This is a genomic window from Pseudomonas rosaeacicularis, assembly GCF_057128745.1.
This window is the reverse complement of the sequence record NZ_JBSKHT010000004.1, coordinates 174,255-223,157: the sequence shown is the minus strand read 5'-3', so window position 1 is coordinate 223,157 and position 48,903 is coordinate 174,255. Positions and strand designations below refer to the sequence as shown.

Genomic DNA, 48,903 nt, shown 5'->3' with positions numbered 1-48,903 from the left:
GGCTCCGATAAAGTTGGCGCTAACCGCGTTGCTTCCGACGGCTCCGATAAGGTTGGCGCTAACCGCGTTGCTTCGGACGGTTCGGATAAGGTCGGCGCTAACCGCGTTGCTTCAGAGGGCTCCGATAAAGTTGGCGCTAACCGCGTTGCTTCCGACGGCTCCGATAAGGTTGGCGCTAACCGCGTTGCTTCGGACGGTTCGGATAAAGTCGGCGCTAACCGTGTTGCTTCTGACGGCTCCGATAAAGTTGGTGCCAATCGCGTTGCTTCGGACGGCTCGGATAAAGTCGGCGCTAACCGCGTTGCTTCGGATGGTTCGGATAAAGTTGGCGCTAACCGTGTTGCTTCCGATGGCTCCGATAAAGTTGGTGCAAACCGCGTTGCTTCGGATGGTTCGGATAAAGTCGGCGCTAACCGTGTTGCTTCCGATGGCTCCGATAAAGTTGGTGCAAACCGCGTTGCTTCAGATGGGTCCGATAAAGTCGGCGCTAACCGTGTTGCTTCTGACGGCTCCGATAAAGTTGGTGCCAATCGCGTTGCTTCCGATGGCTCGGATAAAGTCGGGGCGAATCGTGTTGCTTCCGATGGCTCCGATAAAGTTGGTGCCAATCGCGTTGCTTCCGATGGCTCCGATAAAGTCGGCGCCAATCGCGTGGCTTCAGATGGCTCCGATAAAGTCGGCGCTAACCGCGTTGCTTCGGACGGCTCGGATAAAGTCGGCGCTAACCGTGTTGCTTCTGACGGCTCAGATAAAGTTGGCGCTAACCGCGTTGCTTCAGATGGCTCCGATAAAGTGGGTGCAAACCGCGTAGCGGCTGATGGTGCCGACCATGTGGGCGCTAATGCCGTCGCTGCCAACGGCGTTGAGCGCGGGTTGGCGTCCGATGGCGCCGACAAGGCGAGCGTCTCTCGTGTGGCCGCCAATAAGTGGGACAGCCTGAACGCCCGCGAGATCGCTGGCGAACTGTGCTACGAATGCCTGACTAAATAACCGCGTGTCCCCGGGTCATGCTGACGACGTTCAGCATGACCCACTTCTTTCCTCCCGCTCGAACCAGACACCCCTCACGCCCGACGCCGATTTTGTAGGAGCTGCCGAGCCGCCGAAGGCTGCGAAGCGGTAGGTCTGACACGCCTCAATCTGATGCCCACCCCGACTGAACTATCAGCCCAAAGCCCGGGTCGGTTTTACATTCCGATCGATCAAACTGCCTGGAGCTAGCGATGAAGCCTTACGTGATCTGCCACATGATGTCGTCCCTGGACGGACACGCGCTGACTGATGGATGGGATCGCCCTTTTAAAAAAGCCGCCGGCGAGCTTTATGAAAAGCTAGCCGAAACATTCGCCTTCGACGCTTGGGTTTGCGGCCGTGTGACGATGCAGGAGGTGGCCCACGACGAGGGATATCCGTCGGGGCTGGCGACCGCACCGATCCCGCGCACGCACCACTTCGTCGACCGCGATGCTGACAAATACGCCGTGTCTATTGACCCTCACGGCAAGGTCGGCTGGAAGAAAAACGAGGCCCTTGGCTCGCACGTGGTGGAAGTGGTTACTGAAGCCGTGGCAGATGACTACCTGGCGTACTTGCAATCGATTGGCGTGTCATACGTTTTTGGCGGCAAGACCGAGCTGGACCTGCCCGCCGTCGTCGACATTCTGGTCGAAGAGTTGGGCATCAAACGCTTGATCGTCGAGGGCGGCCCGCACGTCAGCGGCTCCTTCGTGGCGGCAGGTCTGGTAGACGAAGTCAGCGTGCTGCTATTGCCGCTGATCGATGGTCGCGGCGAGCATCCGGCGTCGTTTGAAGTAGCGCCGAGCGCGTGGAAGCAACCCGAGTACCTGACGCTGCAATCGGCAGAAGTGCAAGACGGTGGTGGGGTATGGCTGCGCTACCTGACCGCAAAGTGATCGCCTGCTGCAAAACCTGAGTCAGGCGCCGATCAGGCCTGCGCCTGGGCCTGTATCGGCTGCAGCAAATCAATCAGCGCATTCAGTGCTGGCGAGCGCTGGCCACGACGCCAAGTCAGCCAGATGTTCAGATAACGGAACGCCTCGCCGAGCGGATAGACGTTGACGTTGCGACTGCCCGGCATGCTTTCGAGCATGCTGCGCGGCACCATCGCGACACCGGCCCCTGCGGTCACGCAGGCGAGCATGCCGTGGTAGGACTCCATTTCGAAAATCTTGCCCGGGGTCGCCATGTCCGCCTTGAACCAGGCCTCGAAATGCCTGCGGTACGAGCAGTTCTGCCGGAACGCGTACACCGTCTTGCCGCTGACATCCTGCGCTCGGCTGACCGATGCATGGCTGGTGGGCGTGATCAAGACCATTTCCTCTTCGAACAGCTCAATGCCCTCAAGGTCCGGATGCCGCAACGGACCATCAACGAATGCTGCACTCAATCGCCCCGCAACCACGCCGTCGATCATGTCGCCGGACGGCCCGGTGGACAGCGCCAGCTCAACTTTCGGATAGCGTAAATGGAAGTCGCCCAGCAGCCCCGGAATACGCACGGCGGCGGTGCTTTCCAGCGAACCCAGGGTGAAAATGCCCTGGGGTTCGCTGCCGGAAGTCGCCTGACGCGCTTCCTCCACCAACTCAAGAATGCGCTTGGTGTAATCCAGAAATGTCCAGCCAGCAGCCGAGAGCCGCAGTCGCAGCTTTTCGCGGATGAACAGGTCAACGCCCAGTTCCTGCTCCAGCTGTTTGACCCGTGTGGTGAGGTTGGACGGCACGCGATGCAGGCGTTGCGCAGCAGCGGTGATGCTGCCTTCTTCGGCCACGGCTTTGAAGAGTTCCAGCTGGGTCAGGTCCATACCTTCTCCGATAGAGAATGAATCGTTGATTATTATTCATTATCAAAATAATTCGGCGCAGCCTATCGTGGTGGACACTTTCAAGCAATAGACGGTCGTCCCCGACGACGTGCCCACGAATGGAGAACATCGGTTATGTCGAAGCACGCATCCCCCTCACATGCAATTTCCTTGAACCCTGCCACTGGCCAGGTATTCGCTGAGTACCCGTTTGAAAGCGCTGATCAGCTTGAGCAATCGCTGACCCGCGCTGAAGCAGGTTTCAAGGCTTGGCGCAAACAATCAGTCAGCGCTCGCGGCGAAGTGTTGCTGAACATGGCGCGGGTGCTGCGCGATAAGGCAGAAGTCATGGCCCAGATGATCACCGCTGAAATGGGCAAGCCGATTGCTCAGGCCCGCACCGAGATCGAAAAGTGCGCCGTCACGTGCGAGTGGTACGCCCAGCACGGCCCGGCGATGTTGATCCCGGAAAAGACCCCGGTTGAAAACGATAAGGCCTACATCGCTTACTTGCCATTGGGGCCGGTACTGGCCGTGATGCCGTGGAACTTCCCGATCTGGCAGGTGCTGCGCGGCGCCATTCCGATGATCCTGGCGGGCAATGCCTATGTACTCAAGCACGCACCTAATGTCATGGGTTGTGCATTTTTGCTGCGCGACGCCTGGCTTGAAGCCGGTCTTGTTGAGGGCGTGTTCGAGGTGATCAACGTCACCAATGAAGGCGTCTCCAAGGCCATCGCCGATCCGCGCATCGCCGCTGTGGCGGTCACCGGCAGTGTGCGTGCTGGCGCAGCCATCGCCAGTCAGGCAGGCGCTGCGTTGAAAAAGTGCGTGCTGGAACTGGGCGGTTCCGATCCATTCATCGTGCTGGCCGATGCCGATCTGGATGAAGCGGTAAAGGCTGCGATGGTCGGACGTTTCCAGAACAGCGGGCAGATTTGCGTGGCCGCCAAACGCATCATCGTGGAAGAGGGCGTGCTGCCTGAGTTCACTGAAAAATTTCTCGCGGCGGTCAAGGCGTTGAAGGTCGGTGATCCGTTGGCCAATGACACCTATGTTGGGCCGATGGCGCGCTACGACCTGCGTGACGAGTTGCACGGTCAGGTCAAGGCGACGCTGGCCGAAGGCGCATCGTTGCTGCTGGGCGGTGATGTGATCGAGGGCGAAGGTAACTATTACGCGCCGACCGTTCTGGGCGATGTGCGTCCGGGCATGACCTCGTTCAAAGAGGAGTTGTTCGGCCCTGTCGCTTCGCTGATCGCTGCACGTGATGCCGAGCATGCGGTTGACCTGGCCAATGACAGTGAGTTCGGGCTGGCAGGCAGTGTCTGGACGGCCGACGAAGCGCTGGCTCGCAACATCGCGTCACGGCTGGAAACCGGCGGCGTGTTCATCAACGGCTACACCGCGTCCGATGCTCGGGTGCCGATTGGTGGCGTGAAAAAAAGCGGCTTCGGTCGTGAGTTGTCGCACTTCGGTATTCGCGAGTTCTGCAATGCGCAAACCGTGTGGATTGATCGCCGTTAACCCTCAGTAGCTCAGTCTCAGACCCGCCCGGTTCGCCGCGCGGGTCTTTTTGTCTGCACGCGGATCTCATTTTTACGGGTAATGAAAAAGAAGCTGCCTGCGTGGATGACTTGAATGTGCCCGACACATTAGGGTTATAACTGTTTGTTGCGGCACCGCTCCGATGCCCCACGCAACGCTGATTATACGACCCCTGGAGGGGGCATATGTCCGAAGAAATCAACCAGCACCGTCGACGCTTTCTGGCTACCGCAACGATTGCTGTCGCCGCCGTGGAACTGGGGATGACCGGTCTGGCACAGGCGAAAAGCGCCAGTAGTTCCTCGCCCGAATTCCCTGCGGTAAAGGCGGGCACTCACACCACATTCGGCCCGCTCAAGCAAATCGACGCAGGGTTGCTCAATGTAGGTTATGCCGAACTGGGCCCGGCAGATGGGCCTGCGGTGTTGCTGCTGCATGGCTGGCCGTACGACATTCACAGTTACGTCGATGTTGCGCCGATGCTCGCCGCCAAGGGTTATCGGGTGATCGTGCCGCACCTGCGCGGTCATGGGTCGACGCGCTTTTTGTCCGACAGCACGGTGCGCAATGGTCAGCAGGCTGCCGTGGCGCAGGACGTCATCGCGTTGATGGATGCGCTGACAATCAATAAAGCGATCCTCGCCGGATTCGACTGGGGTGCCCGAACGGCCAACATCATCGCCGCGCTGTGGCCGGACCGATGCCGGGCGCTGGTGTCGGTCAACGGCTACCTGATCGACAACCTGGACCGCAACAAAATGCCTCGGTCGCCCATGGCAGAGCAGGCTGGGTGGTATCAGTTTTACTTTGCCACTGAGCGTGGACAGGCAGGCCTTGAGGCCAATCGGCGGGAGCTGGCGAATCTGGTGTGGAAGACCCACTCGCCCAAGTGGGGGTTTGGCAAAGCCACCTTTGACCGCACCGCAGATTCGTTCGACAACCCGGACTATGTCGCCGTTGTCATTCACAACTGCCGCTGGCGTCTGAGCCTGGCGTCGGGTGAAGCGCAATATGACGACATCGAGCGGCAACTGGCCTCAACACCGGTGATCAGCGTGCCAACCATCACGCTGGACGGCGATTCCGACGGGGTAACGCCAGCCTCAGATGGCCGCGTCCACGCTGCGATGTTCAGCGGCAAACGCGTGCACCGCATCATCGCCGGCGTGGGTCATAATCTGCCGCAAGAAGCACCGCAGGATTTCGTCGATGCCGTGGTGGATGTGGATGGCTATGCGGGTGGCAGCGCCTGAAGCATCGCCTTCGCGGACAGGTCCGCTCCCACAATGGATCTGCGGCGCTGTGGCTTGGGAAACAGGGTGCTCGACTGCCGCCGTAAACCTGTAGGAGCTGCCGAGCAGCGCGAGGCTGCGAATTCGATGTGTCAGACAGACCGCAATCGCAGCCTCGCGCTGCTCGGCAGCTCCTACAGCTGACCTCGTTCGCCAACCAGACACAAAACCTGTGGGAGCGGACCTGTCCGCGAAGGGGCCTTGCATCCGGCACACTTCTGGTCATTGCTTCGCGAGAACGTTGGCTCCTGCAGTATGATGTTGGCGCCTTAACCCCGGAGCCAGACACTCGATGTGCAGCATCACCCATTTCGAAACCCCGCCCCCTGAGTCAGTCAACGGCCAGATCATGCAGATGGTCGTGGATTACTTGACTGACATCAGCATGGTCGCCATTGCGCCGAGTAATCAGCTTTATCAGCTGTACCAGTACGGCGTTGGCTACGAGATTCATATGTACCTGGAAGCGATGAATGGCGCCAAAGGCATCCCGGTCGAATTGATCGTCGCGCTGGACGAACAAGACCCAGAAAAGGTCATCGGCTTCGTGCTGTACCTCCCGGTCACGGACGATCCGCAAGCCTGCGCCGTCGCCTACATGGCCGTGCTCGCGAGCCGCCGACGTCAAGGCGTTGCGCGGCAGATGCTTGAGGCGATGACCGCCCGCTACCCCCACGCTGAGCTTGGCTGCACGGTCGCCAAAGTGCCCGCGTTCGAAGCGCTGGGCTTTCAAGTGTTGGGCGCTCGCGGGCCGCAGGTGCTGATGAACACCCGCGACCATGCCACCCAAGGCATGCTCGCGGTGCTCGACGTGGCGCCGATCTACAATTCGCTGGAAGTGCGGCAAATCCACACCTATCTGCTCGGCCTGCATGGCAAAAGAGCCATGGCCGACGCCGAGAAACAGCGCGATCGCCAGCTCGACCAGATGACCCGTCACGCCAAATCCTTCGTCGAACAGCGTCTGGGCGGGCATGCCGTGCCTTACATCGGCAACATCCCGCGCCGGGTCTGACTCGCCAAATTGACCTCAGCGACGACCGCTGCGGGTACTGACGTCGACCCACACGGCCAGCACCAGAATGCTGCCCTTGACGATCATCTGCCAGTAGCTGTCGACGTCGAGCATCGACATGCCGTTGTCCAGGCTGCTGATCACCAGCGCCCCCAGCAACGCGCCGTACACCGTGCCCGAACCGCCGCGCATCGAAGTGCCGCCGATGAAGCACGCGGCGATGGCGTCCAGTTCGCCCATGTTCCCGGCAGAGGGCGAACCGGCTGCCAGCCGTGCGGTATTGACCAGCCCGGCCAGCGCGCACATCACGCCCATGATCCCGAAGATCCACAGCTTGATCGCCTGCACGTTGATGCCCGACAGCCGCGTGGCCTCCATGTTGCTGCCCACCGAGTAGATGCGCCGGCCAAACACGGTCTGGCTGGTGACGTAGCTGAACACACCCAGCAGGATCAGCAGCAATAACACCGGCACCGGAATCCCGTCGTAACTGTTGAGCGTGTAGACAAAGCCCGCCAGTACGGCAGCAATCACCACCACCCGCACGCCATCTCGCAGCCAGGAATGTTGAGCCAGGCCATGCAGTGCGCGATTGCGGCGTTGACGCCAGGTCAAAAATAACGTCAGCGCGACCAACGTCACGCCAAGCACGACCCCCACCCACTGCGGCAGATAACCCTGGCCGACATACACCAGCCCCGGCGACACCGGCGCAATCGTCGTGCCGCCGGTGATACCCAGCAGCACGCCACGAAACGCCAGCATCCCGCCCAGACCGACGATGAATGACGGAATGCGCAAATAGGCGGTCATGTAGCCGTTGCTCAGGCCGATGAGCAGCCCGCACAGTGCAACGATCGCCAGATTCAGAGGCAACGGCACGTGATACACGACGTCGAGAATCGCAGCCACGCCGCCGAGCAAACCGAGCATCGAGCCCACCGACAGGTCGATCTCGCCGCTAATAATCACCAGCACCATGCCGCAGGCGAGAATCCCGGTGATCGACATCTGCCGCAGCAGGTTCGACAGGTTACGCGGCGTGAGAAAACCACCCTCGGTCTGCCAGCTGAAAAACAGCCAGATCAGCACCACGGCGATCAGCAGCGCGAGCATTTTGTAGCGGGTGAAGAGCTGTTTGAGCGGGTTCATTCAAGCGGATTTCCGATCGTGACTGTCTGGCTCACCGGGCGCTGTCAGCGCGGCGGCGAGGACGCGTTCCTGGGTTAAATTCTGGTTGAGGAAGTCACCGCGCAACTGACCTTCACCGATCACCAGCACCCGATCCGAGACGCCCAGTACTTCGGCCAGTTCCGAGGACACCATGATGATCGACACGCCTTCGGCGGCCAGCGCGCCCATCAGTTTGTAGATCTCGTATTTGGCGCCCACGTCCACGCCACGGGTGGGCTCATCAAGGATCAACACGCGGGGTTTGGTCAGCAGCATTTTGGCCAATACGGCTTTTTGCTGGTTGCCGCCGGACAGACTGGTAATCGGCAAAAACGAGGTGGCGGTTTTCAGGTGCATGCGGGCAATTTCCCGTTCGACGCTGCCCAATTCGGCTTCGGCATCGATGCGCGTCAGGTGCGAAAAACTCTCGAGCACCGCCAGGGTAATGTTCTGCCCGACGCCCAGATCCGGAACGATGCCTTGGCGCTTGCGATCCTCCGGCACCATGCACAAACCGGCGCGGATAGATTTCAACGGGGTGCCGGTGTCGATCTGTTTGCCGTCCAGCCACACCTCGCCTTCGTAGCGCCCGGGGTAGGAGCCGAACAGCGCCGACACCAGTTCGGTACGACCGGCGCCCACCAGCCCTGCGATCCCCAGGATTTCCCCACGGCGCAGGGTGAACGAGATGTCGTCCACCCGCTTGCGGCTCGGGTTGTCGACGTCGTAGCAGGTGAAGTGCCGCGCCTCGAACAGCACTTCGCCCACGGCATGGGGTTCGGTGGGATACAGGTTGCTCATCTCGCGCCCGACCATTTGCGTGATGATGCGCGCCACGTCCATCTCGGCCATGGCGGTGGTTGCAATGTGTTTGCCGTCACGAATCACCGAAATGGTGTCGCACACCGCAGCCACTTCATCGAGCTTGTGGGAGATATAAACGCAGGCCACGCCCTTGGCTTTGAGCGCGCGGATGATGTCGAGCAGTACGTCGATTTCCGAGCGGGTCAGGGCCGAGGAGGGCTCATCGAGGATCAACAGCCGCGCCTGTTTATTCAACGCTTTGGCGATCTCGATCAACTGCTGATAGCCGCCGCCGTATTGCGAAACAGGGAGGGATACGTTGATGTCCGGCACCTTCAGCTCGCGCATCAGGGCCTCGGCTCGGTGGATCATCGCGGGGTAATTCATCCGCCCGCCGCGCAGTGTCAGTTCATGGCCCATGAAGATGTTTTCCGCCACCGACAAGTCAGGCACCAAGGTCAGTTCCTGGTGGATGATGACGATGCCGGCGGCTTCGGTTTCAGCGATGGAGTGGGCTTTGAGCGGCTGGCCGTCCCAGAGGATTTCGCCCTCCCAGGTGCCGAACGGGTAGACCGCGGACAGCACTTTCATCAGCGTCGATTTGCCTGCGCCGTTTTCGCCGCACAGGCCGACGCACTCTCCGGGTTTGACCTTTATATCGATGCCATTGAGCGCGCGCACGCCGTCAAAGGTTTTGACGATGCTGCGCATTTCCAGCAGGTAATCGGACATGACGAGTACTCACACAGCGATGGGCAGTCGGGGTTGCATACAGCTGGCCGGTATCTGTGGGAGGGAGCTTGCTCGCGATGAGGCCCTTACATCCACTCGAACTTCAGTGGCTGAAACAGGGCATCGCGAGCAAGCTCCCTCCCACCACAGACAGCGTCCTTTACTGCCCGGCGATTTGCGCCTTCGTGTAGAACCCGTCTTCGACCAATAGATTGACGTTGTCTTTGGTCAGCGGTGTGGGCTTGAGCAGAATGGTTTCGACCTTTTTGCTGCCGTTGTCGTACTCGGAGTTATAGGCGGGCTTCTCGTTGCGCACCAATTGCACCGAGAGTTTCGCGGCCTCGGAGGCGATCAGTTTCAGCGGCTTGTAGACGGTCATGGTCTGGGTACCGGCGATGACCCTCTTGATCGCTGCCAGGTCAGCGTCCTGGCCTGATACCGGCACCTTCCCCGCCAGCTTTTGGGCGTTGAGCGCTTGAATCGCGCCGCCTGCGGTGGCGTCATTGGAGGCGACGATGCCATCGATTTTGTTGGCGTTGGCGGTCAGGGCGTTTTCGATGATGCTCAGGGCCTCGGTGGGGTTCCACTCCTTGACCCATTGCTGGCCGACCACTTTGATGTCGCCTTTATCGATGGCCGGCTGCAGCACTTTCATCTGGCCTTCGCGCAGGATTTTGGCGTTGTTGTCGGTGGGTGCGCCGCCCAGCAGGAAGTAGTTGCCCTTGGGTTGCGCGTTGAGCACGCCCTGAGCCTGCATCTCGCCAACCTTTTCGTTATCGAACGAGATGTAGGCGTCGATATCGGCGTTGAGGATCAGCCGGTCATAGGACACCACTTTGACGTTGGCTTTCTTGGCTTCGGCGACCACGTTGTTCAGCACGGTGGCATTGAACGGCACGATGACGATCACGTCCACGCCACGGGAAATAAGGTTTTCAATTTGCGAGATCTGCCGCTGTTCGTTGGCGTCGGCCGACTGGACGTAGACCTTGGCGCCCAGTTGTTCGGCGGCGGCGGTGAAGTAATCACGGTCGCGGGCCCAACGCTCCAGGCGCAGGTCGTCGATGGAAAAGCCGATCTTGGGGTTTTTCGCGTCGGCCATAGCCATCGGGTTGCATAGCAGGGCCAGAACGCTGGCGAGGAGGGCAGTTTGCAGGGGTTTCATAGTGCTGTGTCCTTTTATTGTTGTTGAGAGGCACATCAATACCGTGACCGGCTTGCGGGTAGAACTGTAGGTAATCGCCGGCCTGCACGGAGCAGGGATTTGTCGTGAGAATGTAACCGGCCGTTGGCCGAACACCTGAACCTGCAGGTGCCAACTTGTGGCGAGGCAGCCAATACGGTGTGTCAGGTTTAACGCTTCGCGAACAAGTTCGCTCCTACAGGGGACGCGGCTGACGCGGTACGTCAGGCAAAACGGATATTTCTGTAGGAGCCAACTTGTTGGCGAGGTAGCCAATACGGTGTGTCAGGATTAACGCCTCGCGAACAAGTTCGCTCCTACAGGGGATGCGGCTGACGCGGTGTGTCAGGTTTAACGCCTATTTCTGTAGGAGCCAACTTGTTGGCGAGGCAGCCAATACGGTGTGTCAGGATTAACGCCTCGCGAACAAGTTCGCTCCTACGGAGGGTTGGGGATTAGGGGTAAATAAACCGGTTGACCACGCCTTCGAGCATTTCCTGGCGGCCGCTGACCGGCTGCGGGTTCAGTTGCTCTTTAAACGCGTACTCGGCCAGCGATTCCAGGCTGTAGTCTCCGGCCAGCACGCCACGGCCCAAGGGCTGTTCCCACCCGGCATAGCGCTGCGCTTTGAAGCGGGCCAGTTCATCGTTTTCGATCATGGCGGCGGCTCGCTCAAGGGCCAGAGCCAATACGTCCATCCCGGCGACGTGACCGTAGAACAGGTCGACCTCGTCCAGGCTCTGGCGTCGGACCTTGGAATCGAAGTTGAAGCCACCGTGTTTGAAGCCACCGGCCTTGAGGATTTCGTAGGTCGCCAGCGTCAGCTCTTCGACGCTGTTGGGGAACTGATCGGTGTCCCAGCCGTTCTGCGGATCTCCACGATTGGCGTCGATGCTGCCGAATATGCCCAAGGACGCCGCCGTGGCGATCTCATGCTGAAAACTGTGGCCGGCGAGGGTCGCGTGGTTTGCCTCGATGTTGACCTTGATCTCCTTTTCCAGGCCGTACTGATGCAGGAAACCGAAGACCGTCGCGCTGTCGTAATCGTATTGGTGCTTGGTCGGCTCCTGAGGTTTGGGCTCGATCAACAGATCACCACTAAAGCCGATCTTGTACTTGTGCTCGACCACCATGCGCATGAATCGCCCGAGTTGCTCGCGCTCGCGTTTGAGGTCGGTGTTGAGCAGCGTTTCATACCCTTCGCGGCCGCCCCACAGCACGTAATTGGCACCCTTGAGCCGCTGGGTGGCATTCATCGCGCTGAATACCTGCGCCGCGCCATAGGCGAATACTTGCGGGTCGGGGTTACTGGCGGCACCAGCGGCAAAACGCGGATTGCTGAAGCAATTGGCGGTGCCCCACAGCAGCTTGATACCCGTCTGTTCCTGATGGCGCTCCAGTTCGTCGACCATCTGCGCGAAGTTGTTGCGGTACTCATTCAGGCTCGCGCCTTCAGGGGCCACATCAGTGTCGTGAAAGCTGTAGTAGTCGATGCCCAGTTTGGAGAAAAACTCGAAAGCGGCTGCGGCCTTGTGCCTGGCCAGTTCCATTGCATCGCCCGGCTGCTGCCAAGGGCGTTTGAAGGTGCCGACGCCAAACATGTCGCTGCCCGGCCAGACAAAGCTGTGCCAGTAACAGGCGGCCATGCGCAGGTGTTCGCGCATCGGTTTACCAAGAATAATCTTGTCGGCCTGGTAATGCCGGAAGGCCAGGGGGGAGTCGCTGTCGCGGCCCTCGTAACGAATCTGATCGACAGCAGGAAAATAGGGCATCGCGATTTCCTTTGTTGTTATTGGCCTTGATGTTTTGGTCATTGGCATCGGCGAGGACAGTGACCTTGCATCGATAGTAGCAACGCCCCCGAGCCCGCCGATTGCGAAAATCACCAAAGTGCAGTGCGATTTTAATTATTGAGATCGTGCCCCTGCGCGCCTAGGCTGTGACCACTGGCCCGGAGAACAACAATGAAAACCGTCCCGCCTGTCCATCGCATTGCCCTGCTGTTCAACGGCAGCAAAATCTACGATCGCGGCATCATCACCGGCATTGGCAATTACCTCAGCAGCACCCGTGCGTCGTGGGATCTGTTTCTTGAAGAAGACTTTCTGTGTCGGCTCAAGGGTATCGAGCGCTGGAGCGGCGACGGCATCATCGCGGACTTCGACGATCCGGCGATGGGCCCTGCGCTGGCGGGCATCAAGGTGCCGGTGGTGGCGGTGGGGGGCTCTTACGAAGATGCGCGCGCATACCCTCGGCACATCCCGTATGTGGCGACCGACAACTACGCCTTGATCGAGCTTGCGTACCGGCACCTGATCGAGGCCGGGCTGACGCAGTTTGCCTGCTTCAGCCTGCCCGAGGCCGACACCAATCGCTGGGCGCAGGAGCGCGAAAAAGCCTTCCATCGTTTGCTTGAACGCGACGGTTTGTCAGCGCGGGTCTATCGCGGCCTCAGCACCAGCGCGCCACTGTGGGACAGCGCCGTTGAACAGCAGATTGCCTGGCTGCAGAGCCTGCCCAAACCGATCGGCATCATTGCCGTGAGCGACGCCCGCGCCCGGCAACTGCTGCAGGCGTGCCTTACTGCGGGTATCGCGGTGCCGGAGGAGGTGGCGTTGATCGGTATCGACAATGATCCACTTACCCGCACGCTGACCCGCGTGCCGCTGAGCTCAGTCATCCAAGGCACCGAGCAGATGGGTCGCACCGCCGCGAAACTGCTGCATCAGATGCTGCACGGCATGCCGTCTGCGGGGACGCAGGTGCTGCTGCCGCCTGAGGCCATCAACGTGCAGACGTCCAGCCTGCACCAGCCGCTGGGGCATCCATATGTGATGCAAGCGCTGCACTTCATTCGTCAGTACGCTTGTCAGGGGATCAAGACCGCCCAGGTTGCAGGTTACGTCGGCGTATCACGTTCTACGCTGGAGGCACACTTTCGCAGCGAGCTGGGCCGCAGCGTGCACGACGAAATCCTGCGTTTCAAACTGGCGGCGGCTGCCAGTGAGCTGGAGAGCAGCGCAAGCGGCATCGCCGACATCGCGCAAAGCTGCGGTTTCAAATCGGCGCAATACCTGCACACCGTGTTCAAACGGGAACTGGGCTGCACGCCGCGCGAGTACCAGCAGGCCCATTCGACCGCCTGACGGCAGCCCCGTATTTTTTACCGGGCCTGCTTGACTTCCCTTTTTCAATCAGTAAGATAGCGCGCATTCCGCGATAGCTCAGTTGGTAGAGCAAGTGACTGTTAATCACTGGGTCCCTGGTTCGAGTCCAGGTCGTGGAGCCATTCAATTCAAGAGGTCGAGCAGACCGTTGTAGGACCTTTCGCAATACCAGTGATCTCATACTGGGTTGATGAAGCTGCAAAACTGCTCTATTGCTTCGATTTTGTAGCATTTTCAGGTCGACCAAACGCTGTCTCTTAAATCAATCCGATTTAGAGGCAAGCACCCATGAAAATTGCATCGGTCATCTCGACCAAAGGCGGCCTTGGTAAAACCACGGTAACCGCCAATCCAGGCGCGTTCTGCGCTGATTCAAACATCCGAACCCTGCTGATTGATCTCGACACGCAACCCTCGTTGTCCTCGTTTTACCGCATCGAAAACGAAGCACGCGGCGGCACCTATCAGTTTGGAAACGTCTGAGTTGATCGTGAACGCAAGCAGCCATGGTATGCGGTGCGGCGAGAGCGTGGTGTTGGCCGCCAGACGAGGCTCTCGAAATTGGATACCCATCACCTCAATTTCTAAACGAGCCTACTGTCTCGCAGTTACAGCGGCGGTTAAGTGGTAACCAAGCATTTGGCGGTGCGATTCACCGATAAACAATTCCCAACCATCGATTACTCATGGACTATAGGCGCCATTTGGCGGTCTCTTCATGAGGCCAGCGCTCGTAGCTCCAGGAGCCTGTAAATGAATATCAAGATTGAGGCGCTGATCGCACGCAAGATCGGCTTCGCCTCCCACCAGAACGCCGTTCCGCTTGTACGTGAATTGAGCGTCTGGAACCAAGAAGAAACAAGCTTTGAAAACCTGACCCTGACGTTGAGCACGGATCCGGATTTCGTCGAAAGCCGAACGTGGCACATCGACCGTATCCACGCGGGCGATCGCCTCAGCATCTCTGAACGCGACATCAAGCTCAACGCAGGCTATTTGTCCGGGCTGACTGAAAGCCTTGGCGCCGATGTGGTCATGCGCCTCTTCCAAGGCGACAACCTGCTCGTCGAACAGCGCTTCCCCACTGAACTGCTGGCTCGTACTGAATGGGGCGGTTTGAGCGCCATGCCAGAGCTATTGGCCGCTTTCTGCATGCCCAACGATCCGGCGGTAGATCGAGTACTCAAAGCGGCCTCTCAAGTCTTACGACGTGCAGGGAAGAAAGACGGCATTGATGGCTATGAAAGCAAGTCGCGCACACGCACCTGGGAACTGGCTTCGGCCATTTGGTCTGGCGTGTGCAGCTTTCAACTGAGTTATGCCTTGCCGCCAGCCAGCTTTGAGCAACAGGGGCAGAAAGTCAGACCACCGAGTGTGATTCTGGAAAATGGCGTCGCAACGTGCCTGGATACTGCATTGCTCTTTGCGGCTGCCTTGGAGCAGGCCGGACTCAATGCCTTGCTCATCATGACCAAAGGGCACGCATTTGCAGGCGTTTGGTTGCAACCCCAAGAGTTTTCCCAACTGCTGACCGACGAAGCTTCGGCAGTACGCAAGCGTCTCGATTTAAAAGAGATGGTGGTCTTCGAGACCACCCTTGCGACGCAGGCGCCTGCGCCTGGCTTCTCACAAGCAGTTGCAGCTGCTGAGCGTCAGCTGGACGATGAGCAGTTCATCATGGCCATCGATCTGCACCGTGCCCGGATGCAGAAGATTCGCCCGATGGCATTGGCGTCTGCCGTTAATGCCTGCGACGCGGCCGATGATGCGCCACCGACCGCTGAAGGGCTGGAGGAAGCTCCGGCGCTTCCAGGCTTCGATGTCGAGATCAATGAGGGTAACGAAGGTCCTGCCGGCAAGCTCACGCTGTGGCAACGCAAACTGCTTGACCTGACGACGCGGAACCGTCTGCTGCATCTCCCGGACAGCGCCAAAGGCGTGCGTCTTCTCTGCCCAGATCCTGCGGCGCTGGAAGACCTCCTTTCCAGTGGCGGTCGCATTCGTGTAATGCCAGTACCCGACCTGAAGAGCAGTGGCCGTGATGTGGCCCTGTACGAGCAGCAGAATAATGAAAGCCTGGTCGACGAAGTCGCTCGTCAAGCACTCGCACGGGGTGAAGTGCTCGCCAGTCTTGAAAAGGTCAAGCTTGAGGCGACACTGATCGATCTGTTTCGCAAGGCGCGCAGCGACCTGGAGGAGGGTGGTGCAAACACGCTCTTCCTGGCCATTGGTTTCCTGAAGTGGAAGAAAAGCGCAGAGGACCCTAAAACCTACTCCGCGCCTTTGATTTTGCTGCCCGTAAAACTGGAACGCAAAAGTGCTTTGTCTGGCGTCACGCTGAGCCTGCTCGACGAGGAACCGCGTTTCAACCTGACGCTGCTTGAGTTGCTACGCCATGATTTCGAGTTGCTGATTCCAGGTCTGGATGGCGAACTGCCGAGTGATGAAAGCGGCATCGACGTAACCGGCATCTGGAACATGGTGCGGCGAGCGGTACGTGATGTCCCAGGATTTGAGGTGAGCACTGAGCTGGTTCTGGGCACATTCTCGTTTGCCAAATATTTGATGTGGAAGGACCTGAATGCCAACGCCGCGCAGCTGCTGCAAAGCCCATTGGTCAGGCACCTGCTGGAGCCTAACGAGGCAAGTGAAGGCTTCTCCAGCTCGGACGAATTCCCCAAGCCAGAGCAGTTGGACTCGACGGTAACGCCCGCTCAGCTGTTTGCCCCATTACCGGCTGACTCATCCCAGTTATCGGCGGTCGTGGCGTCTGCCAGCACCCATAGCTTCGTCATGGACGGACCTCCTGGAACAGGTAAGTCGCAAACCATCGCTAACATGATCGCCCACAACCTCGCGTTGGGTCGGCGCGTGCTCTTCGTGGCGGAAAAACGTGCAGCCCTCGATGTGGTTTATCGTCGCTTGGCAGAGAAGGGACTGGGCGAGTTTTGCCTGGAGCTGCACTCAAGCAAGGCATCGAAAGTTGAAGTGCTCAAGCAGTTGGATCGGGCCTGGGACGTTAGCGACGCATTGAGTGCTGAGGAGTGGGAGCGTGAAGCCGCTCGATTGCAGACGCTGCGTTCCCGTCTGAACCAACTGGTCGAAGTCCTGCATCACCGTTGGGGCAATGGCCTTACCCTGCATCAGTCGATAGGCCGTGTTGTTCGTGACCATGGCCCTCAAACGCCAAGATTGGTCTGGCCTGCACACACCGAACACAACGCTGCTGAGTACGGCCAGCTTCTGGATTTATCACGTCGACTTGGCCTCAATGGAGCCGCCGCCCGCGACCTTTCAGGCAAGTTTGGCGCTCTGGAGCAGACCCAATGGTCGAACGCCTGGCAGGCGAAGATCGCCAGTGCTTCGCGTGAGTTGCCTCAGGCGCTTGATGCGCTGAATGCCGCCAGCGAAAGACTGCTTGGCCTGACGCACCTGTCGTTGCCTATCGATGAAGTGATGCAGGTCCAGCAGCTCAGCGATTTGGTAGCCCTGGTTGTGGAATCTTATGGCCAGAACCTGTCATTCGCTTTCGCCCCCGATGCTGTTACGCGTATCGAATCAGCCCGTCGCGCTTGTCAGTTGATCGAGAGCTATCGGGAGCTGGAAGAAAGCCTTTCTTTGGATTACGCCGATGAAGCTTGCCGTCGCATTCCGTTCGAACAGATGCGCAGTGAGTGGAGAGAGGCTGAGGGCAAGTTCTGGTTTCTGGCCACATTTGCCAAGAAAAAGGTGGCGAAGAAATTGGCCTCTTTAGGTGGCGCAGCGGGGCTTCCCGATATGCTTGCCGACCTCGACATTTTCGAGCGCCTGCAGTCACAGCTACTCGAGCTGGACGCATTGTCGAGTGACATGCAGTCAATCCCGGGCTGGCAAGGACTGGCGAGCGATACTTCTCGCACACTGCGCGCCGTCATACTGGCCGAGAACCTGCGCGGGCTGCTGAGCAGTTTGGCCGGATCACCAGACCACCTGGTTTCATTGCGCGGCGCAGTCGCGCGTCTGGTCGTCGATGCCAATGACATGCTAGCGCCGGGCGGGCAAATCGGTGCTGCGCTAACCACAATGCAACAGGCCTTGTCCCGCTATGACGAGGCAGCTCGAATGTTCGCTGGATTAGCCGGAACGAATCAAGGCGCGCATCTGAGCGCTGCTGCATTGCGGACTACTTCACTGTCCATCCTGCAGCAAGAAGAGCAGCTCAAGGCCTGGTGCGATTGGTGCCGAGTGCGCGCGCAAGCTACCGAGGTGGGTTTGGCCAGCCTGGCCCAGGCATTGGAATCAGGAAGCCTGCTGCCAACCGCAACTGAAGAAACGTTCATCACCGCCTACGCGCATTGGTTTGCCACTCAGGGCATCGACAGCGAACCGCTGCTGAGGAACTTCGTCGCAGCCGAACACATGAGCGATATTGGCGCTTTTGCTCGCCTGGACGATGAGCTGGCGAAGCTGACGGTGCGTTACATCCGGGCAAAACTCTGCGGCCTGATCCCTTCCAAGAACGACATTCCCAAGAGCAGCGGCTTCGCCATTCTCAAGCATGAATTACAGAAGTCTCGCCGGCACAAACCTGTCCGGCAGTTGGCTATTGAGATGGGCGACGCATTGAATCGCCTGGCTCCGTGCATGCTCATGAGCCCGCTGTCGATTGCGCAGTTCTTGCCCGCCGATCAGCCGCCGTTCGATCTGGTAATTTTCGATGAGGCGTCGCAGATCGCTCCATGGGACGCCATCGGTTCGATAGCTCGTGGCAAGCAAGTGGTGATCGCCGGTGACCCGCGTCAGATGCCACCGACGAATTTCTTCAGCCGTGGCCCGAATGCCGGTGACGACGATACCGCCGAAGACATGGAAAGCATCCTGGACGAATGCCTGGGGGCAGGGGTGCCGAGCCACAGTTTGAGCTGGCACTACCGCAGTCGCCACGAAAGCCTGATCGCGTTCTCCAATCACCGTTACTACGACAGCAACCTCATCACCTTCCCTGCGGCCGAGACCCGTGCCAGTGCTGTTGAATGGCGCCGAGTCGAGGGCGTGTACGCAAAAGGCAAAGGGCGCTACAACCAAGCCGAAGCGGAGGCCATTGTCAGTGAGACCGTCAAGCGTCTTACCGATCCTGCATTCATCGCGGCTGGCCATTCAATCGGGATCATCACGCTCAACTCCGATCAACAAAAACTGATCAACGATCTGTTGGACACCGCCCGCAAGCAATACCCGCAGATCGAGCCGTTCTTCCAGGACGCCCAGACCGAACCTGTCGTCGTGAAAAACCTCGAAACGGTCCAGGGCGATGAGCGCGATTTGATCATGCTCGGGATCGGATATGGCCCTACTGAAGCAGGCGCGCCAGTGATGTCGATGAACTTCGGCCCGCTCAACAAAGACGGTGGCTGGCGCAGGCTGAACGTTGCCATCACCCGGTCTCGACGCGAGATGCTGGTATTCACATCTTTCGATCCGTCGATGATCGACCTGAACCGGACAAACGCTCGCGCCGTTCGCGATTTGAAGCACTTCATTGAGTTTGCGCAACGTGGTCCAAAGGCCTTGGCCGAGGCGATACAAGGCTCTGTAGGTGGCTACGACTCGCCGTTCGAGGAAGCTGTCGCCCAAGGGCTGCGGCGTCTCGGTTGGCAGGTCGTTCCTCAGATCGGCGTTTCCCGTTTCCGCATCGATCTGGGCATTGTTCACCCTGATCGTGCGGGCGACTACTTGGCGGGTGTTGAATGCGATGGCGCTACTTACCATAGCGCTGCCACCGCAAGGGACCGCGATAAGGTCCGGGGTGCGATCCTAAAGGGGCTGGGCTGGAACCTGTTACGGCTGTGGTCGACAGACTGGTGGGTCGATAAAGAAGGGGCGTTGCAGAAGCTGCACGCAGCTTTGAACGACCTTCTGGAGCAATCTCGGATCGAGTTTGCTGCTGGTCATGTAGCCGAGGAGCCGTCGGTAGCTCCACTCGTTATCGATTTCACGACCGACATCGTTGTCAACGACGTGTTGCCTGAAGCTCTCTTGGCATCCGAGAGTGATTTGCCAGCGGAGCCTGGAGAAGCTCGCATTGCACGAGCCCCTAGCGATCAGTCGATTACTCCGGGAAAGAAGGGGGAGTATCGCGTCGCGGACCTCTCGTCTCTAGCAGCCGTGATCCAGGCAGACCAATTTCACGTTCCTGAGTACACGCCAGTGCTGCGTCAGATCATCGAAGAAGTGCTGCGCCAGGAAGCGCCGATTCTCGACGCTCTGCTGGTCCAGCGTATTGCTCGTGCGCACGGCTTCCAACGATCTGGGCGGCTCATTCGGGACCGAGTGCTGGAGTTGGCCGAACAACACCATCACGTTCAGCAGGCGGGATTTGAAGAAGTGTTCATCTGGCACGCGTTAGGCGACGTGACCCAGTGGTCAACATACCGTGTTCCGTCTTCGGCCAATGACGCGCGTTCTGTTGAAGAGATCGCGGCAGAGGAGTTGCGGATCGCAGCAAGCATCATTGACGCTGGTGACCCTGCGCTGGAGGTGGCACGGTTGCTTGGGGTCAAACGGCTTACAGGGCCCGGGAGACAGCGTATAGAGCGGATTTTGGGTGCGTAGGACGTAACGCTTGTCGCGGTGGCTCCGCTGAGCTTCGAGGGCGCCACCTTGCCCGCCGGAAGGTGAAACAGGATTTGCTTTGTTCTAAATGAGCAATGTGGCGCGCCTGACAGGCGTTCAATTGTCGGGCATGTCGCCAACGTCCCAATCCAGGTCCCGGTGGCGACTTGGCCAACCGACCCGAACAGGCAGCACATCGATCAGGACGGGGCCACGCATCGAACGATGCATTCAAACCTATACTAATTCTCAAGCCCCACTGATCATATTGACGCTGGTAATCCGGCCATTCCAGATCATCTCGTAATGCGCCGTTTGATGAATCGACGCCACTGAGGCCGGAGTCATCAGCGCCCAGCACCGATTCCCGACCGACCGCACCGATCCGTATTTCAGCCCAGCAGAGCCGGCACCCTTAACCGCTTTTCCAAGCTGATTTGAGTGCGTGTAATCCTCGGCGTGATAGATCGAGTCAGTCATCGTAAGCACCGACGCATCTTTCATCCCCGTGTCGCTGAACCTGCAGGTCAGCCCTCGAAACACAAACCGCTCGTAGCTGAGGTTTTCTACTCTCGACCAATACTTGTTTTGGTGATACGCGACCTCCGCCAGAGCCGTCTCCATGTTGTCGGCGACGTAGAGAACCCCAAAACTGCCATCGCTGAATCGGGAGCCATCTGGATTGACGTGGGTGAACGGGGCGGTCGCGTATGAGCAACCGGGAATCCCAAACGGAATCTGATCGCGCGGAATCAACTCAATAGCACCGACTTCGTTAAGCAACCGTGGATTGGTCAGCGCTTGAATCTGATACAGAGCGTCAAACTCAACCGCATCGGCCACATCGTCGAACAACGCTATGGGCGGGAATTTCGAGTTGATCAAGCGATAGGCCTGCAGCTGCTCGCCGGCTAAACCCGGCAGCTGGTTCAGCATCACCACTGTGCTCCCCTGAGCGCATTGATGCGGCGGAAGGTTTCGTAGAGGGAAATCATGTCGCCTTGGGACAGAATCTCGAGCGGCGAGCGGCCGTTGAAGAAGTCGTTGTGGTTCACTTTTGACGGAAAGCCGTACACGTTATCCGGATTGTCGAAGACGGTGCGCAATGCGGCGTGGATGTTCAGTACGAAGCTGATGCGCTGCATCTGATCCGAATCCAGGCTGACCGACCACTTGGGGTCGCGTTGTTTCGCACGGGTGTAAGTGCTTCGAGAAATACGGAGCGTGCGGCACACCTGATCGACGGTAGCGTTCCATTTTTCAAAAATGGTCACGGCGGTTTGCAGACCAGCCACGCACTGGCTCTTGGTGAGTGGCTGAGCTTGAAGAGCGGCTGCCATGGAGAATGTCCTAATAAGATCTACAGACGCCAATCTAATTCAGGTGGGTCTGCAGATCAAGACGCGGTTTCCCTTGCATGACCGGGTTATTGCGAAATCAATCAACGAGGAGGTCTCGCTTGCGCAGTAGCGAGCCACATTTTTTGACTGTGCTAAGGCGCGAGACTGCGAAGAATAAGGCTGGTCGTCGCGTTCATACTTTTCTCCAGATCTTCCCAGGAACGGTCGCTCATGCTGCGGCCATTGGAGTAGAGGAGGATTATTTCGGAAAGCCCATCAGTGACCTCGTCAAGCGGCGTTTTCTTCTCAAACTCCCCTGCCTGACGACCCTCGACTACCAAGCATTGGAGCATTGAGTAAATCTGGTCCTTATGTCCGCCCACGGTGCACCAATTGCCCTCGACCGCTGCAACAACGACATCGTTGACCGCCCGCTGGACGACAAAAAGATCGTAACTGAGCTTGAGCGCCGTCTGCATAAATAGCCTGAATCGTTTCGTCGCAGATCCTTCGAGGAGCACGACCTCACGAAGCTGGTTATCGATTTGCTCCAGCGTATTGGCGCAGAGAGCTTCTGCTATGGCCTGCTTGGAATCGAAGAATCGGTAGATGTAAGCCGTGGATATACCCATGGCTTTGCTGATGTCGGCGACTGAGCTTTTGCGATATCCGAACTCGCGAAACAAATGGTCAGCGGCCTGTATGATCTGCGCCCGACGCTCATGTTCGGCAGGGCCGCGTTGACCCGAAGTAGGCAACGCAATGGTGTCGGTTTCAGATTCGCTGCGCATAGGCCTAAACGCTGGTGATGGACGATTGCTGGTCATTCTACCTCACATCGCGATACTCATTCAGTCGCCGGACGTTAGGGAGGACAGGTTCTGGATCTGGCTGTATTTCACATCTATCCCCATGGCTATGCCATCTCAGTTAGCAAGGCTGCGAAGGATGAGATTCGTCGTGGCGTTCATGCCCTTTTCCAACTCACTCCATGGCCGCTTGGCCAGACAATCGGGGGCCGTGTAGGGAACAATGAGCTCTGCCAGAGCATCTGTGATCTCATCAAGCGGAGTCTTTCTCTCAAACTCTCCTTTCTGTCTCCCTTCTTCAATGATGTGTTCCAGCATCGAGTAGATCTGAGCGTTGTGGCCTGCGACCGTGCACCAGCCGCCTTCAATGGCCTGGACCACGACTTCGTTGACCTCTCGCTCAATCACTAGCAGTTCGTAGCTCGACATCAACGCCGTACGCATGAACAACCTCAGACGCTTGGTTGGAGAGAGCTCAAGGGTAAGCACTTCCTGCAGTTTTTTGGCTAGTTTCTCCAGCGTACTGGCGCAGATGGCCTCGCCGATAGCCTGCTTAGAGGTGAAGAACCTATAGATGTACGCTGTGGAAATACCCATAGCCTTGCCGATTTCGGCTACGGAGGTTTTACGGTAGCCAGACTGTCGAAACAGGTCGTTGGCTACCTCAATAATTTGCGCACGGCGGTCGTGCGCTATAGGGCCGCGCTGACCAGAGATGGGCAGCGAAATGGGGTCTGAGTCACCCCGCGTCACCATTTCAGCGATGATTCAGTTCGACAGGGGTGCCCGGGTGTTCGGCAGTCACATCCTCGGCATCCTTCGTCGGCGGTTTGATCTTGAACCAGATCGCGTACAGCGCCGGGAGGAACATCAGGGTCAGGACTGTGCCGGCTGCTGTACCGCCAATCAGAGTGAACGCCATTGATCCCCAGAACACCGAGAAGGTCAGCGGAATGAATGCCAGCACCGCGGCCAGCGCCGTGAGAATCACAGGGCGCGCACGTTGAACTGTGGCCTCCACGGCGGCGTGATAGGGGTCGAGTCCATCCGTTTCGTTGGTGTGGATCTGCCCGATCAGAATCAATGTATTGCGCATCAGTATCCCTGAAAGGCCGATCAGACCCAGGATCGCATTGAAACCAAAAGGCTGGTGGAAGAGCAGCAGAATCGGAACTGTCCCGACCAGCCCCAGAGGTGCGGTCAAGATCACCATGGTCATCGCGGCGAAGCTACGAACCTGGATGATGATCACAATCAAGGTGAACAGCAGCATGATCGGGAAGATTGGCGCCAGCGCGTTATTGGCTTTCAACGATTCCTCGATATTGCCACCGATCTGGATCTGATAGCCCGCTGGCAGGCTGTTGATGATTGGCTGCAGTTGGTTGTAAACGTCCATCGACACTTGAGGGGGTTGTGCCTGCTCGTTGATGTCACCGCGAACAGTGATGGTCGGGGTGCGATTGCGCCGTTTGAGAATCGGGTCCTCGGCGCGGATTTCAACATGACCAATCTGACGAATCGGAATCAACTGGCCGGTCTTGCTGGTCAGCGTCATGTTCTCGATGCGCGCAGGATCGAGCCGATCATCATCCAGGGTTCGCGCCATGACATCGACCGTGCGAATGTCCTCACGTACCTGCGTCACCGAGGTGCCGGTCAGGAGAAACTGCAACTGCTCGGATGCTTGAACCGACGTGAGACCCATGACTTGCAGGCGATCCTGATCCAGCACGAAGTGGACCGTCGGCTGTTTCTCGCTCCAGTCGGTGTTGACCTGACGCATGTTCGGGTTATTGCGCATGACGTCGGCAACCTGTTGGGCGATCTCCCGCAGTTTCCCTGGGTTCGGGCCCATTACCCGAAACTCGACAGGGAAGCGTGTGTAAGGGCCGAATACCAATTGGGACGCTCGAACGCGCGCCTCTGGGGCAAGCTGCTGCTCAACTCGCTGGCGCAGTGCAAGTTTCAAACTGTCTCGCGCCGCTTCACTTTCCGTGAGCACGATGATTTTGGCGAAGGAAGGGTCGGGCAGCTCCGGGTTGTAAGACAGAAAGAAGCGTGGGGCGCCTTGGCCGATGTAGCTGGTGACAATCTTCGCTTCGGGCTGGGTTCTTATCCAGGCTTCGATTTTCCTTGTCGCCTCAGAGGTGGCGTTGATGGAGCTGCCTTCCGGTAGCTGGACTTCCACCAGCAGTTCTGGCCGATCAGAACTTGGAAAGAACTGCTGCTTCACTGATCCCATGCCGACGATGGCCAGGCCGAACAGGCCAAAAACAATGGCGGCGACCCAAAACTTGTGGCGGATCGCCGCGCCAATCAGGCGGCGCAGACGCTGGAAGTTGGGTGTCGAATAGATCTTGGCGTGGCCGCCTTCGATCTTCTTGATATCCGGCAGCAGCTTGACGCCCAGGTACGGGGTGAAGAACACCGCCACCAGCCAGGAAATGATTAGCGCAAAGCCTACGATCCAGAAGATGTTGCCTGCGTATTCTCCGGCAGTGGACTGGGCAAAACCGACCGGCATCAGGCCTATGACAGTGACCAGCGTGCCTGCCAGCATTGGCGCTGCAGTGTGACTCCAGGCGTATGACGCTGCGTTGATCCTTGTGTAGCCTTCTTCGAGTTTGACCACCATGATTTCAATCGCGATGATCGCGTCATCCACCAGCAAACCCAGGCCAAGGATCAACGCCCCGAGCGTAATCCGATCGAAAACGCGCCCGGTTGCCAGCATGACGATCAGCACGGCGGCCAGGGTCAGGGGAACGGCGGCGGCGACAACAATGCCCACGCGCCAGCCCAGGCTCAGCAAGCTCACGACCATGACCACAGCCAATGCCACGACGAACTTGATCATGAATTCGTCGACCGCTTCGCTGATGTTCACCGCCTGGTCGGTGATTTTGCTGAAGCTGATGCCTTGTGGCAGGTTTTGCGAAATCTTCTGTTGTTCTGCTTGCAGTGATTTACCAAGATCCAGGCCGTTCCATCCCTCTTTCATGACCACGCTGAGCACCAGAGCTTCCTCGCCGTCATGACGGATGAGGAAGGTGGCCGGATCTTCATATCCACGTTTGATTTCGGCGACGTCACTTAACTTGAGGGTGCGTCCCTGGGAGGCGGCTATTGGCGTGTTGCGAATTTTCTCTAGGTCATCGAGGGCACCGTCCAGTCGCACGTAAACCTGAGGGCCTTTGGTCTCGATTGAGCCTGCGGGGGTGATCGCGTTCTGGTTGTGCAGCTCGGCAAATATCTCCTGAGCACTGACTCCAAGGTTCGCCAGGCGCGAGTAAGAGAATTCAACGAAGATTCGCTCCGGGCGCTCGCCCAGGATGTCGACCTTTTTAACACCAGGCACCTGGAGCACGTCCTGACGAACTGCCTCTGCCTGACGAGCCAGATACCGATGCGGCAAGCCTGGGGCTTTTAGCGCATACAGCCCGAATGATACGTCCGAGTATTCATCGTTGACGTATGGCCCGGACACGCCGGCTGGCAGCTTGCGGGTTTCATCGAACAGCTTTTTGCGCGCTTGGTAGAACTCGTCCGGCACCTCTTTGGGCGGTGTCGAGTCCAGAAGGGTCAGCGTCATCAGGGCAAGGCCCGGGCGCGTGATCGTCTCGACGCGGTCATACCATTTCAGTTCCTGCAGCCGCTTTTCCAGCGGTTCCGCTACCAGATTCTGCATCTCTTCGGCCGTGGCGCCGGGCCAGACCGCCGTCACGGTCATGACCTTTACCGTAAATGCCGGGTCTTCGGCGCGCCCAAGTTTCAGGAAGGCCACAAGGCCTGCCAGGGTGATCGCAATAATCAGGAACAGGGTAACGGCCCGTTCGCGAACGCCGACCGCGGAGAGGTTGAAGCCGCTCATGGCGTCACCGCCAGCTCGTTACCCAAACGCACCTTTTGATTGGCGTGAAGCAGATGGGCGCCCAAGGCGACAACGGTGTCGCCCGTCTTCAGATCACCCACCACCGTAGCGGTTTCCAGGCCAACCCTACGAACCTGAACCGCGCGTTCCTGAACCGTCATGGACGCCTGGTCGACAACCCATACGGTGTATTTATCGCCGGCATTGCGTAACGCACCCAGCGGAACCGACATGGCAGAACGTTCTGAACCACCATCGGCCTCAATAGTGATCTTCACCGTAGCGCCCAGTGGGGCGTCTTTGAGTTCATCACTGAGCACGTAGCGTGCTGAATAGGTACGAGTGACCAGATTCGCCGCCTGCGAGAGTTCGCGCAGTTTGGCAGTGGCGTTTTGAGCGGTGCTGCCGTACAGGCTGGCCCGGGCAACGGATTCAAGCCCGGGACGTATCGTTTCCGGCAGCTCGACAGCAGCTTCGCGTGCTCCGTCTTTGGCCAGTTGCACGACTGTTTGTCCGGCCGCGACCACCTGGCCCGGCTCGGCGGCGGTGTTCACCACGAGGCCATTCACGTCGGCTTTAAGTTCAGCGTACTGGCTTGCGTTGGTCGCCACATCGGCTTGTGCCTGGGCTGCCTCCACTTGTGCCTTGGCGCTACTGAGTGCCGAGACCGCCTGATCGTATGCCATTGCAGAGATCGCGCCTGCGGCAACCAAGCTGCGTAACCGTGCCTCATCGGCCTGGGCCTGGACGAATTTTGCCCTGGCAGAGGCCACCGCTCCCTTATGATTGGTGATGGCCAGATTCAGGTCAATGGGATCAATTCGCATCAGAGGCTGGCCTTTCTGGACGCGCTGACCGACATCCACCAAGCGTTGAATCACCTTGCCTGAGACACGAAAACCCAAGTCGCTCTGAACCCTGGCGGCAACCACGCCCGAGAAGGTTTGGGTCGTCGAGGAGTCGTCGCGGACTGTCGCAGTGTCCACAACCGGATCGACCAGTCTTGGATCAGCTTCCGGCGGATGACCGCAACCGGTCAGGAGTAACGCGCCGACAGTTAGAGACATGAGTGCAGCAGGACGCAGAGACATGGTGAGCTCCAGGGGATTCAGGCTCACATTATTCTGTTATGTTTACGGTATTGCAAATACGTAACCTGTAAAAAGCCGATCAGTAACAGAGTGGCAGCAAATATGGTCTAAAAAACATGTTTTTAAGTCGTGATAACGGAAGTGGCGTGTGACGTTTCTAGTAATGTGTTGACAAAAATGCGGTGATGGAAATAATTGCTGCACGAGATCACAGGATGCCTCCATGAAACACTCACCCGGTAGAACTGAACGGTATGCACGTCTGCTCCCCGCTATTTTCCTGGCCGGTTGTGCAGTGGGCCCCGATTACCACGCGCCGGAACTACCGCCATCAGGGCCTTTCCGTGGTCAGCATTTCGTCGAGCAGCGCAGCAGCAGCCTACCCACAGCTGACCTGTCCAACTGGTGGGCAGGCTTTGGTGACAAAGAACTGGAGGGTTTGGTCGACCGGGCATTGGCGCAGAACCTTGACCTCAAGCAGGCGGTGGCCCGAGTGAATCAGGCGAGCGCATTGACGGTAGGGGCCCGCTCGGCACTTCTCCCCTCAGGCGAACTGAACGCTCAGGCCTCACGGGCACATCAGTCGCTTGAAGACCCCATCGGGCGTTTGGCCAGCGCGTCTCCCGGGTTTGACCGCAACGCCAGCCTGTATCAGGTAGGGGCGGGTGTGAGCTGGGAAGCGGATATTTTCGGTGGGTTGCGTCGAGGGCTTGAAGCGGCCGATGCTGACCAGCAGTCAGCGGTGGCTCAGCAGGCTGCAGTCAGGCTTATCGTCACATCCTCAGCTGCCAGCGGTTACATCCAGCTGCGCACTCTTCAATCCAGGCTGGATGTCGTCCAGAGTCGGGAAAAAACCCAGTCGGATCTGGTCAAGTTGCTGCAGCTTCAATATGCCAACGGTGTAGTGGCCAGGCTTGAACTCAAACAGGCCCAAGGGGTGCTTTCCACCGTGTCTGCCCAAGTCCCGCCACTGCACAGCGCCATCGAAAGCGCCATGAATTCCCTTGAGGTGCTCAGCGGGGTAATGCCCGGTACGCTGCACGAGGAGCTGACGACACCGGCGCCCATCCCTTCCGCGCCAGGCATTGCTGCGGCGGGCGGCCGCGCCGACATGTTCAGACGGCGACCGGATGTGATCGCGGCCGAGAGAACACTGGCAGCTTCCAACGCCCGAATTGGTCAGGCTGTTTCTGATTACTACCCCAAGTTTTCGTTGGGGGCGCTGCTGGGCTCGGCCACCAACGTCAGCGGCAATCTTCTTTCTGGCAATGCCAATCTGGCGCAGGGCGTATTTGGCCTGCGTTGGCGGCTGTTTGACTTTGGCCGCGTGAAAGCCGAAGTCGAATTTGCCAAGGGCAGGGATGCCGAAGCCTTGGCTGCTTACCAGCAAACGCTGCTTCAGGCGACGGCCGATGTCGAGAATTCGATGACCCAACTGGTGCAAAGCGAGAAACAGGATCGGGTGCTGGCCGATGGCGTCCGCTCTCTGACTGAAGCAAGGCAGGCCGCGTTTTCGGCCTATCAACAGGGCAGTGTGAGCTTCATCGAAGTCCTGGACGCCGATGACCGGTTGCAGCAGGCACAAGAGCAGAAGCTTCTTGCACAGTCAGCGGCTTCCATCGCTGCGGTCGATTGCTTCAAAGCGCTGGGTGGTGGGTGGAACGCGCCGCAGTCCGCCGTCGTGGCAAGGGCGTCACGCTGACGATTGCCGCGGCCGTGAAAATCCAGGACAAGCGTTCCTGTGGGCTGGATCTGAATCTGCTCCTGACATTTGCAGCTGTTTACCGGGAATCCAATGTCACCAAGGCTGCCCGCTGTTTGTCGGTTGAGCAACCGGCGGTGAGCAATATCCGTTTGTCGACTTTCGTTTTCGATCCCCACATCTGAAGACAGGCCATCCGGTTGAATAGCGTGATCATTTGCTTCGGGGGACTGGAATTCCTACAGGTAAGGCGCCAGGTTCGCAGTAATTAAATGAAATGCTTCCAGACCTTCGCTGAAGCATAAAGCGTTTGTCGCTTTCGATTGTCATAAGGCCTTTCTCGGTGGTGAGGGGGCCGTCCCCGATGCCTGTATCCACGCAACGCTGTGAATAAGCGAAAAGCTTGCCCTGATTAGAATCAATGATTATGCGGCAGTCGTGAGTGTGAGCTCCGCTAAGGCCTTCGCCATCGTAGCTCAGTATTCCGGCGTTGGCCGGGTTGGCGCAGGTTTGGGAATCATCGACATAAATGCCCACCCTGAGCGGTAATACCGAGCCTATAGGCCCCGTAGGGTCTGAGTTGCACCCAGTACAAAGGGAAATGAAAGTGGCGGTGAGCAAATGGCATATAAAGTTTTTGCTGATCATTTTTATTGCGCCGTAGGTAGTCAGCGGTATATCCGGTCAGGACCTTCAGGCGGGCTAGGATAGATGTCTGAGTAGCCCTTGGTTGTGCTCATGATCGTTAATTCATCCTGCACCTGACGATCGGTTATTCGCCTGAATTGCCCATGGCTTCTTGATCGTGACCACAACGGCCATCCGTACGCTTGTGCGTATCAATGGGTAGATGGGCAGAGAGCTTAATACATCGCCATGAAGCCAGAGACTTCACTGGGATACCTGTATCGTGAGCAGTTTATGAAGGCCAGTTAGCGGCTCCAGACAGGTCTTTCTTGTCTTTCAGCATATCTATTCGGATGCATAGCGCCCATGCTAGCCATTCGACGTCACCTCGGATGTCGAAACAGGCCGTATCAATTATGAGTACGTTTGGCAGTCGTTTAAGAGCAGAAAGGATCAGTCATGGGCTGACTCAAATGGCATTTGCCGAACTCGGCGGCGTGCAACCTAATGCTCAAGGCCACTATGAAAGTGGGTTTCGACTACCCAAAGTTGATTATCTTCTTGCGATATCCGCCTTAATTGACGTTGCATATCTGATTACGAACGAGCGTTCGCTCAAAGATAACTCTGAATTTACAAAGCAAGAGCACGATATCGTGGCAACCCTGCGAAGAATGTCGCAGAAAGATCGCGACGGTGTTAGTCAGCTGTTCGTCATATTAGGCCGCTATGTGAACTAGCGTTAGTGTGGGCTGGCGAGGCTGCAAACGGTTAGGATCTAAGGACTTTCGTATATAGCTGCGCAGGCTGTGGCTGTACTCGTCTTCGTTAAATTCCCCTGTCGCCGAAGATCGGTATCCGTCTATTTGTCATCTGGGTCGACACCTGCGATGGCAGATCGCACCAAGTAATCCGGGGCCCGGCGATCCAGAAATTGCCCCGGCGCGAGCGTTCACGGGAGCCGATCGTCAACGGTCGTCTGAACTTTCGGCTGGGCGGATAATTGTCTCGGTGGCGAAAATCGACCAGTCCTTGTGCCCCAGCCCTCGGGCGACGGCCGCCATCATGTTTGCCCGTACCACATCGGCTGCGGGCAATTCCAGGTTCACGCAGTGGGCTGCCTCGATGGCCAGGTTGATATCCTTGAGACCCAACGACAACGTGAAGCCCGGCTCGAAGGAGTCCTTGGCGATGTTCTGTCCATAGCGTTGGTAGCTGGGCGAGGCAAACAGGGTCTGGGTCATGAGGTCAATGAAAGTGGCCGGGCTCAGCCCATGACGCCCGGCCAGAGCGCTGGCTTCACCCAGGGATTGGATGGCCTGGGTGATCATCATGTTACCGGCGATCTTGGCAATGCTTGCGTGCACAGGATCATCGCCCATCCGCCAGGTCTTTTTTCCCAGCAAGTCGAAGAGGGGCTGTACTGTCGCAATCGCCGTCGGCGACCCGGCGACCATGATGTTCATTTCACCCCTCGCCGCCATCGCAGGCACGCCGAAAACCGGCGCCGCAACCAGCGCGATGCCGTTGGCGTAATGAATGTCTTGCAGCTCTTTCATAAGCGGGGGAGAGAGCGTCGACATCACAATGTGGATACAGCTTTTGTCCGCACTGTCAAAGATTCCAGAAGCTAACAGCACCGTTCTGACTGCATGATCGTCGGCGAGCATGCTGATGACGACGTCCTCCTGGAATGCGGCGGCGGGGGTTGCGAGGATGCGCACGCCTTTCAGCTTCGCAAGCGCTTCCCGATTGCGATTCCACGCCGAGACACGATGCCCGGCTGTGATAAGCAGGGGAATGATGGCGCGCCCCATGCTGCCTGTTCCGATAAAGCCGATGTTCATGTTCAAGCCCCTGCTGGCGTTAATGGCTTCAAAGTATGTGGCTTAGGGGATTGCTGCGGGACTGCCATTGTTGCAACCTCGTCGTTCATTTTTGTATGGGGGTGAGGCATGGACTGGAGCGACATGCGGATCTTTCTGGCGATTGCCCGCAGCGGCTCGCTGGGTGGCGCCGCCAGGCAGTTGGGGGTCAGCCACCCGACGGTCGGGCGGCGCTTGCAGGTGCTTGAACAAACCAGTCGACAACCCTTTTTTCTGCGGACTGCCCAAGGGCTGGTGCTCACGGACAGTGGCGAGAGGATTCTCAGTCTGGCGCAGGATATGGAGCACAGTGCGCTGGCCATCGAGCGTCGTCTGGCAGGGCATGGCGATCAACCGGAAGGCCTGCTGCGCATATCCTCAGCCGATTGGTTTGCCTGCCATGTGTTGTCGCCGGTCCTGAGTGAAATGGTTCAACGGTATCCGTTGATCGTTCCCGAAGTCATCGCCGGGCATCGACTATTCGACCTTGCCCGCCGGGATGCCGACATTGCCTTCCGGATCGTACCTTTCACCGAACCCGATATCGTCCACCGCAAGCTGACGACTCTGCCGTACGGACTGTACGCCGCTTTGCACGCCCCGGCGCCGCACCCTGACGGCGAAGGCCTTGGCCTTATCCTGATGAACATCGCTCAGGCCCATTACCCGGACGTGCAATGGCTGCAGCAACGCTATCCGCTGGCCCGCACCGTGTTCACCAGCAGCAGTCGGACGGTTCAGGCGCAGATGTGCGCGAAGGGGCTTGGCGTTGCCGTATTGCCCCGCGTCCTTGGCGACTCAGTGTCGGGACTGCGGCTGCTGGATGAGGACCAGCCACCGCCAGGGCGGGACATCTGGATGGGGTATCACCAGGATATGCGCCAGATGGACCGTCTGCGCGCGTTGGCCGACCTTGCCTCCAGCATGATCGGCGCGGGGTAGCGTGTTGAAGTTCCTCAGGTGGAGCGAACAGGCGACGCCTCCGATACCAGCGCTGGCTGCCGCACTAAGTCAGGCTCACAGCAGCTCCCACGGCCAAGCAGGCGGCGATGCACAGGACCGAGATCGTGAAGGCGTGAGTGATGCTGATCGCCGTTGCCTCTTCGCCCAGCAAGGTATAAAAAACGCCGCGTAGAAGCACAGCGCGACCAGCAATGCTCGGCCCAAGCCAGACGCTTTCAGTGCGGCTGAGTCGAGGACGGGGTCCCACCGGCCAGGTGCAATCGGGTCTCGTATCGCCAGAACACAACCGCCAGCACAGGGGCTGCGGCGAGCGACAGCCACGCCCACAGCGGCCATCCCGCTTCACGGTCTTCAATCAACGGCTCGATCAGAGCGGTCAGGATCAGCATCGACGAGTGAAAGGCGACGAGTGAAAGCTCAGGCTTCTGTCAAGCAGGCTTCTCGCCCGCTCGCGTCAAGCCAATGGGTCCTGATTTATGGGATCACTCTTGCTCTTTCGCCTTACAAAGCTACACGGCCATTGTTCATTCATGTCAGTGCCGCTCGGCTTCGATGAGGACCGCCTCGATCTGTTCCAGCAACGGCATGGAAGGATTGAGTTTGTACAACGCTTCCAAGACGGCGGTGCGATCGTTTGCCCGCACGTGGGCCAATGAACTCAAGGCCCGTAAAATCCGCGCGAACGTGTTGAGCCCTGGCTTCACCCGCACGCCGCTGATGGACAACGGGCTGGATATGATCGAAAGCGACATTGCCGCACTGTTTTTGGCCTCCGAGGACGCCAGATACGTGAACGGAGTGAAGTTGATGGTCGACGGTGGTTTGTCGCAAATCTGAAGTCTCATCGGACCCTGCGCGAACCTCTCTGAGGCTGCCCGGGCCTGGGCTGGCACCGAACCAACGGTCGATTATCTGGTGGAGTGCTTTGGGCCAGAGAGGTGAGCCACTGAAGTAGCCTGAATGCACACTTTCAATTCACGCAGCCAGATGGGTATGCAATGACCACCGCCGAGGGCGCTCACCACTCGGCGGATCACCACGCAATGGGTTGCCCATCCCACGCCCAAAAGGTGCCACTGTCTGCCGGGCCGTGACGGCCCACCTGCTCGATGATGCATTGCGCAGCAAAGGCGGGGGTGAACAGTTGCTCGGGCGGTACATTGGCCTGAAAGGGTTGCGACAGCAGGGTGTCCGTGGTGCCGGGGTGCAGACTCAGCACGGTTGAGCCTGGGTTCAGGCGTTTGAGTTCGATGCTCGCCGTATGCAGCAGTTGATTGAGTGCCGCTTTGCTCGCCCGATAGCTATACCAACCACCAATACGATTGTCGCCGATGGAACCGACTCTGGCTGAGAGCGCCGCGAAGGTGGACGGTTGCTTGCGCAGCAGCGGCAGCAGGTATTTGAGCAGCAGCACCGGTGCGAAGGTATTGGTCGCAAAGCTTGCCTGAAGGCTTGCCAGGTCCAGTTGGGTCAGGCCTTTCTCCGCACGAGCGCCGTCCTGATGCAGGATGCCCAAGGTGCTGACGACCAGATGCAGGTGCTCGCACGTTGCGCCGATTGTTTGGGCGAGGGCCTCGAGCGATGGCTCCTGACGCGCATCGCAATCGATCAGCACCAGCCGCTGGCCGTATTGCCGGGCAAGCCTTGCGAGGTCGCTGGACGTGCTGGCCTTACGCGAAGCGGCCCACAATTGGGCGACGTCATCGCGCGCCAGCAACAACTCGCACAAGGCCAGGCCAATACCCTGGCTGGCCCCACATATCAACACGCAGGCCTTGTCGGGCAGATCAGGGATCAGACTCATAGGACACCTCACAAAAGAGTGTTCGCAGTATGGCAGGCCACTCAACCTTGCCGGTTCAGCAGGCCGCGCTGCACCCGCCATACCAGATAACCTGCCACCAGCGTAGTAGCGACCATGCAGTAACCCACCACGTCGAAGTGCTGCAATTTGCCATCGGCACCGATCAGTACGATGTGCCCGGCCAGCAGCGAAGCAAAACCGCCTGACAGCTGCTGGATAGCGGCGCTCACGGCGTTGAACGCGCCACGATGGGAGGCCTGTGGCACGCCTGCAACCATGGCCTGAAAGGGGATCAACCGGGAGAAAATCCCTACGAACAATACGGCGTTGACCACGATGACCCAAGGCAGCGGCACGTTGGACAGATGGGTGTAGATCGTCACCATGATGATGGTCAATATGCTGCCAACGTAGAACACCGGCAGCTTGCCAAAAGCATCGCTGGCACGACCGATCAACGGCCCGGTGACGATCGTGCACAGCCCGGTGAATAAGTACACGGACGGCAGGCTCTCGATGTCGATGCCCAGATTATTCACGGTGAAGGCACTGCTGAAGGGCATCAGCATGTAGCCGCCGGTGGTCAGCAGGGCAGTCGCCGCGAAGGCAGCCCAGTGCCGCCGCGTTGCCAGCGTGGTGAAGAGGTGACGAAAAGCGCCGTGTTCCTGGTGAGCCGCGAGATGATCAACTACGGGACGCATCACCAGGACAATCACTAACCCGCCCGCGGCGCCCATTGCCGCCAGCAGCAGGAAGGGTGCATGCCAGCCCCAGTGATTAGCCAGGAACAGACCTACGGGCAAGCCAAGCACTTGACTGGCAGCGAATGCTGTCTGGATCACCCCCATGACACGGCCCCGCGATTGCGGGGCGAACAGGTCGGCGGCGATCGCCAGGACGATGGAACCGATCACCCCGGCGAAAATGCCGGTGACCACCCTTGCCAGCAGCAAGGTCTCGAAGCTGTCCGCCAGGCCGCACCAGAGCGTGCCGATGACGAACCCGCTGTAAAAGAACAGCAGCAGTTTCTTGCGATCGAAGCGATCGGCAAAACCTGCGGTGAGCAGACCGGAAAGCCCTGCGCTGAACGCGTAGGTGCTGACCACCAGGCCGAACTGGCGAGCCGACATGCTCAACGCCGGCATGATCATCGCGCCCAGCGGCGCCATGAGCATGAAGTCGATGATGACGGCGAACTGCAAGGTGGCCAGCAGGCCGACAACAAATTTCTGATAACGGCTGAAGGGCGTCAAAGCGGGGACGTCGGTAGTCATCAATGGGCTCGGGCAGGGGTTGGCAGGTGGCACGCGGCCCATCATGGTGGAAAAAGTACCTATAAAAAACCCCCACCAGAGACGATCCTTTCAGACACTTCCTTCGCTTTCCACCACCAGAATGCGCGCCACGCCCAGCGGGTGCGCTACATGGGCGGTGCCAACCGATGCATAAAACACATCGCCGGTTTCCAGGATCGTTGATTGCTCGACGCCGTTTTCCTTGAAATACATTTCTACTCGGCCATCCAGCACGGCGAAGACTTCCTGGCCGTCATTCACATGCCATTTGTAAGGCTGATCTGTCCAGTGCAGGCGGGTGGTGATGCCGTTCATGTTGGCGATGTCCAGGGCAGCCCAGGCGCGCTCGCCGATGAAGTCCTTACTGCGAAATATCTTCACGGTTCTTTACCTTTTCTCAATTCAGCCTGCGGCAAAGATAGGCCTGGGTCTGGTACGGGAATTCAATGGTCTCATGACCTTTCAAGGCAGGGTGGGTGTCAATCAGTTCGCGCAGCTGCCGGGTGACGATGGCTTTTTCCGCTGGCGGCAGTGCTGCGATAAAGCTCACCGAGAGGAAGCGGTTCATGATCACGGTCTCGGCGCTGCCTGAGTGGGTGTAGTTGAAGCAGGTCAGTTCTGGCTGCGCGAAATGAGGCCCGTTGAAGGGCTGACGCCAGTTGCCGGTGTGAAATCGCGGCGTATCGCCTTCGTAGGGGGTGATGATGCGGGTGATCTCGGCGACCCAGTCGACAGACTCGTCACGCACGTTCCAGATCAGGCCAAGGCGACCGCCGGGCTTGAGCACGCGATGAATCTCGGTCAGTGCAGTCTCGTTGGCAAACCAGTGGAAAGCCTGGGCGCAGACGACCGCGTCGGCGCTTGAACCGGCAAGCGGAAGTGCTTCGGCGGTGCCGTGGACAATGGTGGTGTCGGGGAAGCTTTTGCTGAACTCCTGGCGCATGGCTTGCACCGGTTCGACAGCAGTGAGGTGCTCAGTCAGCGGCTTGAGGAGTCGGGTGAATTTGCCGGTTCCAGCACCCAGATCCACCAGTGACGACTGTGCATCAATGCCCACTGTGTGCTCAAGCCAAAGGCTGAGCGCTTGCGGATAGTCCGGGCGACCCTGGGTGTAAGTGCCCGCTTGCGTCGAAAATCCTACCTCAGCAGCTTTGTGAATGACTGGCATCGTCGGCGATCCTCTTCTTGGAAAAGTGGCCGGCGCATTATGCGGCAGTGGCGCACTGCAAACCCAGTGCCTTTATGAAACCTGGGAAATGCCCGTGGTCTGCGACTCATCAGCCTGTCAGTTCAGTTTCCAGAAAACCCACAAAAAAAACTGCATCCTTTTCGATACTGCCTGGATGGCCATGAATCGAGATAGCGGCACGGAGCACCAGCGCAGGGAGTGTGATTGGAGTTTGTAATTTCTGATATCCGGGCGTGATGGAAAAAAGGATTATCTATGACTAAGCTTTAGACTCAGCATCACTTACGAGTGATTGAGTGCCTTTTGTATCATCATCAAAAATGCAGAAATGTTGGCATGCTGGCCACAGTGTAAGAGGGCTGCAGACAACTGTACCCATGGTGAGTTGGCGCAAAAATGGACTGAATCTCATCATTAATAGAAAAAGGACTTTATATCATGAGTGAATTAGAAGAAGCGCTACCCATCATTATTGATATTGGCGGCGGGATGGTGAAGGCAGGCAAAGCCGGCGAGGATGCTCCGTCACATGTATTTCCCGCGGTAGTAGGAAGGCCAAAACACCAAGGAATAATGGTAGGGATGGGTCCAAGCGATGCTTATGTCGGTGATGAAGCTCTCGCTAAAATAGGTATATTGAAGCTTAGCTACCCGGTACAGCATGGGGGCGTCACTGATTGGGAAGCTTTTAATCGTGTCTTGCGTCATACGTTCTACGACGCGTTAAAGGTGGCTCCTGAAAATCATCCTGTGTTACTGGCGGTGGCCCCACTCACTTCACCGACGGATATGGAGAATATGGGTCGGATATTATTTGAAACCTTTAACTGTCCTGCTTGCTATATTGCAGATCAGGCGAAGTTGAGCTTGTCCGCAACAGGAAGAACAAGCGGAACGGTTGTTGATATCGGGGATGAGGTAAGTTTTGTCGTTCCTATCTGTGACGGGGTTGCGATTTCTACCGCCATCACGCAGATCGATATCGGAGGCCGTAATTTAACTGAGTTTCTGAACCAGTTGCTGAGCGAAAAGGGTAGTTTTTTTTCAACTGATGCGGAAAAACAAATCGTCAATGATATTAAGGAGGAACTCTGCTATGTTGCTTTGGGCTTTGATGCTGAAAAAAATAGAGCTGAAACATCCGATGAAGTTGAAATGACTTACGAATTGCCCGATGGGCTTGAGATTTCATTGGGGGTTGAGCGCTTCCAATGTCCGGAAGCGTTATTTCAGCCGTCATTTATAAATAAATTTGAAAAAGGGCTGCATTACAGCATAGTTGACAGCGTCACGAAGTGTGACGCCGCCTTGAGAAATTCACTCTATGGAAATATCGTTTTAACCGGTGGTTCGAGTTTGTTTAAGGGGATAGCAGAGAAACTACAAAAGGAACTCGTAGTGTTAGCTCCTTCCGGCGTTAACGTCAGTGTTATTGCTCCACCAGAGCGCCAGTTCATTGCCTGGATGGGTGGCTCGAAACTGGTGTCGCAGTCTGCTTTTTTGTCAAAGTGGGTGACCAGCACGGAATATGGAAAAGAAGGCCCCTCAGTTGTGAATCGCAAATGTAGGTGATTTCCAGATGACGGGCAGGTCCTCCCAACCTGTCCGCCAAATCTAAAATCCGTCAACCTCACGCATTCGTCATTCACCACCCCAGACAGACTGCGGGTGACCAGTGCTTTTTGTTCCGTCAGCTTCCCCCAATTGGCTTGTCACAAATGAGGTGAGGACGTGCAGATGGAGTGAACGCTGACGATGCTGAGTTCAAGCTCAGTTGCAGCGGTAATGAGCAGAACATTGCATTATCTGGGGCATAGACGCCATCCAGGTAAACGTTATTGTTTCGCTGCAAAGAGCGCCGCTATTTCTTCTGCGCTTTGGCTTCTGCCGCCAGGCACTCGAGGGCAAACTGTTCGGTGTACGTCATCTGAATGGGCGTGGTTTCACCCTTGACGGTCCTTTCGCCCTCGAGGATGTAGCGGATGCGCTTGTCGGTGACACCGATACGCTTCGCGATCCAAGAGGGCGTTTGTCCAATCCGCGAAATCAGCTTGTCGGCGTAGTCGGTGGACGGATTATAAAATTCTGCGTTGGGTGTCATGTGACGTCCAGATTAAGATGGGTCGCGATACATTCGGGCTTGCGTGACACGGTGCGCTAATTTTTGGAGTGTGTCGCGATTTCTGTCTGAACGAGATGCAGCGTGCTCTGGCGGTGCCCGGAAAGTCATGCGCGAGTTATGTTGCGTCAAGTGCACCTTCCGCCTCGACAATAACCACACGTTCGAACCGTCCGGCCAGCACTACGTAACTGAAAATGCCCACCAGACCATGTGCGGCGACGAACCAGAGCGCTGAGTCGAAAGAGCCTGTTTTAGCGACGAAGTAGCCGATCACCACGGGCGTGATGATCCCGGCGATGTTGCCGATACCGTTGAACACTCCGCCACTCAAGCCCACCATGCCCTTGGGCGCTGTATCGGATAACACTGCCCAGCCTACTGCTGCCAGGCCTTTGCCAAAGAACGCCAACGCCATCAATGCGATGACCATCCAGTTGGCGTCGACATAGTTGGCAGAGACCAGGCTTGATGCCAGCGCCATGCCGATGACGAACGGGGTTTTTCGCGCCCGTGACGGATGCACGCCACGGCGGATCAGATAGTCGGAAACCACGCCGCCCAACACGCCTCCAGAGAAGCCACAGATAGCCGGCATTGCCGCCACCCAGCCCGCTTCCATGATGGTCATGCCCCGACCCTTGATCAGGTAAATGGGAAACCAGGTGATGAAGAAGTAGGTCAGGGCAGTGATGCAGTATTGCCCCAGATAAATGGCCCACAGTGTGCGGTTGTTGAAGAGCTGAGCGACTTCTTTCATCTTGATTTTTGGCTTGGTGGCTTTGCGCGTCGCTTCCAGATCCACCAGTGCGCCGCCCTCGCGCATGTAGTTCAGTTCTGCCTCGGTCAGTCGTGAGTCGCTGAGGGGCTCACGGTACAAGGCGAACCAGAATACAGTCGCGACCAGGCCCAATGCGCCCATCCAGATGAACACATGCTCCCATCCCCAGGAATGTGTCAGCCAGGCCATGAGTGGGGCAAATACCACGACGGCCATATATTGAGCGGAGTTGAACAGGGCAGAGGCGGTGCCGCGTTCGCTGGTCGGGAACCAGCACGATACGATGCGGTTGTTAGCCGGGAAGGCGGGAGATTCCACAAGACCGAGCATGAAACGCATGCCGAACAAGGTCAGTGCTGCCGTGGAGCCCACGAGCCCGATCCAGCCAACGGTGCCTTGCATCATGGTAAATAGCGACCACAAAAACAGGCTGCACCCGTAGACCCTTCTCGCACCAAACTTGTCCAGCAACCAGCCGCCTGGAATCTGGCCCAGCGCGTAGGCCCAGGCAAACGCGGAAAAGATCATGCCGAGCATGATGGGGTCCAGTCCCAAGTCTTTGACGACGCCCGTACCGGCAATCGACATTGTTGCCCGGTCGGCGTAGTTGAGGACGGTGACGATGAAAATCAACGCGAGAATCACGAATCGGCGACGGCCCACACGGGCTTCTTCTATCGGGATTGCTGCGGACGCGGTCTTGGAGATCATGGGGCGCTCCTGCTTTCCTCGGTGGGAAATATTATTTTTGGAAGGGGGCAGAGGAGCACAGACTAGGTAAGCCAACGATGTTGGTCTAACATTAATACTGGATCGATTAATACAAGATTTGGATCATGGAACTCCACCAACTCCGCTGTTTCGTGATGGTTGCCGAAGAACTGCATTTCGGACGCGCAGCCAAGCGCCTCGCTATGACCCAACCACCGTTGAGCCGCCAGATTCAAATGCTGGAGCGCTCGGTGGGCGTCCTGCTCTTTGAGCGCAGTAACAGGAACGTGCAACTTACCGCCGCAGGACAGCGTTTTCTGCGAGATGCCCGGCATGTGCTGGCTTATACCGAACAGGCAGCAACAGCGGCCCGTCGCCTTGCCCGGGGTGAGGCGGGGCAGTTGCATCTGGGTTTTACAGCGGTCAGTGGCTACAAACTCATTCCTGACCTCTTGGGGCATGCGTCGCTGCAATTACCGAGTTTGAGTTTCGAGCTGCACGAGATGGTTTCAGGCGCACAGACTGAAGCGTTGGCGGCGAACATGATCGATGTCGGGTTTGTCCGGCAGGTGCCGCCACACGCAGGCTTCAACTCGGCGTTGATCCGAAGCGAGCCACTGCTAATGGTGATGGCAGATGCTCATCCACTAGCGCAGCGAGCGACGATTGCGGTGACTGATCTGGACCAACAACCTTTCGTGATGTATTCGCCCGATCAGGGACGATATTTTTACGACTGCATTGTTGGCTTGTTTGCCATGGCGGGGGTTTCGCCGCGCTATCTGCATTATCTGGGGCAGACCCATTCCATTCTCGGCCTCGTACGCGCAGGCCTGGGGATTGCGATTGTGCCAGCCGCCGCCCGTGAGCTTTATCTGGGGCAACTGCAGTTTCGTACCCTGGAAGGTGCTCAGCCTCGTTCAGAGGTCTACATGGTCTCAAGAAGCGACAACGACAACCCAGCGCTCCCACCCTTCTTGAGCATGGCGACAGACTATTTCCGCACAGTGCGTTGAAGCCTCCGCAATACCCGTGCAGTGACGGATACCGCGATGCGCTGCGAGTCCCAAAGGCCCTACGATGACCATCAACGCCCGGGAGGCCATTCTGCTGGCCGCCAGGAAAATCGCTCAGTCACAGGGTTACAATGGCCTGAATTTTCGCGATTTGGCCACTCAGGTAGGCATCAAGCCAGCCAGTATTTATTACCACTTCCCCAGCAAGGCCGATCTGGGTGTTGCCGTTGCCAGGCGATATTGGGAGGACGGTGCTGCTACGCTTGAAACCATCTCGGAACAAACCCCGGATCCCATTGAAGCACTGCACCGTTTCCCCGAGATTTTCCTTCGTTCGCTGGAGGCCGAAAACCGCCTTTGTCTGGGCAGTTTTGTGGGGGCTGAAACTGACAGTCTGCCGGCAGAAATGACTCAGGAAATTCAAGCTTTTGCGGAGGTCAATGTGGCTTGGCTGAGCAAGCTTTTGGTGGCTGCGAACGTCTGCACGCCAACTAACAGCGAAATCAGGGCGCGTGCCATTTTTTCGGCCGTTGCGGGTGCTCAACTGATTGCGAGAAGCCGTTCGGACATTGCCCTTTCTACATGTTGATCGACGCCTACCGTGCCAGCGGACCGCTGCCAGCATTACGCACTGGTGAAGAAGCGGCCTTGCTCTTGAGTGCCGCCTTTGCTAGCGCCCTTTGCGATGATTCCGGTGGTTTTTTAATTGACTTGTGTGCATATACACATATTATCTCCCCATGAACGATATCCACGGTCCCGATCTTTGCCATTGCCTCGCCGCGAGGCGCAATGCGCGATTCCTCACTCGTCTTTATGACCGGCATCTGGCCGCAGCGAGCCTGTCCATCTCGCAGTTTTCCCTGCTCGCGATGTTGGGCACGCATCCGGATATTTCAATTTCCGAACTCGCGGAGTTGATGGTGATGGAGCGGACCACCCTGGTGAGAGCGCTCAAGCCCCTTCAGACTGCGGGCCTGATTCACAGCCGCGCCGAGGGAGTTCGCTCGGCGCTGCGACTGGGTCTTTCCGACGCGGGCATGGCAAAGATAAAAGAGTCAGAACCGTTCTGGCTGGCGGCGCAGGCAGAGTACGAAGCGCATATAGGAACTGATCGAGCGCTGTCCATCCGGGCCTCGTTGTTGAGGGTTGTACCGAGCGACTGATTTTTTTTAAGCTGTACTGTGTAATTACACACATTAATTCCTAAAGTGCTCAGGAAATCGAAATTTGAAAGCTTTTCCGAACACAGACACTGGCGCTGGAGTCGATCCGGCTGACCGAATCAGCGCAATCGACTTCGTCAACAGAGTCAACCGAGTCAACTGATGCATTCGGCCGGGGCCAATGCTCCGTCTGTTCAAACCACCAGGAGTATCTGATGAAAATCGCAGGATCCGTTGTGTTCGTTACGGGTGCCAATCGCGGAGTAGGGCTTGCGTTTGCGAAGCTGGCATTGGCCCAGGGCGCATCCAAAGTCTACGCCGGCGTGCGTAGCGTCGAAGGCTTCAATGTGCCTGGCGTTATCCCGGTGCAAATTGATATCACCGATGAAGCGTCAGTTGTTGCTGCGGCGCAGAAGTGCCAGGACACAACTGTGCTAGTCAACAACGCGGGCATTGGGATTGTTCAGGACGGCGTGCTGGCCTCGAACATGATTGAGTTATCCCGACACCTGATGGACACCAACACCTTCGGCATCGTGCGCACCGGTCAAGCGTTTGCCCCGATCCTGGCAGCCAATGGCGGCGGGGCAGTGATCAACGTGCTGTCCGATGTCACCTGGTTCAGCCTGCCGGCGATGGCAGCTTACGCGGCGTCCAAAGCGGCGGCATGGAGCGTGACCAACGCCCTGCGACTGGAGTTGAGGGCGCAGCAGACCCAGGTACTTGGAGTGCATGTGGGGTTCGTCGACACCGATCTGACCAAGGATTTCGACGTGCCAAAGATCGAGGCGCACGAGGTTGCCTTTGCCGCGTACCAAGGCCTGGAAAACCAGGCGCTCGAAGTATTGGTGGACGAAGGCACTCAGAGCATCAAGTCCAGCCTGTCGCTGCCGGACGCCTTCTATTTCAATCCGCCGCAGTTCGCCTGAAGGACCGTCCCAATGAGCGAAGCGCCTTATATTCTATTGGTCAAGGCCAGGGTCAAGCCGGAGTTTCTTTCCCAGGTTCTGAACGCAGCCACAATAACCCTTGCCCAGACGCTCAAAGAGCCGGGCTGTGTCGCGTTTTACCAGACTACTCACGCCCATGACCCCCATCACCTGTGCTTCTTTGAATACTTCGCTTCGCAGGCAGCACATGCTGAACATATGGCGCAGCCCTACACGAAAGCGTTCTTTGATCTGTTGAAGGATAAGCTGGTTGTGGAGCCGGACATGCAACGATTGGCGATCATCAATTAACCCTAAAAAGAAGGTGAACATGAGTCAGCAATTGCGTGGGAAAGTCGCGGTTATCACCGGTGGCAGCTCAGGCCTTGGCCTGGCCACAGCCAAACGTTTCGTCGCCGAAGGCGCTAGTGTTTTTATCACCGGCCGTCGTCAGGATGAACTGGACAAGGCCGTCGCCCTGATCGGTGGCGATGTCGTCGGGGTCCGGGCTGACTCCTCGAACCCGGCTGACCTGGACCGGCTTTATGAAATCATTGGTTTGAAAAAAGGCCGGCTGGACATCGTGTTTGCCAACGCCGGTATTCTGGAGAAGGGGCCCTTGGGCGAGCTCACCGAAGGCTCAGTCGATCGGCTGTTCGACATCAACGTCAAGGGGCTGGTTTTCACCGTGCAAAAGGCGCTGCCGTTGATGGTGGACGGCGGCGCGATCCTGCTGACCTCTTCGATGGTTGCCAGCAAAGGCCTACCGGGCAACAGCATCTACGCTGCGACCAAGGCTTCGATCCGCAGTCTGGGCCGTGGCTGGATGGTTGATCTCAAGGCCCGCAAAATCAGGGTCAACGCGATCAGTCCCGGTGCAATCCACACCCCTGGCCTCACAGGCGCGGCGGCCGACTCGGCAGCCGCGCAAAGCATGCTCGATCACTTCGCCACGTTGATTCCCGCCGGCCGCGTAGGCGAGCCAGACGAAGTCGCGAAAGTCGCGGTGTTCCTGGCTTCCGATAATGCCAGCTACATCAACGGCGCCGACATTGCCGTGGATGGCGGCTGGACCCAGGTTTAAGCGCGCAGTCTGACCTCGTCTATTCACCTCTCAGGATAAACACATGAGCAAGTTACTCGTCACTGGCGCAACCGGTGAGCTAGGCGGGGCTACCGTCAAAGCGCTGCTGCAACGCGTGGACGCCGGGCAGGTTGTTGCCTTGGCCCGTGATCCGGCGAAAGTCGCCGGGCTCGGGCTCGGGGTCGAGGTTCGGCGCGGGGATTATTTCGATCTTGCGTCACTGATCGACGCGTTTGAAGGCGTTCAGAAGGTGTTGCTTGTGTCCGCCGTGGCCTTCACTGACCGGCTCACTCAGCACCTCAACGTCATCAACGCGGCCAAGGCGGCGGGGGTCAAACACCTCGTCTACACCTCAATCCAGCGCAAGGAAGGCTCCTCGTTCGAGATATCGATGGTGACCGAGTCGGACATCGCCACAGAGCGGGCGCTCATAGACAGCGGCCTGATCTACACCATTTTGCGCAATACGCTGTATCTGGACGTACTGCCTCTCATGCTGGGCGCTGACGTGATGGAGCAGGGCGTGCGTATGACCGACGGCCAGGGCAAGGCGCCGATGGTGGCGCGTGCCGATCTGGCCGAAGCCAACGCAGTAGTGCTCTCTGAACCGGGTCATGACAACAGGATTTATACCCTTGGCGCGAGAGAAGCGTTTTCCTTCACCGATGTCGCAAGGGAGTTGTCGATGATCAGCGCCAAGCCTGTGACGTTTATCGGCACCTCGAATGCCCAGTTTGCCGACAGGCTGATTAGCACAGGATTTCCCAAAGCGCCGGCTGAATTTATGGCCGAGTGGTCGCGAGCGGTATCAAACGGCGAGTTTGAGCAGGTGACCGGTGATCTCGAGCGCTTGATCGGTCGTGAGCCGGTTGGCTACAAGGCGTTTCTGGAAGGTGTGTACGGCGGGTCTCGCTGAACCGTCATTCCTGTGGCGAGGCTTTGAGCCAGCGACCCACCACGTCTGCCGCTTCCTGTGGCGTGGTACCGGGTAGTACCGAGAGAAACTCTTCGCCTCCCATCCGGTAGAGCGAATCAGGGGGGGGGCACATTCACGGCCACGGCTTCATGAGGCATGGCAATTGAGCGGACTTGGTTCTCGAGCATGTCGAGCGTGTGCATTCACGCAGATCGACGTTTCGAAAAGCGGGGGATGAAGCCTTGCTACCCATTCAGGCCATTGGCATGACATGGCTCAAGCGTCTCTTCATCCCCGCTCAGATTACCCTGCGGTGGTCGGCACCGGCGTGTTAAGCAATTGCTGCTCCCACAGGTACGCAATCCCGCTGCCGGCGGCATGCTGCAGCAAAACCTCTGTCAACAGGCCAGCCGTTTCAGTCCGTGCCCAATCACGCTGCCATTCCGCAGCAATTGCCAGCCACGTCATCATGTTGGCGCCTGCGGCGATCATGCGCTGAATGGCGACCTGATGGGCTTCGACCGAAATGCCGCCTGATGCGTCGGTGATCACCGTCACGTCCCAGCCTTCGCCGAGCGCCTGAATCACCGGCATGGCGACGCAGACTTCGGTCCAGAGGCCGGCGATGACCAGTTGTTTGCGGCCTGTCGCTTTGACGGCATCCACCACTTTTGGATCTTCCCAAGTGTTGATGAAGGTCCGATCGATGACCTCCTGACCCGGGAACACATCGGTGATCTGCGGGAAGATCAAACCACCGCGCTCGGCGATTACGCTGGTCAGGATGGTCGGTACGCCAAAGGCCTTAGCCGCCTTTGCCAGCGCTGTCGCATTGTTGACGACCATTTGCGGCTCATGGCTGTTCAGGTTCGTGAGTTGGTACGGCTGATGGTCGATCAGTACCAGTACCGAATCTTCTGGACGAAGCAGCGAGGCGAGGCCGTTACGAAAAGTCATTAGTGCATCCTGTGTTGTCGTTATGAGAAGGATCGGTATCGGGCAGCGTGCACCGTCGGCGTCGTTGCCTGATGACAACACTGTGCTGTTCCTGTAATCGTGGCGGTAGTCGTGTTTGGCGGTTAGCTGTGTCGCGAAATGGGGAACACTGATTTGGATATCGAAGAGCTTCAGACATTCGTTGAAGTGGCTGACGCCGGGGGCGTTTCGCCGGCAGCAGTTCGGCTTGGCGTGTCCAAGTCAATCGTCAGTCGCAGGCTGGCACGACTGGAAGCGGAGCTTGGCGTGCAGTTGCTTGCACGCTCCACTCGCGGGGCGGCGCTTACCGAAGCCGGCGCCACGTTTCGCGACTACGCAGCCAGGGTCTGCGCCGAGATGGACGTCGCCCGGGAAGCGATCCTGCCCTCCGGTGCCCTGCGCGGTCGCTTGCGAGTCGCCGCGCCGCTTTCGTTTGGCCCCACGCATTTCGCGCCTGTGCTGGCGCAAATGGCGCGGCGCCACCCAGAACTTCATATCCAGACCTGCTATAGCGATCGTTTCGTTGACCTGATCTCGGAGGGTTATGACTGCGCGATACGGGTGGGCTACCTTCAGGATTCCAACCTGATCGCAAGACGCATCGGCCCGATCGAGGGCAAGCTGGTCGCAAGTCCTGGCTATATCGAGGAACATGGTTCTCCAAAGAAGCCTGAGGAAATAAGCGCCCATCAAGCCCTGATGCAAAGTACCGAAGCCTGGCAATTTCTGGACGGCGACAAGGTCGTTTCGGTGCGTGCGCAGGGACGCTTCAAAGCTGACAACGGCGTCGCGCTGGTCGCAGCCGCCGTTGCAGGATTGGGGATCGCGTACCTGCCCAATTGCCTCATTTATGACAGCCTGGGCTCTGGGGCACTCGTACCGATCATGACGCGCTATCCGCCACCGCCTGCGGGTGCCTATATGGTCCGCCCGGCAGGCCAGCATCCGGCGCCAAAGATTCGGGTGCTCACCGAACTCTTGATCGAGTACTTCGGGACGTCTCCACACTTTGCCGGCGATGTCTCTTTGTGATCAGGCGGCTGCATGGATTTCGCGACAGAGCCGCCGATCCGACGCTCAACGCGCACTGACCTCCCATGGCGCCAGACTGATCAGCCACTCGCCCTCATTGACGATCGGGTGATTGACGATCATCAGAACGATCCCGGCGTAAGGGGCGATCAGCTCGGTTTGTGGGGCGCCGAAGATATCCTTGAGCACCCCCAAACGCTGCCCGACGGTAACTTCTTCACCCGCTGCAACCTCCAGATAAAGCCAGCCGCTGAGCGGTGCCTCGACCTTGAAAAAATTGTGCACGACCCGATTTCGGCGTTGCTTTACCGGGGGCGCAAGGTCAGCGGTCAATCCCAGAAAACGGCCGATATTCACGACGCCCTGAAAATGGAAATCGATGCATTCGGGGTCGAGCACTCCGTTCGCGCCGCCTTCGGCCATCACTGCGTGGCGTCCCAGCCAGGGCAGTTCGTTGGTGGCGCGGCCCCGATTGTTGGACTGATCGGCGTCGAATTCGACGACGGTGTCAGCGTCGAACTGATGAGCCAGCGTGCGTGTCCGCGCATCGAACTCGGCGTTGCCTGTGAGCTGGCACATCACGAACTTCGCCACCTCTTCGCGCAGGTCACCGCCGTGCAGGTCGATGAACACGGCGGCGTCTTTGGCCCACTCGTGCAAAATCTGATGGATCAGCACCTGGCTGAACGAGCCGTCGAGATCACCCGGCGAGAGAAAGTTGATGTTCTTGTCGTCCACCGGACAGACGAATTCCGAATGCTCGAACAGCCCCGGAATATTCAGCACCGGCAGGATCGACACCGAGCCGCGAAGCAATGACGCGGCGAAATGCTCCTTGAGTTGCAGTGCTGCCTCCATGGCATCGACTTCGTTGGGGTGCATGCCCGCAATGATCGCGAGGTGAGGGCCGGGAGCCTCTGCTCGAATATCGAAGTACGGCAATGCCAGTCCCGCAAGTAACGGCTGGCTGAAGACGAGCGTTCCCCATTTGAGATTGCCGTTTTCACCCAGTATTTGTTTGGTCAGTGCGGACATGGCGGATTTTCCTGAAATCATTTGAAAGGGGCATAGGCCGTGGACAAGCTCATAGGACGATGTGCTGATGGAACTGTAGCGCTTCTGCGCGGCGCGTATGAATGCGACTTGCCACCGATGACTCCGGGGGGGGGGGGCGTGTCCGATCAAATGCGGGGATTGATTTGGATGTGGGACCGGACCTGTCCGCGAAGGGGTCGGTACATTCAGCGCATCTCCATCGCTCGGACTATAGCTTTCGCGGACAGGTCCGC

General features: G+C 58.1%; 41 protein-coding genes, 1 tRNA gene and 3 pseudogenes. 24 read left to right on the top strand and 21 right to left on the bottom strand.

The genetic code is table 11. The features are described 5' to 3' along the window. Both ACWKWM_RS07620 and ACWKWM_RS07615 read left to right on the top strand, forming a co-directional pair. A partial coding sequence (locus ACWKWM_RS07620) for a hypothetical protein (RefSeq protein ID WP_483845553.1) occupies positions 1 to 990 on the top strand: 990 nt, incomplete at its 5' end. Between the two features lie 233 nt (positions 991 to 1,223). Continuing rightward, positions 1,224 to 1,913: a dihydrofolate reductase family protein gene (locus ACWKWM_RS07615; protein WP_483845552.1), complete on the top strand. Its 690-nt coding sequence runs from the start codon at positions 1,224 to 1,226 to the stop codon at positions 1,911 to 1,913. 32 nt (positions 1,914 to 1,945) lie between these two features. Here the strand turns inward: ACWKWM_RS07615 and ptrR are convergent, their stop codons facing one another. Further along, on the bottom strand, positions 1,946 to 2,821 hold the full coding sequence (gene ptrR / locus ACWKWM_RS07610) for a putrescine utilization regulator PtrR (protein ID WP_483845551.1): 876 nt from the start codon (positions 2,819 to 2,821) through the stop codon (positions 1,946 to 1,948). A 135-nt stretch (positions 2,822 to 2,956) separates the two neighbouring features. On the opposite strand from ptrR, the gene ACWKWM_RS07605 reads away from it, so the two are divergent. From ACWKWM_RS07605 to ACWKWM_RS07595, 3 genes are all read left to right on the top strand, one after another. Next, positions 2,957 to 4,348 (top strand): aldehyde dehydrogenase family protein, encoded by a 1,392-nt coding sequence (locus ACWKWM_RS07605; protein ID WP_483845550.1) that lies wholly within the window; start codon positions 2,957 to 2,959, stop codon positions 4,346 to 4,348. 206 nt (positions 4,349 to 4,554) lie between these two features. Next, positions 4,555 to 5,622: an alpha/beta fold hydrolase gene (locus ACWKWM_RS07600; protein ID WP_483845549.1), complete on the top strand. Its 1,068-nt coding sequence runs from the start codon at positions 4,555 to 4,557 to the stop codon at positions 5,620 to 5,622. 331 nt (positions 5,623 to 5,953) lie between these two features. Next, entirely contained in the window at positions 5,954 to 6,676 is a 723-nt protein-coding gene (locus ACWKWM_RS07595) for a GNAT family N-acetyltransferase (protein WP_483845548.1), read from the top strand. 15 nt (positions 6,677 to 6,691) lie between these two features. On the opposite strand, the gene ACWKWM_RS07590 is transcribed toward ACWKWM_RS07595, so the two are convergent. From ACWKWM_RS07590 to xylA, 4 genes are all read right to left on the bottom strand, one after another. Next, the gene (locus ACWKWM_RS07590; RefSeq protein ID WP_483845547.1) at positions 6,692 to 7,828 is read right to left on the bottom strand and encodes a sugar ABC transporter permease; all 1,137 of its coding nucleotides are present in this window, start codon (positions 7,826 to 7,828) and stop codon (positions 6,692 to 6,694) included. Continuing rightward, positions 7,829 to 9,385 (bottom strand): D-xylose ABC transporter ATP-binding protein, encoded by a 1,557-nt coding sequence (gene xylG / locus ACWKWM_RS07585; RefSeq protein ID WP_483845546.1) that lies wholly within the window; start codon positions 9,383 to 9,385, stop codon positions 7,829 to 7,831. A gap of 160 nt (positions 9,386 to 9,545) precedes the next feature. Then, a complete protein-coding gene (xylF, locus tag ACWKWM_RS07580) occupies positions 9,546 to 10,550 on the bottom strand; it encodes a D-xylose ABC transporter substrate-binding protein (RefSeq protein WP_483845545.1) in 1,005 nt (334 codons plus the stop codon). A 473-nt stretch (positions 10,551 to 11,023) separates the two neighbouring features. Continuing rightward, positions 11,024 to 12,340: a xylose isomerase gene (gene xylA, locus ACWKWM_RS07575; RefSeq protein WP_483845544.1), complete on the bottom strand. Its 1,317-nt coding sequence runs from the start codon at positions 12,338 to 12,340 to the stop codon at positions 11,024 to 11,026. A 192-nt stretch (positions 12,341 to 12,532) separates the two neighbouring features. On the opposite strand from xylA, the gene ACWKWM_RS07570 reads away from it, so the two are divergent. From ACWKWM_RS07570 to proA, 4 genes and pseudogenes are all read left to right on the top strand, one after another. Then, positions 12,533 to 13,714 (top strand): XylR family transcriptional regulator, encoded by a 1,182-nt coding sequence (locus ACWKWM_RS07570; protein WP_483845543.1) that lies wholly within the window; start codon positions 12,533 to 12,535, stop codon positions 13,712 to 13,714. Positions 13,715 to 13,781: 67 nt separating this feature from the next. Beyond that, a tRNA-Asn gene (locus ACWKWM_RS07565) sits at positions 13,782 to 13,857 on the top strand. Positions 13,858 to 14,023: 166 nt separating this feature from the next. Then, positions 14,024 to 14,200, top strand: a pseudogene (locus ACWKWM_RS07560) (ParA family protein); the annotation flags it as partial. 288 nt (positions 14,201 to 14,488) lie between these two features. Then, on the top strand, positions 14,489 to 20,326 hold the full coding sequence (proA, locus tag ACWKWM_RS07555; RefSeq protein ID WP_483845542.1) for an anti-phage protein ProA: 5,838 nt from the start codon (positions 14,489 to 14,491) through the stop codon (positions 20,324 to 20,326). Between the two features lie 249 nt (positions 20,327 to 20,575). Here the strand turns inward: proA and ACWKWM_RS07550 are convergent, their stop codons facing one another. The 6 genes from ACWKWM_RS07550 to ACWKWM_RS07525 form a co-directional block, all read right to left on the bottom strand. After that, positions 20,576 to 21,262 carry an RES family NAD+ phosphorylase gene (locus ACWKWM_RS07550; RefSeq protein WP_483845541.1) on the bottom strand — a complete coding sequence of 229 codons (687 nt, stop codon included), beginning with the start codon at positions 21,260 to 21,262 and terminating at the stop codon, positions 20,576 to 20,578. Then, positions 21,262 to 21,666 carry a hypothetical protein gene (locus ACWKWM_RS07545; RefSeq protein WP_483845540.1) on the bottom strand — a complete coding sequence of 135 codons (405 nt, stop codon included), beginning with the start codon at positions 21,664 to 21,666 and terminating at the stop codon, positions 21,262 to 21,264. Before ACWKWM_RS07545 ends, ACWKWM_RS07550 begins: the two co-directional genes overlap by 1 nt. Positions 21,667 to 21,818: 152 nt before the next feature. Further along, positions 21,819 to 22,493, bottom strand: coding sequence for a TetR/AcrR family transcriptional regulator (locus ACWKWM_RS07540; RefSeq protein ID WP_483845539.1), 675 nt, complete (start codon positions 22,491 to 22,493; stop codon positions 21,819 to 21,821). A 99-nt stretch (positions 22,494 to 22,592) separates the two neighbouring features. Then, positions 22,593 to 23,231 (bottom strand): TetR/AcrR family transcriptional regulator, encoded by a 639-nt coding sequence (locus ACWKWM_RS07535; RefSeq protein ID WP_483845538.1) that lies wholly within the window; start codon positions 23,229 to 23,231, stop codon positions 22,593 to 22,595. A 1-nt stretch (position 23,232) separates the two neighbouring features. Next, positions 23,233 to 26,349 carry an efflux RND transporter permease subunit gene (locus ACWKWM_RS07530; RefSeq protein WP_483845537.1) on the bottom strand — a complete coding sequence of 1,039 codons (3,117 nt, stop codon included), beginning with the start codon at positions 26,347 to 26,349 and terminating at the stop codon, positions 23,233 to 23,235. Continuing rightward, entirely contained in the window at positions 26,346 to 27,440 is a 1,095-nt protein-coding gene (locus tag ACWKWM_RS07525) for an efflux RND transporter periplasmic adaptor subunit (protein WP_483845536.1), read from the bottom strand. The genes ACWKWM_RS07530 and ACWKWM_RS07525 overlap by 4 nt, the downstream gene beginning before the upstream one ends. A 223-nt stretch (positions 27,441 to 27,663) precedes the next feature. Here ACWKWM_RS07525 and ACWKWM_RS07520 point away from each other — a divergent pair, with 223 nt between their 5' ends. The 3 genes from ACWKWM_RS07520 to ACWKWM_RS07510 all read left to right on the top strand — a co-directional run bounded on the left by ACWKWM_RS07520 (position 27,664) and on the right by ACWKWM_RS07510 (position 30,509). Continuing rightward, positions 27,664 to 29,142, top strand: a complete 1,479-nt coding sequence (locus ACWKWM_RS07520) for an efflux transporter outer membrane subunit (protein WP_483845535.1) — start codon at positions 27,664 to 27,666, stop codon at positions 29,140 to 29,142. Further along, a complete protein-coding gene (locus ACWKWM_RS07515; RefSeq protein WP_483845534.1) occupies positions 29,097 to 29,327 on the top strand; it encodes a LysR family transcriptional regulator in 231 nt (76 codons plus the stop codon). The genes ACWKWM_RS07520 and ACWKWM_RS07515 overlap by 46 nt, the downstream gene beginning before the upstream one ends. Positions 29,328 to 30,185: 858 nt before the next feature. Next, positions 30,186 to 30,509 (top strand): helix-turn-helix domain-containing protein, encoded by a 324-nt coding sequence (locus ACWKWM_RS07510; RefSeq protein WP_483845533.1) that lies wholly within the window; start codon positions 30,186 to 30,188, stop codon positions 30,507 to 30,509. A gap of 228 nt (positions 30,510 to 30,737) precedes the next feature. Here ACWKWM_RS07510 and ACWKWM_RS07505 read toward each other — a convergent pair whose 3' ends face one another. Further along, entirely contained in the window at positions 30,738 to 31,616 is an 879-nt protein-coding gene (locus tag ACWKWM_RS07505) for an NAD(P)-dependent oxidoreductase (RefSeq protein ID WP_483845532.1), read from the bottom strand. A 108-nt stretch (positions 31,617 to 31,724) separates the two neighbouring features. Here ACWKWM_RS07505 and ACWKWM_RS07500 point away from each other — a divergent pair, with 108 nt between their 5' ends. Beyond that, a complete protein-coding gene (locus ACWKWM_RS07500) occupies positions 31,725 to 32,576 on the top strand; it encodes a LysR family transcriptional regulator (RefSeq protein WP_483845531.1) in 852 nt (283 codons plus the stop codon). Between the two features lie 236 nt (positions 32,577 to 32,812). On the opposite strand, the gene ACWKWM_RS07495 is transcribed toward ACWKWM_RS07500, so the two are convergent. Beyond that, complete coding sequence (locus tag ACWKWM_RS07495; RefSeq protein ID WP_483845530.1) at positions 32,813 to 32,986, bottom strand: hypothetical protein; 174 nt, start codon at positions 32,984 to 32,986, stop codon at positions 32,813 to 32,815. 55 nt (positions 32,987 to 33,041) lie between these two features. Between ACWKWM_RS07495 and ACWKWM_RS07490 the strand changes: the two are divergent. Then, positions 33,042 to 33,434 (top strand): annotated as a pseudogene (locus tag ACWKWM_RS07490) (SDR family NAD(P)-dependent oxidoreductase); the annotation flags it as partial. Between the two features lie 196 nt (positions 33,435 to 33,630). Here ACWKWM_RS07490 and ACWKWM_RS07485 read toward each other — a convergent pair. The 4 genes from ACWKWM_RS07485 to ACWKWM_RS07470 form a co-directional block, all read right to left on the bottom strand. Continuing rightward, the gene (locus tag ACWKWM_RS07485; RefSeq protein ID WP_483845529.1) at positions 33,631 to 34,401 is read right to left on the bottom strand and encodes an SDR family NAD(P)-dependent oxidoreductase; all 771 of its coding nucleotides are present in this window, start codon (positions 34,399 to 34,401) and stop codon (positions 33,631 to 33,633) included. A gap of 41 nt (positions 34,402 to 34,442) precedes the next feature. After that, on the bottom strand, positions 34,443 to 35,675 hold the full coding sequence (locus ACWKWM_RS07480) for an MFS transporter (protein ID WP_483845528.1): 1,233 nt from the start codon (positions 35,673 to 35,675) through the stop codon (positions 34,443 to 34,445). A 90-nt stretch (positions 35,676 to 35,765) separates the two neighbouring features. After that, positions 35,766 to 36,077, bottom strand: coding sequence for a cupin domain-containing protein (locus tag ACWKWM_RS07475; RefSeq protein ID WP_483845527.1), 312 nt, complete (start codon positions 36,075 to 36,077; stop codon positions 35,766 to 35,768). A gap of 16 nt (positions 36,078 to 36,093) precedes the next feature. Further along, positions 36,094 to 36,864, bottom strand: coding sequence for a class I SAM-dependent methyltransferase (locus ACWKWM_RS07470; protein ID WP_483845526.1), 771 nt, complete (start codon positions 36,862 to 36,864; stop codon positions 36,094 to 36,096). On the opposite strand from ACWKWM_RS07470, the gene ACWKWM_RS07465 reads away from it, so the two are divergent. Beyond that, entirely contained in the window at positions 36,854 to 37,102 is a 249-nt protein-coding gene (locus ACWKWM_RS07465) for a hypothetical protein (RefSeq protein WP_483845525.1), read from the top strand. The two genes, ACWKWM_RS07470 and ACWKWM_RS07465, sit on opposite strands and share 11 nt — an antisense overlap. 221 nt (positions 37,103 to 37,323) lie before the next feature. After that, entirely contained in the window at positions 37,324 to 38,457 is a 1,134-nt protein-coding gene (locus ACWKWM_RS07460; protein WP_483845524.1) for a hypothetical protein, read from the top strand. A gap of 289 nt (positions 38,458 to 38,746) precedes the next feature. Here the strand turns inward: ACWKWM_RS07460 and ACWKWM_RS07455 are convergent, their stop codons facing one another. Beyond that, positions 38,747 to 38,986 (bottom strand): hypothetical protein, encoded by a 240-nt coding sequence (locus ACWKWM_RS07455; protein WP_483845523.1) that lies wholly within the window; start codon positions 38,984 to 38,986, stop codon positions 38,747 to 38,749. A 136-nt stretch (positions 38,987 to 39,122) separates the two neighbouring features. Further along, positions 39,123 to 40,496, bottom strand: a complete 1,374-nt coding sequence (locus ACWKWM_RS07450; protein WP_483845522.1) for an MFS transporter — start codon at positions 40,494 to 40,496, stop codon at positions 39,123 to 39,125. Positions 40,497 to 40,621: 125 nt separating this feature from the next. Between ACWKWM_RS07450 and ACWKWM_RS07445 the strand changes: the two genes are divergently transcribed. From ACWKWM_RS07445 to ACWKWM_RS07415, 7 genes and pseudogenes are all read left to right on the top strand, one after another. Then, positions 40,622 to 41,512: a LysR family transcriptional regulator gene (locus tag ACWKWM_RS07445; protein WP_483845521.1), complete on the top strand. Its 891-nt coding sequence runs from the start codon at positions 40,622 to 40,624 to the stop codon at positions 41,510 to 41,512. Positions 41,513 to 41,576: 64 nt separating this feature from the next. Next, positions 41,577 to 42,136 (top strand): annotated as a pseudogene (locus ACWKWM_RS07440) (TetR/AcrR family transcriptional regulator); the annotation flags it as partial. Positions 42,137 to 42,252: 116 nt separating this feature from the next. Beyond that, positions 42,253 to 42,678 (top strand): MarR family winged helix-turn-helix transcriptional regulator, encoded by a 426-nt coding sequence (locus tag ACWKWM_RS07435; RefSeq protein WP_483845520.1) that lies wholly within the window; start codon positions 42,253 to 42,255, stop codon positions 42,676 to 42,678. A gap of 215 nt (positions 42,679 to 42,893) precedes the next feature. After that, on the top strand, positions 42,894 to 43,607 hold the full coding sequence (locus ACWKWM_RS07430) for an SDR family oxidoreductase (RefSeq protein WP_483845519.1): 714 nt from the start codon (positions 42,894 to 42,896) through the stop codon (positions 43,605 to 43,607). A 12-nt stretch (positions 43,608 to 43,619) separates the two neighbouring features. Then, positions 43,620 to 43,919: a putative quinol monooxygenase gene (locus tag ACWKWM_RS07425; RefSeq protein ID WP_483845518.1), complete on the top strand. Its 300-nt coding sequence runs from the start codon at positions 43,620 to 43,622 to the stop codon at positions 43,917 to 43,919. A 19-nt stretch (positions 43,920 to 43,938) separates the two neighbouring features. Further along, positions 43,939 to 44,691, top strand: a complete 753-nt coding sequence (locus tag ACWKWM_RS07420; RefSeq protein ID WP_483845517.1) for an SDR family NAD(P)-dependent oxidoreductase — start codon at positions 43,939 to 43,941, stop codon at positions 44,689 to 44,691. Positions 44,692 to 44,734: 43 nt separating this feature from the next. Further along, positions 44,735 to 45,607 carry an SDR family oxidoreductase gene (locus ACWKWM_RS07415; protein ID WP_483845516.1) on the top strand — a complete coding sequence of 291 codons (873 nt, stop codon included), beginning with the start codon at positions 44,735 to 44,737 and terminating at the stop codon, positions 45,605 to 45,607. Between the two features lie 303 nt (positions 45,608 to 45,910). Here the strand turns inward: ACWKWM_RS07415 and ACWKWM_RS07410 are convergent, their stop codons facing one another. Further along, the gene (locus ACWKWM_RS07410) at positions 45,911 to 46,564 is read right to left on the bottom strand and encodes a hydrolase (RefSeq protein ID WP_483845515.1); all 654 of its coding nucleotides are present in this window, start codon (positions 46,562 to 46,564) and stop codon (positions 45,911 to 45,913) included. A 153-nt stretch (positions 46,565 to 46,717) separates the two neighbouring features. On the opposite strand from ACWKWM_RS07410, the gene ACWKWM_RS07405 reads away from it, so the two are divergent. Then, a complete protein-coding gene (locus ACWKWM_RS07405) occupies positions 46,718 to 47,614 on the top strand; it encodes a LysR family transcriptional regulator (RefSeq protein WP_483845635.1) in 897 nt (298 codons plus the stop codon). Positions 47,615 to 47,659: 45 nt separating this feature from the next. On the opposite strand, the gene ACWKWM_RS07400 is transcribed toward ACWKWM_RS07405, so the two are convergent. Beyond that, on the bottom strand, positions 47,660 to 48,649 hold the full coding sequence (locus ACWKWM_RS07400) for a succinylglutamate desuccinylase/aspartoacylase family protein (protein ID WP_483845514.1): 990 nt from the start codon (positions 48,647 to 48,649) through the stop codon (positions 47,660 to 47,662). Between the last annotated feature and the right edge of the window lie 254 nt (positions 48,650 to 48,903).

What these genes read in the sequence shown, in the direction of transcription:
- ACWKWM_RS07615 (WP_483845552.1), top strand. Translation starts at nt 1,224, where the DNA reads ATGAAGCCTTACGTGATCTGCCACATGATGTCGTCCCTGGACGGACAC.
- ptrR (WP_483845551.1), bottom strand. Translation starts at nt 2,821, where the DNA reads ATGGACCTGACCCAGCTGGAACTCTTCAAAGCCGTGGCCGAAGAAGGC.
- ACWKWM_RS07605 (WP_483845550.1), top strand. Translation starts at nt 2,957, where the DNA reads ATGTCGAAGCACGCATCCCCCTCACATGCAATTTCCTTGAACCCTGCC.
- ACWKWM_RS07600 (WP_483845549.1), top strand. Translation starts at nt 4,555, where the DNA reads ATGTCCGAAGAAATCAACCAGCACCGTCGACGCTTTCTGGCTACCGCA.
- ACWKWM_RS07595 (WP_483845548.1), top strand. Translation starts at nt 5,954, where the DNA reads ATGTGCAGCATCACCCATTTCGAAACCCCGCCCCCTGAGTCAGTCAAC.
- ACWKWM_RS07590 (WP_483845547.1), bottom strand. Translation starts at nt 7,828, where the DNA reads ATGAACCCGCTCAAACAGCTCTTCACCCGCTACAAAATGCTCGCGCTG.
- xylG (WP_483845546.1), bottom strand. Translation starts at nt 9,385, where the DNA reads ATGTCCGATTACCTGCTGGAAATGCGCAGCATCGTCAAAACCTTTGAC.
- xylF (WP_483845545.1), bottom strand. Translation starts at nt 10,550, where the DNA reads ATGAAACCCCTGCAAACTGCCCTCCTCGCCAGCGTTCTGGCCCTGCTA.
- xylA (WP_483845544.1), bottom strand. Translation starts at nt 12,340, where the DNA reads ATGCCCTATTTTCCTGCTGTCGATCAGATTCGTTACGAGGGCCGCGAC.
- ACWKWM_RS07570 (WP_483845543.1), top strand. Translation starts at nt 12,533, where the DNA reads ATGAAAACCGTCCCGCCTGTCCATCGCATTGCCCTGCTGTTCAACGGC.
- proA (WP_483845542.1), top strand. Translation starts at nt 14,489, where the DNA reads ATGAATATCAAGATTGAGGCGCTGATCGCACGCAAGATCGGCTTCGCC.
- ACWKWM_RS07550 (WP_483845541.1), bottom strand. Translation starts at nt 21,262, where the DNA reads ATGCTGAACCAGCTGCCGGGTTTAGCCGGCGAGCAGCTGCAGGCCTAT.
- ACWKWM_RS07545 (WP_483845540.1), bottom strand. Translation starts at nt 21,666, where the DNA reads ATGGCAGCCGCTCTTCAAGCTCAGCCACTCACCAAGAGCCAGTGCGTG.
- ACWKWM_RS07540 (WP_483845539.1), bottom strand. Translation starts at nt 22,493, where the DNA reads ATGACCAGCAATCGTCCATCACCAGCGTTTAGGCCTATGCGCAGCGAA.
- ACWKWM_RS07535 (WP_483845538.1), bottom strand. Translation starts at nt 23,231, where the DNA reads ATGGTGACGCGGGGTGACTCAGACCCCATTTCGCTGCCCATCTCTGGT.
- ACWKWM_RS07530 (WP_483845537.1), bottom strand. Translation starts at nt 26,349, where the DNA reads ATGAGCGGCTTCAACCTCTCCGCGGTCGGCGTTCGCGAACGGGCCGTT.
- ACWKWM_RS07525 (WP_483845536.1), bottom strand. Translation starts at nt 27,440, where the DNA reads ATGTCTCTGCGTCCTGCTGCACTCATGTCTCTAACTGTCGGCGCGTTA.
- ACWKWM_RS07520 (WP_483845535.1), top strand. Translation starts at nt 27,664, where the DNA reads ATGAAACACTCACCCGGTAGAACTGAACGGTATGCACGTCTGCTCCCC.
- ACWKWM_RS07510 (WP_483845533.1), top strand. Translation starts at nt 30,186, where the DNA reads ATGAGTACGTTTGGCAGTCGTTTAAGAGCAGAAAGGATCAGTCATGGG.
- ACWKWM_RS07505 (WP_483845532.1), bottom strand. Translation starts at nt 31,616, where the DNA reads ATGAACATCGGCTTTATCGGAACAGGCAGCATGGGGCGCGCCATCATT.
- ACWKWM_RS07500 (WP_483845531.1), top strand. Translation starts at nt 31,725, where the DNA reads ATGGACTGGAGCGACATGCGGATCTTTCTGGCGATTGCCCGCAGCGGC.
- ACWKWM_RS07495 (WP_483845530.1), bottom strand. Translation starts at nt 32,986, where the DNA reads ATGCTGATCCTGACCGCTCTGATCGAGCCGTTGATTGAAGACCGTGAA.
- ACWKWM_RS07485 (WP_483845529.1), bottom strand. Translation starts at nt 34,401, where the DNA reads ATGAGTCTGATCCCTGATCTGCCCGACAAGGCCTGCGTGTTGATATGT.
- ACWKWM_RS07480 (WP_483845528.1), bottom strand. Translation starts at nt 35,675, where the DNA reads ATGACTACCGACGTCCCCGCTTTGACGCCCTTCAGCCGTTATCAGAAA.
- ACWKWM_RS07465 (WP_483845525.1), top strand. Translation starts at nt 36,854, where the DNA reads ATGACTGGCATCGTCGGCGATCCTCTTCTTGGAAAAGTGGCCGGCGCA.
- ACWKWM_RS07470 (WP_483845526.1), bottom strand. Translation starts at nt 36,864, where the DNA reads ATGCCAGTCATTCACAAAGCTGCTGAGGTAGGATTTTCGACGCAAGCG.
- ACWKWM_RS07460 (WP_483845524.1), top strand. Translation starts at nt 37,324, where the DNA reads ATGAGTGAATTAGAAGAAGCGCTACCCATCATTATTGATATTGGCGGC.
- ACWKWM_RS07455 (WP_483845523.1), bottom strand. Translation starts at nt 38,986, where the DNA reads ATGACACCCAACGCAGAATTTTATAATCCGTCCACCGACTACGCCGAC.
- ACWKWM_RS07450 (WP_483845522.1), bottom strand. Translation starts at nt 40,496, where the DNA reads ATGATCTCCAAGACCGCGTCCGCAGCAATCCCGATAGAAGAAGCCCGT.
- ACWKWM_RS07445 (WP_483845521.1), top strand. Translation starts at nt 40,622, where the DNA reads ATGGAACTCCACCAACTCCGCTGTTTCGTGATGGTTGCCGAAGAACTG.
- ACWKWM_RS07435 (WP_483845520.1), top strand. Translation starts at nt 42,253, where the DNA reads ATGAACGATATCCACGGTCCCGATCTTTGCCATTGCCTCGCCGCGAGG.
- ACWKWM_RS07430 (WP_483845519.1), top strand. Translation starts at nt 42,894, where the DNA reads ATGAAAATCGCAGGATCCGTTGTGTTCGTTACGGGTGCCAATCGCGGA.
- ACWKWM_RS07425 (WP_483845518.1), top strand. Translation starts at nt 43,620, where the DNA reads ATGAGCGAAGCGCCTTATATTCTATTGGTCAAGGCCAGGGTCAAGCCG.
- ACWKWM_RS07420 (WP_483845517.1), top strand. Translation starts at nt 43,939, where the DNA reads ATGAGTCAGCAATTGCGTGGGAAAGTCGCGGTTATCACCGGTGGCAGC.
- ACWKWM_RS07415 (WP_483845516.1), top strand. Translation starts at nt 44,735, where the DNA reads ATGAGCAAGTTACTCGTCACTGGCGCAACCGGTGAGCTAGGCGGGGCT.
- ACWKWM_RS07410 (WP_483845515.1), bottom strand. Translation starts at nt 46,564, where the DNA reads ATGACTTTTCGTAACGGCCTCGCCTCGCTGCTTCGTCCAGAAGATTCG.
- ACWKWM_RS07400 (WP_483845514.1), bottom strand. Translation starts at nt 48,649, where the DNA reads ATGTCCGCACTGACCAAACAAATACTGGGTGAAAACGGCAATCTCAAA.